Source organism: Pseudoflavonifractor phocaeensis, assembly GCF_016901955.1.
GTDB classification, from domain to species: Bacteria; Bacillota; Clostridia; order Oscillospirales; family Oscillospiraceae; genus Flavonifractor; species Flavonifractor phocaeensis_A.
The window spans coordinates 1-56,388 of sequence record NZ_JACJLC010000011.1; the positions used below are offsets into that span (position 1 = coordinate 1).

Annotated in this window: 57 protein-coding genes; 12 read left to right on the forward strand and 45 right to left on the reverse strand. The window is 60.1% G+C overall.

Features of this window, described 5'->3' with window-relative positions:
* Window positions 1-76: 76 nt before the first annotated feature.
* Window positions 77-856, reverse strand: a complete 780-nt coding sequence (locus H6B51_RS04015; RefSeq protein WP_243421125.1) for a recombinase family protein — start codon at window positions 854-856, stop codon at window positions 77-79.
* Window positions 853-1,209, reverse strand: coding sequence for an ImmA/IrrE family metallo-endopeptidase (locus tag H6B51_RS04020; protein WP_243421126.1), 357 nt, complete (start codon window positions 1,207-1,209; stop codon window positions 853-855). Before H6B51_RS04020 ends, H6B51_RS04015 begins: the two co-directional genes overlap by 4 nt.
* 15 nt (window positions 1,210-1,224) lie before the next feature.
* On the opposite strand from H6B51_RS04020, the gene H6B51_RS04025 reads away from it, so the two are divergent.
* The 5 genes from H6B51_RS04025 (at window position 1,225) to H6B51_RS04045 (ending at window position 6,058) form a co-directional block, all read left to right on the forward strand.
* Window positions 1,225-2,025 carry an MBL fold metallo-hydrolase gene (locus H6B51_RS04025; RefSeq protein ID WP_204882457.1) on the forward strand — a complete coding sequence of 267 codons (801 nt, stop codon included), beginning with the start codon at window positions 1,225-1,227 and terminating at the stop codon, window positions 2,023-2,025.
* 613 nt (window positions 2,026-2,638) lie between these two features.
* Entirely contained in the window at window positions 2,639-3,991 is a 1,353-nt protein-coding gene (locus H6B51_RS04030) for a hemolysin family protein (protein WP_243421127.1), read from the forward strand.
* Window positions 3,992-4,144: 153 nt separating this feature from the next.
* Entirely contained in the window at window positions 4,145-4,363 is a 219-nt protein-coding gene (locus tag H6B51_RS04035) for an RNA polymerase sigma factor (protein WP_204882458.1), read from the forward strand.
* Window positions 4,363-4,878, forward strand: coding sequence for an RNA polymerase sigma factor (locus H6B51_RS04040; protein ID WP_204882459.1), 516 nt, complete (start codon window positions 4,363-4,365; stop codon window positions 4,876-4,878). Before H6B51_RS04035 ends, H6B51_RS04040 begins: the two co-directional genes overlap by 1 nt.
* Before the next feature lie 40 nt (window positions 4,879-4,918).
* Window positions 4,919-6,058, forward strand: coding sequence for an S-layer homology domain-containing protein (locus tag H6B51_RS04045; protein ID WP_204882460.1), 1,140 nt, complete (start codon window positions 4,919-4,921; stop codon window positions 6,056-6,058).
* Between the two features lie 57 nt (window positions 6,059-6,115).
* On the opposite strand, the gene H6B51_RS04050 is transcribed toward H6B51_RS04045, so the two are convergent.
* On the reverse strand, window positions 6,116-6,340 hold the full coding sequence (locus tag H6B51_RS04050) for a DUF3847 domain-containing protein (RefSeq protein ID WP_204882461.1): 225 nt from the start codon (window positions 6,338-6,340) through the stop codon (window positions 6,116-6,118).
* Between the two features lie 84 nt (window positions 6,341-6,424).
* Complete coding sequence (locus H6B51_RS04055) at window positions 6,425-7,162, reverse strand: class I SAM-dependent methyltransferase (RefSeq protein ID WP_204882462.1); 738 nt, start codon at window positions 7,160-7,162, stop codon at window positions 6,425-6,427.
* 236 nt (window positions 7,163-7,398) lie between these two features.
* Between H6B51_RS04055 and H6B51_RS04060 the strand changes: the two genes are divergently transcribed.
* A complete protein-coding gene (locus tag H6B51_RS04060) occupies window positions 7,399-7,875 on the forward strand; it encodes a VOC family protein (RefSeq protein ID WP_243421128.1) in 477 nt (158 codons plus the stop codon).
* A 41-nt stretch (window positions 7,876-7,916) separates the two neighbouring features.
* On the opposite strand, the gene H6B51_RS04065 is transcribed toward H6B51_RS04060, so the two are convergent.
* The 5 genes from H6B51_RS04065 to H6B51_RS04085 all read right to left on the reverse strand — a co-directional run bounded on the left by H6B51_RS04065 (window position 7,917) and on the right by H6B51_RS04085 (window position 11,907).
* Entirely contained in the window at window positions 7,917-8,507 is a 591-nt protein-coding gene (locus H6B51_RS04065; protein WP_204882463.1) for a flavodoxin family protein, read from the reverse strand.
* 179 nt (window positions 8,508-8,686) lie between these two features.
* Window positions 8,687-8,977: a DUF6809 family protein gene (locus tag H6B51_RS04070; RefSeq protein ID WP_204882464.1), complete on the reverse strand. Its 291-nt coding sequence runs from the start codon at window positions 8,975-8,977 to the stop codon at window positions 8,687-8,689.
* 581 nt (window positions 8,978-9,558) lie between these two features.
* Window positions 9,559-10,143, reverse strand: coding sequence for a cytidylate kinase-like family protein (locus tag H6B51_RS04075; RefSeq protein WP_204882465.1), 585 nt, complete (start codon window positions 10,141-10,143; stop codon window positions 9,559-9,561).
* Window positions 10,144-10,204: 61 nt separating this feature from the next.
* On the reverse strand, window positions 10,205-11,422 hold the full coding sequence (locus H6B51_RS04080; protein WP_204882466.1) for an anti sigma factor C-terminal domain-containing protein: 1,218 nt from the start codon (window positions 11,420-11,422) through the stop codon (window positions 10,205-10,207).
* Window positions 11,419-11,907 (reverse strand): RNA polymerase sigma factor, encoded by a 489-nt coding sequence (locus H6B51_RS04085; protein WP_204882467.1) that lies wholly within the window; start codon window positions 11,905-11,907, stop codon window positions 11,419-11,421. Before H6B51_RS04085 ends, H6B51_RS04080 begins: the two co-directional genes overlap by 4 nt.
* A gap of 275 nt (window positions 11,908-12,182) precedes the next feature.
* On the opposite strand from H6B51_RS04085, the gene gdhA reads away from it, so the two are divergent.
* The gene (gdhA, locus tag H6B51_RS04090) at window positions 12,183-13,538 is read left to right on the forward strand and encodes an NADP-specific glutamate dehydrogenase (RefSeq protein ID WP_204882468.1); all 1,356 of its coding nucleotides are present in this window, start codon (window positions 12,183-12,185) and stop codon (window positions 13,536-13,538) included.
* Window positions 13,539-13,855: 317 nt separating this feature from the next.
* Here gdhA and H6B51_RS04095 read toward each other — a convergent pair whose 3' ends face one another.
* On the reverse strand, window positions 13,856-14,269 hold the full coding sequence (locus H6B51_RS04095; protein ID WP_204882469.1) for a hypothetical protein: 414 nt from the start codon (window positions 14,267-14,269) through the stop codon (window positions 13,856-13,858).
* Between the two features lie 123 nt (window positions 14,270-14,392).
* Between H6B51_RS04095 and H6B51_RS18040 the strand changes: the two genes are divergently transcribed.
* The 4 genes from H6B51_RS18040 to H6B51_RS04115 all read left to right on the forward strand — a co-directional run bounded on the left by H6B51_RS18040 (window position 14,393) and on the right by H6B51_RS04115 (window position 18,415).
* Window positions 14,393-14,602 (forward strand): helix-turn-helix domain-containing protein, encoded by a 210-nt coding sequence (locus H6B51_RS18040; protein WP_204882470.1) that lies wholly within the window; start codon window positions 14,393-14,395, stop codon window positions 14,600-14,602.
* A 72-nt stretch (window positions 14,603-14,674) separates the two neighbouring features.
* On the forward strand, window positions 14,675-16,258 hold the full coding sequence (locus tag H6B51_RS04105) for an NAD(P)/FAD-dependent oxidoreductase (RefSeq protein ID WP_204882471.1): 1,584 nt from the start codon (window positions 14,675-14,677) through the stop codon (window positions 16,256-16,258).
* Window positions 16,259-16,359: 101 nt separating this feature from the next.
* Window positions 16,360-16,845 (forward strand): RNA polymerase sigma factor, encoded by a 486-nt coding sequence (locus H6B51_RS04110; protein WP_204882472.1) that lies wholly within the window; start codon window positions 16,360-16,362, stop codon window positions 16,843-16,845.
* On the forward strand, window positions 16,838-18,415 hold the full coding sequence (locus H6B51_RS04115; protein ID WP_204882473.1) for a hypothetical protein: 1,578 nt from the start codon (window positions 16,838-16,840) through the stop codon (window positions 18,413-18,415). The genes H6B51_RS04110 and H6B51_RS04115 overlap by 8 nt, the downstream gene beginning before the upstream one ends.
* A gap of 45 nt (window positions 18,416-18,460) precedes the next feature.
* Here the strand turns inward: H6B51_RS04115 and H6B51_RS04120 are convergent, their stop codons facing one another.
* From H6B51_RS04120 to mutY, 32 genes are all read right to left on the reverse strand, one after another.
* Window positions 18,461-19,825, reverse strand: a complete 1,365-nt coding sequence (locus H6B51_RS04120) for a citrate/2-methylcitrate synthase (protein WP_204882474.1) — start codon at window positions 19,823-19,825, stop codon at window positions 18,461-18,463.
* 191 nt (window positions 19,826-20,016) lie between these two features.
* Complete coding sequence (locus tag H6B51_RS04125) at window positions 20,017-20,940, reverse strand: magnesium transporter CorA family protein (RefSeq protein ID WP_243421129.1); 924 nt, start codon at window positions 20,938-20,940, stop codon at window positions 20,017-20,019.
* A 352-nt stretch (window positions 20,941-21,292) separates the two neighbouring features.
* A complete protein-coding gene (gene ftsZ, locus H6B51_RS04130; protein ID WP_204882475.1) occupies window positions 21,293-22,414 on the reverse strand; it encodes a cell division protein FtsZ in 1,122 nt (373 codons plus the stop codon).
* 60 nt (window positions 22,415-22,474) lie between these two features.
* Complete coding sequence (locus H6B51_RS04135; RefSeq protein ID WP_204882476.1) at window positions 22,475-22,861, reverse strand: small basic family protein; 387 nt, start codon at window positions 22,859-22,861, stop codon at window positions 22,475-22,477.
* Window positions 22,861-23,607 carry a DUF881 domain-containing protein gene (locus tag H6B51_RS04140; RefSeq protein ID WP_204882477.1) on the reverse strand — a complete coding sequence of 249 codons (747 nt, stop codon included), beginning with the start codon at window positions 23,605-23,607 and terminating at the stop codon, window positions 22,861-22,863. Before H6B51_RS04140 ends, H6B51_RS04135 begins: the two co-directional genes overlap by 1 nt.
* A gap of 22 nt (window positions 23,608-23,629) precedes the next feature.
* Window positions 23,630-24,559 carry a cell division protein FtsQ/DivIB gene (locus tag H6B51_RS04145; RefSeq protein ID WP_204882478.1) on the reverse strand — a complete coding sequence of 310 codons (930 nt, stop codon included), beginning with the start codon at window positions 24,557-24,559 and terminating at the stop codon, window positions 23,630-23,632.
* Window positions 24,560-24,652: 93 nt separating this feature from the next.
* Window positions 24,653-25,900 (reverse strand): UDP-N-acetylglucosamine 1-carboxyvinyltransferase, encoded by a 1,248-nt coding sequence (gene murA / locus H6B51_RS04150; protein ID WP_204882479.1) that lies wholly within the window; start codon window positions 25,898-25,900, stop codon window positions 24,653-24,655.
* 70 nt (window positions 25,901-25,970) lie between these two features.
* Window positions 25,971-27,104, reverse strand: a complete 1,134-nt coding sequence (gene murG / locus H6B51_RS04155) for an undecaprenyldiphospho-muramoylpentapeptide beta-N-acetylglucosaminyltransferase (RefSeq protein WP_204882480.1) — start codon at window positions 27,102-27,104, stop codon at window positions 25,971-25,973.
* Window positions 27,105-27,192: 88 nt separating this feature from the next.
* Window positions 27,193-28,407 (reverse strand): putative lipid II flippase FtsW, encoded by a 1,215-nt coding sequence (gene ftsW / locus H6B51_RS04160; RefSeq protein ID WP_207753836.1) that lies wholly within the window; start codon window positions 28,405-28,407, stop codon window positions 27,193-27,195.
* A gap of 29 nt (window positions 28,408-28,436) precedes the next feature.
* Entirely contained in the window at window positions 28,437-29,417 is a 981-nt protein-coding gene (mraY, locus tag H6B51_RS04165) for a phospho-N-acetylmuramoyl-pentapeptide-transferase (protein ID WP_204882481.1), read from the reverse strand.
* A gap of 116 nt (window positions 29,418-29,533) precedes the next feature.
* A complete protein-coding gene (locus H6B51_RS04170; protein WP_204882482.1) occupies window positions 29,534-30,973 on the reverse strand; it encodes a UDP-N-acetylmuramoyl-L-alanyl-D-glutamate--2,6-diaminopimelate ligase in 1,440 nt (479 codons plus the stop codon).
* 31 nt (window positions 30,974-31,004) lie between these two features.
* Window positions 31,005-33,437: a penicillin-binding transpeptidase domain-containing protein gene (locus H6B51_RS04175; RefSeq protein ID WP_204882483.1), complete on the reverse strand. Its 2,433-nt coding sequence runs from the start codon at window positions 33,435-33,437 to the stop codon at window positions 31,005-31,007.
* A 134-nt stretch (window positions 33,438-33,571) separates the two neighbouring features.
* On the reverse strand, window positions 33,572-34,126 hold the full coding sequence (locus tag H6B51_RS04180; RefSeq protein WP_204882484.1) for a hypothetical protein: 555 nt from the start codon (window positions 34,124-34,126) through the stop codon (window positions 33,572-33,574).
* Between the two features lie 41 nt (window positions 34,127-34,167).
* Window positions 34,168-35,109, reverse strand: a complete 942-nt coding sequence (gene rsmH / locus H6B51_RS04185) for a 16S rRNA (cytosine(1402)-N(4))-methyltransferase RsmH (RefSeq protein WP_204882485.1) — start codon at window positions 35,107-35,109, stop codon at window positions 34,168-34,170.
* Window position 35,110: 1 nt separating this feature from the next.
* Window positions 35,111-35,527, reverse strand: a complete 417-nt coding sequence (gene mraZ / locus H6B51_RS04190; protein ID WP_204882486.1) for a division/cell wall cluster transcriptional repressor MraZ — start codon at window positions 35,525-35,527, stop codon at window positions 35,111-35,113.
* 323 nt (window positions 35,528-35,850) lie between these two features.
* Window positions 35,851-36,360 (reverse strand): ATP synthase subunit B family protein, encoded by a 510-nt coding sequence (locus H6B51_RS04195; RefSeq protein ID WP_204882487.1) that lies wholly within the window; start codon window positions 36,358-36,360, stop codon window positions 35,851-35,853.
* Window positions 36,360-36,857: a pantetheine-phosphate adenylyltransferase gene (gene coaD / locus H6B51_RS04200; protein ID WP_204882488.1), complete on the reverse strand. Its 498-nt coding sequence runs from the start codon at window positions 36,855-36,857 to the stop codon at window positions 36,360-36,362. The genes H6B51_RS04195 and coaD overlap by 1 nt, the downstream gene beginning before the upstream one ends.
* A gap of 7 nt (window positions 36,858-36,864) precedes the next feature.
* The gene (gene rsmD / locus H6B51_RS04205) at window positions 36,865-37,422 is read right to left on the reverse strand and encodes a 16S rRNA (guanine(966)-N(2))-methyltransferase RsmD (RefSeq protein ID WP_204882489.1); all 558 of its coding nucleotides are present in this window, start codon (window positions 37,420-37,422) and stop codon (window positions 36,865-36,867) included.
* The gene (uvrC, locus tag H6B51_RS04210) at window positions 37,419-39,257 is read right to left on the reverse strand and encodes an excinuclease ABC subunit UvrC (RefSeq protein WP_204882490.1); all 1,839 of its coding nucleotides are present in this window, start codon (window positions 39,255-39,257) and stop codon (window positions 37,419-37,421) included. Before uvrC ends, rsmD begins: the two co-directional genes overlap by 4 nt.
* Window positions 39,258-39,641: 384 nt before the next feature.
* Entirely contained in the window at window positions 39,642-39,905 is a 264-nt protein-coding gene (locus H6B51_RS04215; protein ID WP_007495691.1) for an HPr family phosphocarrier protein, read from the reverse strand.
* A 174-nt stretch (window positions 39,906-40,079) separates the two neighbouring features.
* Window positions 40,080-42,452, reverse strand: a complete 2,373-nt coding sequence (locus tag H6B51_RS04220; protein ID WP_204882491.1) for an endonuclease MutS2 — start codon at window positions 42,450-42,452, stop codon at window positions 40,080-40,082.
* 67 nt (window positions 42,453-42,519) lie between these two features.
* Window positions 42,520-43,383, reverse strand: a complete 864-nt coding sequence (locus H6B51_RS04225) for a PhzF family phenazine biosynthesis protein (RefSeq protein WP_204882492.1) — start codon at window positions 43,381-43,383, stop codon at window positions 42,520-42,522.
* Between the two features lies 1 nt (window position 43,384).
* A complete protein-coding gene (recO, locus tag H6B51_RS04230) occupies window positions 43,385-44,140 on the reverse strand; it encodes a DNA repair protein RecO (RefSeq protein WP_204882493.1) in 756 nt (251 codons plus the stop codon).
* Window position 44,141: 1 nt separating this feature from the next.
* Window positions 44,142-45,035: a GTPase Era gene (gene era, locus H6B51_RS04235; RefSeq protein ID WP_204882494.1), complete on the reverse strand. Its 894-nt coding sequence runs from the start codon at window positions 45,033-45,035 to the stop codon at window positions 44,142-44,144.
* A gap of 9 nt (window positions 45,036-45,044) precedes the next feature.
* Entirely contained in the window at window positions 45,045-45,473 is a 429-nt protein-coding gene (locus H6B51_RS04240; protein ID WP_204882495.1) for a transposase, read from the reverse strand.
* A 26-nt stretch (window positions 45,474-45,499) separates the two neighbouring features.
* The gene (ybeY, locus tag H6B51_RS04245; RefSeq protein WP_204882496.1) at window positions 45,500-45,985 is read right to left on the reverse strand and encodes an rRNA maturation RNase YbeY; all 486 of its coding nucleotides are present in this window, start codon (window positions 45,983-45,985) and stop codon (window positions 45,500-45,502) included.
* On the reverse strand, window positions 45,975-46,961 hold the full coding sequence (locus tag H6B51_RS04250) for a PhoH family protein (protein ID WP_204882497.1): 987 nt from the start codon (window positions 46,959-46,961) through the stop codon (window positions 45,975-45,977). The genes ybeY and H6B51_RS04250 overlap by 11 nt, the downstream gene beginning before the upstream one ends.
* Window positions 46,958-48,187, reverse strand: a complete 1,230-nt coding sequence (locus H6B51_RS04255; protein WP_204882498.1) for a sporulation protein YqfD — start codon at window positions 48,185-48,187, stop codon at window positions 46,958-46,960. Before H6B51_RS04255 ends, H6B51_RS04250 begins: the two co-directional genes overlap by 4 nt.
* A gap of 16 nt (window positions 48,188-48,203) precedes the next feature.
* Window positions 48,204-48,485, reverse strand: coding sequence for a YabP/YqfC family sporulation protein (locus tag H6B51_RS04260; protein WP_204882499.1), 282 nt, complete (start codon window positions 48,483-48,485; stop codon window positions 48,204-48,206).
* A 302-nt stretch (window positions 48,486-48,787) separates the two neighbouring features.
* Window positions 48,788-49,660, reverse strand: a complete 873-nt coding sequence (locus tag H6B51_RS04265; RefSeq protein ID WP_204882500.1) for a radical SAM protein — start codon at window positions 49,658-49,660, stop codon at window positions 48,788-48,790.
* Window positions 49,657-50,247, reverse strand: coding sequence for a thymidine kinase (locus tag H6B51_RS04270; protein ID WP_204882501.1), 591 nt, complete (start codon window positions 50,245-50,247; stop codon window positions 49,657-49,659). The genes H6B51_RS04265 and H6B51_RS04270 overlap by 4 nt, the downstream gene beginning before the upstream one ends.
* On the reverse strand, window positions 50,217-51,281 hold the full coding sequence (mutY, locus tag H6B51_RS04275) for an A/G-specific adenine glycosylase (RefSeq protein ID WP_204882502.1): 1,065 nt from the start codon (window positions 51,279-51,281) through the stop codon (window positions 50,217-50,219). Before mutY ends, H6B51_RS04270 begins: the two co-directional genes overlap by 31 nt.
* A gap of 187 nt (window positions 51,282-51,468) precedes the next feature.
* On the opposite strand from mutY, the gene H6B51_RS04280 reads away from it, so the two are divergent.
* Window positions 51,469-53,379 carry an FUSC family protein gene (locus H6B51_RS04280; RefSeq protein ID WP_243421130.1) on the forward strand — a complete coding sequence of 637 codons (1,911 nt, stop codon included), beginning with the start codon at window positions 51,469-51,471 and terminating at the stop codon, window positions 53,377-53,379.
* 180 nt (window positions 53,380-53,559) lie between these two features.
* Here H6B51_RS04280 and H6B51_RS04285 read toward each other — a convergent pair whose 3' ends face one another.
* Genes H6B51_RS04285 through recG form a run of 3 tightly spaced genes read right to left on the reverse strand, consistent with a single transcriptional unit; the run spans window position 53,560 to window position 56,218 of the window.
* Entirely contained in the window at window positions 53,560-53,946 is a 387-nt protein-coding gene (locus H6B51_RS04285) for a C-GCAxxG-C-C family protein (protein WP_204882503.1), read from the reverse strand.
* Window positions 53,943-54,137: a DUF4177 domain-containing protein gene (locus H6B51_RS04290; protein ID WP_204882504.1), complete on the reverse strand. Its 195-nt coding sequence runs from the start codon at window positions 54,135-54,137 to the stop codon at window positions 53,943-53,945. The genes H6B51_RS04285 and H6B51_RS04290 overlap by 4 nt, the downstream gene beginning before the upstream one ends.
* 14 nt (window positions 54,138-54,151) lie before the next feature.
* The gene (gene recG / locus H6B51_RS04295; RefSeq protein ID WP_204882505.1) at window positions 54,152-56,218 is read right to left on the reverse strand and encodes an ATP-dependent DNA helicase RecG; all 2,067 of its coding nucleotides are present in this window, start codon (window positions 56,216-56,218) and stop codon (window positions 54,152-54,154) included.
* Window positions 56,219-56,388 lie beyond the last annotated feature (170 nt).

The window sequence follows — 56,388 nt, forward strand, 5'->3', positions numbered from 1 at the left end:
TTGACAGTTGTATTTTCCTTGGCCTCACCAGAGCTAATCTGTTCTACCGTAGCCACTCGCACATAAACCGCAACAGTCATTCCTTTCCCTCCATATCTTCAAAGATGTCTTTGAATTTCCAGACTATTTCGATACTGTCCTGACCATGAACATAGATGGCAGAGATCAAAGCATGGGCAAGCTCGTATGTAAGACCTTCGCCTTTCTGGTATTCGCCTACTACCTTAGCTTCGTGCATCCCCTCAACGACAATCCAGTCCTCTCGATCCTGCGGGATGCTCTTCCGTGAGCCGACACCGCCGGACTTGCGCCTGTGGCCTACTGTCGCTCCGGTATAAACATAGTTGGTCAGGATTTTATAGACCATAGATGCCGTCCAGCTTATCTTATCGCTCATGTAGCTGAACTTCTTATTGTCAGGATGCTTGCCTTTGAAATACTGTCCCGGCGTGAGAATGTTGTCATCGTTCAGGCCAAGAGCAATCTGTGATGTGTTCATGCCCTGCAAAGCCTCATCGAAGACCCTGCGAACGACTTCTGCGGCCTCCGGGTCAAGTTTAAGCTTGTTGCGGATTTCCGGGTGAAGCACATAGCCGTAGGGAGCGTAGCCGCCCACATACTTGCCCTGCTTCATCATCTGGATTTTTGCAGTTGTCGTTTTGACCGAGAGATCCTTGCTGTACGCAGCATAGATGATACTGCGCATGACAACCTCAAGGCCACCGGTTGTTCCCTTATGCCCACAATATGGGCATTTCACCATGCGCATCTTCTGATTGACAATGGCGTGTCGCGCCCTTCGGATTTTCTCTTGCATCTCAGGGGAAGGCTCAGACACACGGATGCTTTTCTTCATGCCCACACCTCCAACGGATCGTTGTACTCGCTGTATGGGCAGCACTCCAAGTGACCAAGCTGTTTCAACCGGATGATTGCGGCTGATTTGGAAACGCCAAACTGCTTACAGACTAAATCCAGCGCAACCCTGTCCTGATAGACAAAAGTCCCTTCATAGCTGACGAGCTTCCGGCCTCTGGCGTAATACGCAACCGCAAGGTCGATTTCCCGCTGGGGCATCAGGATGGCCGCGCCTAAGACATTTGCTTGCCATTCATTCCAGTCTTCACGGGTTTTTAATTCCCGGAGCGAATAGGCTGTCCGGGCGGAATATTTACGCTGGCAGACTTTCCGAACTTCGTCTGTCTCCATCTGGAACAGGATTTGATGAGCGCACTCATGGGCAAGGGTACGTATGTTATTAGCGAATACCGTCATTGGGAAGAAACACACTGTTATCTGCTGAATGGTACCAAACGCAGTTTGTTAATTGACACAGGACTCGGAATTTGTAATATTTCTGAAGTGATTTCAGAGTTGACAGATAAGCCTGTTACAGCTATTGCAACCCATATCCATTGGGATCACATAGGCGGTCATAAATACTATCCTGATTTTTATGCACATGAAGCAGAATTGGATTGGCTGAACGGCGGCTTCCCTCAGCCGTTAGAAACGATTAAGGAATATGTGGTTGACCGCTGTGAATTACCAACTGATTTTCAAATCAACGAATATAAGTTTTTTCAGGGAAAACCGACCAAAATATTGCATGTTGGTGAACATATTGACTTAGGCGGAAGAACGGTTGAAATCATTCATACACCAGGACACGCACCGGGACATATGTGCTTTTGGGAAGCAAATACAGGCTATCTGTTTACTGGTGATTTAGTCTATAAGGATACGCTGACAGCATGGTTTCCCTCTATGGATTCTGCGGCGGGAAAAAATACGGCATCTCTATGCCGGACGGAAAGTTCTATACCGGTCTTCTGGTGCTGCCCCTCCGGGAAAATGCCCTGGAGGGAATCCATGGTTACGCTGAATTTTCCGAGGCGCTGGAGGCGGAGGAAGCGGATATCCTCGCCTTCGATGCTTCATTCCCGAAAAAGGAAAAGAAAGTGCTTCCCTGCCAGCAGGAGTATGAAATTGCCTGTGCACAGCTGGATGAATAAGAGGCGATGAAACCATTTTGGAGCTTGGCATGGGTCCGGTGCAGAGTTGCTGGCGTTTTCTAACATACAAGGCGGACGTGAGGTTTAAAAGAAATACATGAACTACGCCGGAAATCCCTGAGGATTTCCGGCTGTTCTCTTCTTTGCATTTTTTACACTCTTCTCATGAACAAACTGGAAGAGATGGATATTGGGAGAAAATGGGCGGTCATCGGGATACGGATTGTATTTATAGTGTTTACTAAGTAAAATCATAAACAGAAACCATAATTCGATCTATCTTCGGCCTTTCGTCCGGTTTTACATGACGGATCAAAAGAAAGAAATATGTACTGCCTCATGACTCGGGACAGGGACATGATCTGAACAGAATCTATATGTATAATAGTCACTTCACAAGTTGACGAACCGAAGATTGTCTGATAAGATATGGAACATTACAATGAAAGGAGAAGGTCTTCAACTTATGGATGACGGTGACAGTAACACCCCCGCCAAGCCTTCCTCGTACAATTATGAACAGAATCGAATGAGACATGGCCTGTACTTTCGCGAATAATGTGACAGGTCGTGTCTTTTTGCGCTTTTTTCTGTAATTGTTATGATTTGAGGAGGTACTTACATTGGAAAATTCTATCTTATTTATGATTTTACTGCAGGTGTTTCTGATCCTGCTCAACGCAGTCTTTGCCAGTGCGGAGATTGCAGTAATTTCTATCAACGATGCCAAGCTGGCCCGAATGGCGGCGGAGGGAGATAAACGAGCCGTACGACTGGCTCGTCTGACCAGCCAACCGGCTCGCTTTCTCGCCACCATCCAGGTAGCCATCACCCTGTCCGGCTTCCTGGGCAGTGCCTTTGCGGCGGAGAACTTTTCGGACGGCCTGGTCAGTTGGCTGGTAGGCCTGGGTGTGGGCATTCCCGCTGCTACCTTGGATGCCATCGCCGTGGTCATCATCACGCTGATTTTGTCCTACTTTACCCTGATCTTTGGTGAGCTGGTTCCCAAGCGGGTGGCTATGCGTAAGGCAGAGTCCCTGGCTCTGGGAATCTCCGGCCTGATCTCCGCCATTGCCAAGCTGTTTGCCCCCATCGTGTGGTTCCTGACCGTTTCCACCAATGCCGTCCTCCGCCTGCTTGGTATCGACCCCAACGCCGAGGAGGAGACCGTCAGTGAGGAGGAGATCCGCATGATGGTGGATGTGGGTACTCAGAAAGGCACGATTGACTATGAAGAAAAGCAATTTATCCAAAATGTTTTTGAGTTTGACGACTTGACCGCCGGGGAGATTGCCACCCATCGAACTGATCTGACCATTCTATGGTTGGAGGAGAGCATGGAGGAGTGGGCTGCTACCATCCACAACAGCCGCCACACCCGGTATCCTGTGTGCGGAGAATCCGCGGACGATGTGGTGGGTATCCTCAATGCAAAAGATTACTTCCGTTTGACCGAACGGAGCCGGGAGGCCGTGCTGGAACAGGCGGTGGAGACTCCCTATTTGGTACCGGACAGCGTCAAGGCAGATGTGCTGTTCCGCAACATGAAGGGTGGCTGTCATCCCTTGGCGGTGGTGCTGGACGAATACGGCGGCATGACGGGCATTGTCACCATCAATGATCTTGTGGAACAGCTGGTGGGAGATCTGGGCGAGGAGGATATATGCCGAAGCGCTCTTCCGCTGATCGAGGCTGTGGATTCCGGCACCTGGAAGATCCGTGGAGAGACCCCGCTGGAGGAGGTCGCCCAGGTACTTGGTGTCACACTGCCCTGCGACGACTTCGACACTTTTAACGGACTGGTCTTTGGGGCCGTAGCCACCATTCCCGAGGATGGGGCCACTATTGAAGTGGAAACCACCGGCCTGGTGATCCGGGTCACTGAGATCCGAAACCATCAAGTGGTGATGGCGTTGGTTTGCCTGGCAGAGCCACAGAATACAGAAAAGCAGAAACATAGAGGTGAGCATGAGTAATTGGATTTGAATTTACAGGCGAACTGGATACCAAAGGGGAAGAAATCATGATATATCGAAGTACCATGTGAGAAAAGAGTTGAATTCAATATAAGCAGTATGTTTCGAGTAACACACGATACAAAACACGCCGACCTCAAGGAGATTCTGGCTTTGATCCGAACAAAGAACCCGATAGGATTTGAGCTGCTCTATGCCCGGTATTACCGGCTTCTGTTTAGCACTGCCTATGCGGTGCTCCGGCAGGAGAGCGACGCTATGGATGCGGTACAAAACGCGGCATTGCGGCTCTATACCATGGACGAGAGCCTGTTTCCCTCCGATCACGAACTGGCCTGGCTCCCCATACGGTGGTCAAAAATGAAGCCCTAATGGTCCTGCGGAAAAAGAAGCCGGAGCATTCTGTGAATGAGCTTCCGGAGATCCCTGTCCCTGAGCGGCAGTTGGAGATGCTGGAGGACATGGAGACGGTTCAGTCCATGCTGTCCTCTCTTGATCAAAAGCGACAGAATGTGGTCACCCTGAAAGTCCTGGGTGGCCTGAGTCACAAGGAGATCGCCCAGCTGTTGTCCATGCCTGTGGGAACGGTCCAGTGGCTCTACAACACCTCCATCAAAAGCCTGCGGCGAACCCTCACCGCTCTGGTCAGCGTGGCAATCGTTTCTGCGGTTGGTCTTCTGTACCAGGCAGCCCAGTATTTCCGTACACCTGTCCAGGAGCCTGGCGGCGATTTTGGCATCAGCAGCATCCCGCCCGCAGAGCCGTCCCTGTCTCCCTGGTTTACGGTGTGGTTGACCCTGCTGATCGTTTCCATTGTGGCCGGAATTCTTTTTTCAAATTTTCCGACAAAATTCCAACAAAGCGAAATCCTCGCCGCATCTAAATAGATGAACGGGCAAACGCCAAAACATCGAAGGAGGATTTCAAATGCGGTTCAAACGATTCTGTTCACTAAGCATAGCTGCGGCCATTGGCATGAGTATTCTGGCGGGGACTGCCGCCGCAAAGGAGACGACCACCGGAGTAGGGTTTGACTTTAACCAGAATGACGGTGGGTTTACTCCCATTTTTTCCGACTACCCCAACGAGCAGGGGGTGGAGGAATTTTATGAGCTTCGCTCCGGCCATGAGGAGGTTCCCATTGCAGACGCTGGAAAGGGACTTTTCCTCTCCGGCAATAATCACAGCGACGATCTCTTTATGGGATATTTCAAAGAACTGAGTGGCCTGGCTCCCGAGACAGAGTATCAGTTCACTGTCCGTTTCAAGCTGGCAACCAATGTGGAAAATGATATGATCGGCATCGGCGGCGCTCCCGGAGAATCGGTCTTCGTCAAGTGCGGTGTTGCCTCTGAGGAGCCGGAAAACAGCCTGGACACCCTGAACCACTTCCGCCTGAACATCGACAAGGGCAGTCAGAGCACCAGCGGATCGGACATGATCGTGGTCGGCAACCTTGCCAAAGAGGAAGTCAACCGTCCCGGCGAATATGAGTTCAACGAGATCGAGACTAAGGTAATTGCCCGGACAGATGAAGCGGGAACGGCGTATCTGGTGATCGGCACAGACTCCGGCTTTGAAGGGGTGACCTCCTACTATCTGGATGACATCTCCGTCAGCTGGGCCGATACAGCCACGGTCTCCGTCACCCGGGGCGACGCAGCCAAGATGCTGTTTGACCATGCCCATCGCTGGGACGAGGCCGTTGGAACCCCCACCTTTACGGATGTGGCCTGGGATGCTCCTTACGCTGAGGCAGTTGCCTGGACAGAGCAAAACGGTTATCTGGGCGGCTACGGCAACGGCTTCTTTGGGCCGGAGGATGCCATGACCGTGGAACAGGCCATGGTGATGATCTATCGTCTGTTCGGCAGCCCCAAGGTGACCGATGCAGACATTCTGGACCGGTACGAGGATGGCGAACAAGTCTCCGCCTGGGCCCGGGACGCCGTTGCATTTGCCATTGTCAACAAGCTGCTGGAGCCGGATGGGAGTATCCTGCCCCAGTCGCCCATCAGCGTGAAAGCCCTGCGCTATGCCATCGGTCAGATCGGAATGGCTGACTAAACAACCATATGACATGCCATTGTAGAAGTAAATCCTGCAACAATCGTTTTTGCTATATCATAGATAGAAGGACACCGATAGCGAGACTGTCGGTGTCCTTCTATGCCATCCGGCCTTGCTACCGATGTTGCAAAGCTCATGGGTGCGCTTCGCTCGTTCGCCTTTCTCGTAATACTGCTTGCGGTTTTCCAGACGGGTAAGCCTGTGCTGCTCTTGGGCAAGCCTAAGTTCTGCCCGTTCTTTCTCCAAACGGAGTTGGTCGAGTGTTTTCTTCTCTGGCATAAAAATGACCTCCTTCTTTGAAAATTGGGATAAAAAAAGACCGTTTCTTCTGCATAATGCAAAAGGTTAACGGCCTTTTGGTAATTATCTTTTCTTCTTTGCTATCGCCTTGACAAGCAACATCATCGGGCGACGAAGTTCATCCGTCATTCCCGGAATATCCATCATTTCTTTTGGTGGCTGGGCTTCCTCTACAACGGCAATATCAAATTGATTATTTAATAATCCCATCAGAATCTGGGTAAGGGTATGGTGATATTTCACTACATCACAACCCAAAAAATGAGTGTTTCTTTGACCTGAAAGAAAATAATTGTCAACCGGCCAATACTTCGGTGTTCCATCAGTTTTGTATATCCAATCTTGCCCAACTCCCGCAGTGAACACAGGATGTTCAATATTAAAAAGGAATATGCCATCTGCCTTTAGTGTTTGATAAATTTTTTTGAAGATTTCATCGAGATTCTCTACATAGTGTAAAGCCAAATTAGAGACAACACAATCCCATGTATTTGGGGGATAATTATAATCTTCAATACCGGCTACTTGATATTGTATGCACTCATCTGCATTTCTCTTTTGTGCTTCTGTAATCATTTTTTTGCTCAGGTCAATACCTAATACCTGTTTAGCACCCTGTTCTACTGCAAATTTACAGTGCCACCCATAGCCACATCCTAAATCCAAAACTTTTTTTCCATCAAGTTTTGGAAATAGAGGTCTTAGTTGGTGCCATTCTCCGGCAGCCTCCAGTCCATTTTGGCTACGGGCCATTTTTGCGTACTCGTTAAAAAATTTTTCGTTATCATATTCATTATTCATAATGATCGTCCTTCCATTATTTTCTATTGGCTAAATACTTTTTATCAAATTTTACCACAAGAGTATAAATAAAACTACCACAGCCCCCAAAACCGCCTGAAAATTTTTCCTCGGGATAAAATTCCCCGTTAATAAAAGTGTTTTGCACGCTCACACACCTGATGCTATAATAGCAGAAATAACGGTAATGGTAACCATGTTGGTGACATAAATAGACCGGAAAGAAGGTAACGCTTATGCTGAAAGGAATCATTCATGTGGGTCTGACGGTAACGGATCTGGACCGTTCGGTGGCATTTTATCGGGATGTTCTGGGGCTTGCCTATTTGGGCGAGATGGAGATGGAAGGGCTGGAGACAGAGCAGCTGTTTCAGCGGAAGGGCTGCAAGGCCAGAGTGGCCTATCTCAACGGCAGCCGGGAACTGGCTGCGCCGCCGGTGGAGCTGATTCAATTTGTTGGGCAGGAACCGGAACGTCAGTCCGGAGATCTGTTTCGTACCTCCATTTCGGAGCTGTGCTTTGCCGTAGAGGACATCGACCGGGAGTACCGGCGTCTTAAGGAGATGGGCGTGGAGTTCCTGTCCGAACCGCAGACCTTTGACTCCAGAATATGGATTTGGCAAGAGCCGGGCAGTCTATCTACGGGATCCGGACGGGATCGTGCTGGAGCTGTTGCAGACTCTTTAAATGGAAACGCCTTGGAAAGACGATGATTACAAGCGTCTTTCCAAGGCGTTTTTATATGCAGGAGATTTTATGCTCTGGCGCTGCGGACCCAGGCTGCCAACCGTTGCAAGGTGTCCTGACTGTAATTCGATCCTTTCACATTTGGATCGCACCAGGGGAATACATAGGTACCCAAATTGCAAGCCAAAGAAGATTCGCAAAATTTTTCAAACTGCATTGCAACAAGCTCTGTGTTGTGCTCTTCAGGCCCTTGGCAGGACACCACCAGCGCCACAGGCTTATTGCGGATGAAGGAGAGAATCTCCATCTCCTCCACTGCCTTGTCTCCGCCGTCCACAAATTTGAACAGCGCAACATGGCGATCCATGAACAGTTTCAGCTGCCCGGAATAGGAGTGGCCATACAGCGGGGTTCCATAAACCACTGCATCGGCTTCCATCACCTGCTGAAGGAGGGCCGTTATGTCGTCCTGCTGGACACAGCCGGGCTTCTCCAGATCACTCTGACACACCGAACAACCAAGGCATCCATTGAGATGGAGCTCGGCCAGAGAGACCATGGTCACCGTTTCCCCTTCCAGGGCAATAGATAGCTGTCGCAGAATCTGTGCGGTATTACCCTGTTTTCTGGGGCTTCCGCAGATTAAAAGAATGTTCATTGTTGCTCACCTTCATGCATATTTTGACAATTATTATAGCAGAGAAGATTTTTAACTGTAAAGTAGCGTAAAAAGTTTTAGTAGGAAGAGAACTCAGAAGTGATCAATCAGAAGGACTTGTTCCTAAAGGCAAAATATTATGATACGCCTTAATTCAGCACACTACTTCCTATGTAAAATCAGGCATCCATCTCCGCTTCTTCCGCTGGAGATGGATGCCTGTCCATTTCAAAGTGGTTCAGTTCATATGCCAATTCCCATGCTAATTGGAATCCGCAAAGGAAACTGTCCATGGAGCGTTCCTCTGTGATTAGGTTCTGTGCGTCCATTATCCGCAACACCAGCTTTCTCTCTGGCTTTTCCAGTCTCTCAATGAGTTGTTGGTGGCAAGTTTCAATTTCCTGCTCAGACTCTGCCATAGGCAGTGGCGTGTAAAATCTGTAATAGAATTTTTTCAGGGCGTTGTTCATGTGCTCTACCTCCTTGTAGCAAGACACCATACCACAAGTTAGCGTGAAAAGCCACTGGAATATTTGTATTTCAATAAATGCCTTATCATTGGTTTTGCAGACCATACACCACTGTCCGTGGGTAGAAAACTTACCACTTTTGCGAGAGCCGGTAGTTGTCCTGTTAAATAAGAAATTAGAGCCTGTGGTGCTCCACAAGCCCTAATTTTCCCCATACACGGCGTTAAGCCCCATAGGTTCACATTGTGTACCTATGGGGCTTAACCCTTCGCAGGTGCTTTTATTTTGGTGACCACAGGCTCATTTCAATGCTCAGGGCAGCAAGGCCGCCCCTCCGCCAAGGTTTTTGTCCATGGCGAAAATACTTGTACAGCGCAAAAGCGCCACCCCACCGTGTGGGGCCCCATGTTCTTCTGCATCTATACTGTTGGGATGACACATCGTCGGAGCAAGCGGCACATCGCTTGCTCCGACTTGTTTTATCAGTCAAAGCAAAGGAGCGTTGCAGAATATCCATCCGCAACGCTCCCTTGCTTTTTTAGTCCATTTTATAAGCGTTCCGCAGCCAAGAACTTAACGGCTCAAATGGCCTCCGCCGCCGCCCGGATCACCGCCACCGCGGCGTCGATGCCGATGCGGCTGTTGATACACAGGTCGTACTCCCGGCTCTGGCCCCAGCGGCCGGTGGCGAAGTAGTTGTAGTAGGACGCCCTGGCCTTGTCCTGGCGGACCACGTAGCTCTCCAGGTTGGGCTCCTGGACACCGTACTCCTCCCGGGCCCGGCGCACCCGCTGGTCCAGGGGGGCGTTGATGAACACCTTCAGGCAGTGGGGGTGATCCCGCAGGATGTAGTCGGCACACCGGCCCACGATCACGCAGGGGCCCTTCTGGACCGCCTCCTTGATGACCTTGGCCTGGGCAATGAACACCTGGTCAGGCACCGACGGGGTCTGCACGCTGGTGTACAGGTCGTACAGAAAGCTGTTGGTGGGGCGCTGATGCTCCGAATTGCGGATAAACTGCTCGGAGAAGCCAGTCTTTTTGGCCACGTCGGAGATCAGCTGCTTGTCATAAAAAGTAATGTCCATCTGGTCGGCCAGCTTTTTGGCGATGAGCCGCCCGCCGGAGCCGTACTCGCGGCCAATGGTGATCACGATGTGCTTCATAAGGACACCTCCTATCCTGTCTTTAGTATAGTACAGTTGGCGGCGTTCGTCAAAGCACTTTTTACTGGCGGAGATCGGTACTGCCGGAATAGCGGGAGGGCAGCACCCTCTGGATGGACAGCCCGTCAATGACGCCGTCCTCCCACATCCGGAGCAGCGCAGAGGGCTGGGCATACACCAGGGCCCCGTAAATCTGCACCCCGTGTTCCGTCACATAGTCCAGCGCCCCCTGGAGATCCAGGCTGTCCGCAGACCCGCCCAGGGCCTCCACCGCCTCCGGCCGGTCCGCCAGATAGCTGAGCAGGGTCATAAAGTGCCGCTTGGCGGCGCTGCCCTCAAACTGGACCGCGCTCTCCTCCGTAAAGCCGCGCTCCGCCATCTCCTCCCACATCTGGGTATAGGAGAACATGGGGTAGCGCTCCTGGTCCGGCCTGGCCTCCAGGCAGGGGCAGTCCTGGGTCTGATATCCCATGAGCCGCTGGTTGTCCTCCGCCGCCTGTACGGCGGCCCAGCGGAAGGAGAGGATACCCCGGGCGCAATAGCTGTTGTATGCCGCCTCCAGCTGCGCAAAGCCGATGGGGTTGAGCCGCTCCGGAAAATGGACCCACACTGCCAGATAGGAGGTCTCGGGCAGCTGAGACAGGTAATCCACCAGCTCCTGGCTGTAGTCGCTTCCCGACAGTCCCCTCCCCTCCTCCGCGATGGCCTCCATGGTCAGCAGATCAAAGCCCCCTTGCGTGGTAGGAGTGATCCAACCAACCGTTCCATATTCGCCGGGCAGCATGGTCCGGCTCACCTGCCCCGTCTCCCCTGTCAGCCAGTCCTCCGTCTGGTAGGTGAGGGCGTACCTCCCAAACCCCTGGTCCCGGGTCTGGACCTCAGTCACCGTCTGCCCCGGCACCAAAAGGCTGTACAGGGCGGTCAGATCGTAGAGCGCGTCGCCGTACTCCTCCTGGCCCACGGTCTGGGCATTGGGCTGATAATAAAAGGAAGATACCAGAGGATCGACCACAAACCGTGCCGCCAGTACCACCGCCAGCACGATGGCCGCCGCCCAGAGGGCGGCGCCGCGCAGCCGGCGGTTCACGGCGCGCTTCACCTTTTTTACCTCCGCACCGGAGGTATCCAGCGCCTCCCCGCTCCACTCCAGCGCGTCCAGGCCCTCCGCCAGATAGTCGGCGATGGCCTCGCTCTTCTCCAGCTCCGCCTCCACCAGCGCACGCTCTTCCTGGGTGGCGGTACCGTTCTTGTATTTCTCCAGCAATTCCCGGAACATCATACCATTCCCTCCAATCTGCCTTTCAGCTTCTTCCTGGCCCGGCACAGCATGGTCCGGGCCGCGCCGGGAGTGATGCCCATGGCCGTCCCCACCTCTTTCAGGGGGAGCCCGCCGTAGTAGTAGAGCGTGATGATTTCCCGATCCAGGGGAGCCAGCTCCTGCACCGCCCGGTAAACCGTCCTCCGGCGCTCTTCCCGGAGCAGGTCCTCCAGCAAGTCGCTCTCCCCCACCAGCCGCTCCGGATCGGGCGGCTCCCCGGTGAGGCGCTTCCGGCGGCGGCACTGGTCCAGCCACAGGTTGCGGCACACCTTGAACAGCCACCCCTTCCAGCTCTCCTCCGTCCCGTCCAGGGAGAGCAGGGCCCGGCAGAAGGCCTCGCTCACCAGATCCTCCGCCCCGGCCCGTTCCTGGCAGAGGGAGAAGGCGTAGAGGTACAGTTCCCCGGCATACCTGCGGTAGATCGCTTCCAGCCTGTTGGACTCCACTTCTCTCCCCTCCTCTCACCCAAATAACGCGCCGGCGGCAAAAATGTTACATTCGTCATTCTATTGCACGCTAAAGCGATTATTGGTGCAATACCCACAAGTTTTCACGAAGTTACTCAGCCTTTTTGCAATTTTATATTTTACTCTTGCATTTCCTGGAATAACGCATTATAATATCACCATCATGTTGGAGCAGGTGTTTCGGCGCCGCTCTCAGTGTATCAAAATCCGGTGGCGCCGTCCACAGGGGCCGCCATACAAAGGAGTCTGGCAATATGGCATTCACGATCACCAATCCTTACCTCCAGGGCGTGTATGATGGCGTCTGCAAGAAGAACTCCCACGAACCCGAGTTCCTCCAGGCCGTGGGCGAGGTGCTGGAGACCCTCCAGCCCGTGTTCAACCAGAAGCCCGAGCTGGCCAAGATGGGCATCATCGACCGCATGGTGGAGCCCGAGCGCAGCCTGCTGTTCCGGGTGTCCTGGGTGGATGACAAGGGCCAGGTCCAGGTGAACCGGGGCTACCGGGTGCAGTTCTCCACCGCCATCGGCCCCTCCAAGGGCGGCCTGCGGTTCCACCCCTCCGTCAACCTGTCTATCATCAAGTTCCTGGGCTTTGAGCAGGTGTTCAAGAACTCCCTCACCGGCCTGCCCATGGGCGGCGGCAAGGGCGGCTCCGACTTCGACCCCAAGGGCAAGAGCAGCAACGAGGTCATGCGCTTCTGCCAGTCCTTCATGACCGAGCTGCAGCGCCACATCGGCCCCGACACCGACGTGCCCGCCGGCGACATCGGCGTGGGCGCCCGGGAGATTGGCTACCTGTTCGGCCAGTACAAGCGCATCCGCAATGAGTTCAACGGCGTGCTCACCGGCAAGGGCCTGACCTACGGCGGCTCCCTGGTGCGCACCGAGGCCACCGGCTACGGCCTGTGCTACTTCGCCGACGAGATGATGAAGGCCGCCGGCAAGTCCTTCCAGGGCCAGAGCGTGGTAATCTCCGGCTCGGGCAACGTGGCCATCTACGCCAACCAGAAGGCCACCCAGCTGGGCGGCAAGGTCATCGCCATGAGCGACTCCAACGGCTACATCGTGGACGAGAACGGCATCGACTACAAGGTCATCCAGGAGATCAAGGAGGTCAAGCGGGCGCGGATCAAGACCTATCTGGACTACGTGCCCACCGCCAAGTATGTGGAGGGCTGCCAGGGCATCTGGACCGTCCCCTGCGGCATCGCCCTCCCCTGCGCCACCCAGAACGAGCTGCCCCTGGAGGGCGCCAAGGCTCTGGTGGAGCACGGCTGCTTCGCCGTGGCCGAGGGCGCCAACATGCCCTCCACCCCCGAGGCCGTGGCCTGGTTCCAGGAGCACGGCGTCCTCTTCGCCCCCGCCAAGGCCTCCAATGCCGGCGGCGTGGCCACCTCCGGCCTGGAGATGAGCCAGAACTCCATGCGCCTGAGCTGGAGCTTTGACGAGGTGGACCAGAAGCTCCACGGCATCATGACCAACATCTACCACAACGCCGCCAAGGCCGCCGAGGAGTACGGCATGCCCGGCAACCTGGTGGCCGGTGCCAACATCGCCGGCTTCATGAAGGTGGCCGACGCCATGATCTGGCAGGGCGTGTCTTACTAAGCAGAACGTCTATAGCAATATAACCATTTCTCTGGGAGCTGCGGCAATGCCGCAGCTCCCTTTGCGTCGGCCACCGGGGCCCCATCGCAGATGGGGCGGCGCGGTAAGCGCCGTCCAAGGGTTTTGCCGCAAGGCAAAACCTTGATGCCGGGCGAATTCATTTCGCCCGAGCAGATAAAACGATTGGGGCCCCCAACCCGTCCTGCGGGTTGGGGCTGGCCGACGCCATGATCTGGCAGGGCGTTTCCTACTGAGATACTTTCTATTTATCAAAGCTATCCAAAAGGAGCAGGCACTCTGGAGAGCGCCTGCTCCTTTCATCTTTCTTCGCTATCTAAACCAAGTACAGTCATATAGGCGCTTTCATACACCCAGCATTTTCTGGATACCATCTGGTAACGGCGCCATAATCGCCGCAGTTGCCCGCCCTGCTCTTTTGCAAGTTGATCTAACTGCATTGAATGGGCTTTACGTTCTGGCACTTTTGGATAGCAATCATGTGTGCCTATCCCTTTTTCCTTAGATGCCATCACACGTCCCCACTCATAACAATAGATATAATAGTCCAGTCGTTCGGCTTCTTCCTGCCTTAGGTAAGACTGAAACAAAAAGCCTATCGTTTCCCAGCCAGCCAATATTTCTGCCAGTGTCACCCGCACTACACAGTCCAGACAGTATTCCGGGTTGTCCATTCTCATCTCTTTTTGCTTTTCTTTCAGTAATATCCGCATCCTGTCTCGATTCATTTTCATCACCACTATAGACTATAGCATTATCTAATGTATTAGTCTATAGTTTTTCATAAGATACACCATACTATCTATTTATTACATTAGATAGCGGGTGCATAGGATATGATTAAATTAGACGTCTTGTCTCTGTTGGAAGCCCAGGGGAAAAGCAAGTATTGGCTCTATAAACAGTTGGGTATGAGCTATCAAAATTTCAATCGGATGGTAAACAATCAAACAAAATCTATTCGATATGATAACATTGAAGCAATGTGCCTTCTTTTAAACTGCACACCAAACGAATTATTCCTAATTGACTTTGAAAACGACTGACTTTTTGATATATTGTAGGGGCGACCTTTATGGTCGCCCGCGCTTCTCATCCTTTCTCACGAGGTACTGTATATGCTCCGTATCCAAAATATCCCCCTCCCCCTGGACGGGGGGGAGGCGCAATTAAAAAAGAAGGCCGCCCGCGCCCTGGGGGTCAGGCCGGAGGCCATCCGGAGCCTGACCCTGGCCCGGCAGTCCATCGACGCCCGGAAGAAGAGCGACGTCCACTATGTGTGCACCGTAGACGTGACGGTGGCCGACGAAGTCCGGCTGATGACCCGCTGCCGGGACAAAAACGTCAGCCTCCACGTCCCCCAGCCCTACGTCTTTCCCCCGGTGCGGCGCACCTCCCCCCTGCCCCCGGTGGTGGTGGGCATGGGCCCGGCGGGGCTGTTCGCCGCCCTGTTCCTGGCCCGGAACGGCCTGGCTCCCATCGTGCTGGAGCGGGGCCGCCCGGTGGAGGAGCGGACCGCGGACGTGGAGCGGTTCTGGGCCACCGGTGTGCTGGACCCCTCCTCCAACGTACAGTTCGGCGAGGGAGGCGCGGGCACCTTTTCCGACGGCAAGCTGAACACCGGCACCCACGACCCCCGGATCGCCACCGTGTTCCGGGAGCTGGTGGCGGCGGGGGCCCCGGCGGACATCCTGTACCAGCACAAGCCCCACATCGGCACCGACGTGCTGCGGGAGGTGGTGAAATCCATCCGGCTGGAGCTGCTGGCCCTGAGGTGCGACCTGCGGTTTTGCCATCAGCTCACCGGCCTCACCCTCCGGGACGGGGCGGTGGCCGGCCTGACGGTCACAGGGCCCCAGGGCCCCTACGACCTGCCCTGCGACGCCCTGGTGCTCTCCCCCGGCCACTCCGCCCGGGACACCTTTCAGATGCTCCACGCCGCCGGGGTACCCATGGAGCAGAAGGCCTTTGCCATCGGGGTGCGCATCGAGCACCCACAGAGCGCCGTTTCCCTGGCCCAGTTTGGCCCCGCCTGGGAGCGCCTCCCCGCCGCCGACTACAAGCTGGCCTGCCACCTGCCCAATGGCCGGAGCGCCTTCACCTTCTGCGTCTGTCCCGGCGGCCAGGTGGTGGCCGCCGCCTCGGAGAAGGGGCGGCTGGTGACCAACGGCATGAGCTGCCGGGCCCGGGACGGGAAGAACATCAATGGCGGTTTCCTGGTGGGAGTCAACCCCGCCGACTTCGGCTCGGACCATCCCCTGGCCGGGGTGGCGTATCAGCGGCACTGGGAGGAGGCCGCCTTCGCCCTGGGGGGCGGCGGCTATATGGCCCCCGCCCAAACCGTAAAGGATTTTCTGGACCGCCATGCCTCCACCCGGCTGGGCGCTGTGGAACCCACCTACCGGCCCGGGGTGGTCCCCGCGGACCTGGACCGCTGCCTGCCCGATTACGTTACCGACACCCTGCGGGGGGCCCTGCCCATCTTTGACCGGAAGCTCCGGGGCTTCGCCGCCCCGGACAGCCTGCTCACCGGGGTGGAGACCCGCTCCTCCTCTCCTGTGCGTATTCTCCGGGGGGAAAATTATCAGTCCGTAATCGCCGGACTCTACCCCTGCGGCGAGGGGGCAGGCTATGCGGGGGGCATCACAAGCGCCGCCGTGGACGGCATCCGGGTGGCCGAGGCAGTAGCCGGGCAGCCCTGACTACAATTCGCCGCCGCATTCCTGCGGCGGCGAATTGTTTGGATTCCGATGCAATCATCCGCCCGGCTCAGGTGTGTTATGGGCAGAAAGGAGAGAGCGACATGGCCATGCAGCTTCGGGGCGACGCCCCTTTCTCCTATGCAATGGAACACTACCTGGACACGGTGTACCGGGCGGCCTGCCACAACGCCCCCACGGTACAGGACGCGGAGGATGTGACCCAGGAGGTCTTTGAGGCCCTGCTGCGCAGCGGCAAGGCCTTCGCCGACGGGGAGCATCTGAAGGCCTGGCTGCTGCGGGTGGCCATCAACAAGTGCAAGAACCTCCACCGGGCCAGGCGCTCCACGGAGGTGCCCCTGCCGCCTCAGTTCCCCGCCCCGGCGGGGGCCGACGGCTCGGTGCTGGACGAGGTACGAGCCCTGCCGGAGCCCTACCGCAACGCCATCTACCTGCACTACTTCGAGGGCTACACCGCCAAAGAGATCGGAGAGATCCTGGGGGCCAAGCGGAACACCGTGCTGTCCTGGCTGGCCCGGGGGCGGCAGGCCCTGCGGGAGCGGATGATCGGAGGCTTTGACGATGAATAGACTGGATTACATGGCCCAGGTGGAGGGGCTCCACGCCTCTCCGGAGCTGCGGGCGCGGCTGGATGCCCTGGCCCGTGAACCCAGGCCCCGGAGGCGGTTCAAGCCCTGGATGGGGGTGTGCGCCGCCCTGGCGGTGGTGGTGATCGGCGCGGGGGTATTCAGCGGCGCCATCCCCCTGCCCCGGTTCGGGGGCAGCGCCGGCGGAGGCGGCCACGACGAGGGCTCCACCTTCATGTCCTACGCCGGGCCGGTATTCCCCCTGACCCTGGGGGAGGAAAACGACAATATCACGGCGGAGCGGGACGTCACCCTGGACTTCGCCTCCTGGGAGCCGGTGTGGGTGGAGACGCCGGAAATGGACGCCGGGGGCTACTGGAGCCGGTCCACCGACATTCTGGTCACCGACTCCTACACCCTGACCAACCACAGCGACACCGACCAAAGTATCACCATATACTATCCCTTTGTCAGTTCCGTCCAGCAGCTGTGGGAAGAGTCCCCCACCCTCACCGTTGACGGCCAGGCGTTGGAGACCTCCCTGCGGGCAGGGGACTACTCCGGCGGCTTCCAGGGTGCCTGGGGGGAGGAATTCCAGGCCACCGGGGAGAACCCAGGCACTGCCAACCTGCTCTATCCCGAGAGCTGGGAGGACTACAAGGCCCTGCTGGCCGACGGCAGCTATCTGGAGGGGGCCCTGACCCAGCTGCCCGACCTGAGCCACGTACCCGCCATCGTCTACCGCTTCACCGACGCCTGGGGCGGTCCCGAGGACGAGGAGCACCCCAACCCCACCCTCCGGGTGCTCTTCTCCCTGGATTACGCAAAGACCGCCGTGCTCTCCACCGGCTTCCACGCCGGGATGTACGACCGGGAGAACGGGATCATGGGCAAGGGCTTCTCCATCCCCCAGCCCGGCGACCTGCACCCCACAGAGGAGTGGTGCCTCATTGTGGTGGGGGAGGACATCTCTGACATCACCACCCAGGGCTATGTCACCGGCGGGTGGGACACCGAGGAGACCATGGAGGCCGGGGCCACCATGGAGCGGTATGAGACCGATCTGGCCACCGCCCTGCGCACCCACTATCTGGACCAGGCCTGGGAGAGGCTGGAGAAGGCCCCCGGCATGACCTACGAGCTGTACTGCGGCCTGGCCTTTGACTTCTATCTCACCTACGGCTCCCTGTCCGACCACCCCATGGAGCGCTATGACGACAGTATGCTGAACACCGAGTTTGCCCTGGTGGACCGGGTGTTCTATCTCACAGGGGAGCTCACCATCCCCGCCGGGGGCAGCGTCACCCTCACCGCCAACATGACCAAGGAGGCCAGTTATGACCACTACTGCGCCCACACCGAAAACCAGGGGGTGTACGGCTACGACCTGGTGACCCAGCTGGGCTCCAACCTGACCTGCACAAGCCAGACCGCCACCCTGGAGGACCGGGGGTTCATCGAAATCGTCCGGCAGAACTTCGGCTTCGACCTGGACAACGGGGTGAACACCGTCACCCTGGACCCGGCGCAGGAGCATTATTACATGGAGGTACGCCGCACCGCAGACGAATAGGCAGTAAAAGAGCCGCCCGTCCGGGCGGCTCTTTTTTCATGGGGTTCAGCGTTCCTCCATGGGCACATAGTCTGTGTGGGTACCCACGTACTTGTAGGCGGGGCGGATGATCTTGCTCATGTTGATGAGCTCCTCGATGCGGTGGGCGGACCAGCCAGCCACACGGGCCATGGCAAAGATGGGGGTGTACAGCTCCAGGGGCAGCTCCAGCATGTGATACACGAAGCCGGAGTAGAAGTCCACGTTGGCGGAGACCCCCTTGTACATCTTGCGCTCGCCGGAGATGACCTCGGGACCCAGCTTGGCTACCAGGGAGTACAGCTCGTACTCCTCGTCCCGGCCCTTCTCTCGGGAGAGCTTTTCCACAAAGGACTTGAACACGTTGGCACGGGGATCGGACAGGGAGTAGACGGCGTGGCCCATGCCGTAGATGAGCCCGGCCTTGTCGAAGGCCTCCTTGTTCAGTAGGGCCCGCAGGTAGTGCTTGATCTCGTCCTCGTCCTTCCAGTCGGTCACCGTCTTTTTCATGTCCTCAAACATCTGCACCACCTTGATGTTGGCGCCGCCGTGCTTGGGACCCTTCAGGGAGGCCAGAGCGGCCGCCATGCAGGAATAGGTATCGGTGCCGGAGGAAGTGACTACGTGGGTGGTAAAGGTGGAGTTATTGCCGCCGCCGTGCTCAGCGTGGAGAGTGAGACAGATGTCCAGCACATGGGCCTCCCAGAAGGAATAGGAGGAATCAGCTCGCAGCAGGGTAAGGATGTTCTCCGCCGCCGACAGCTCCGGCCGGGGGGCGTGGATGTACAGGCTGCTGCCGCTCTTATAGTTCCAGGCCTGGTAGCCGTAGACGCTGAGCATGGGGAACAGGGCGATGAGCTGGACACACTGGCGCATCACGTTGGGCAGGGAGATGTCGTCCGCCCGGTCGTCATAGGAGGCGAGATTGAGCACGCTGCGGGCCAGAGAGTTCATAATGTCATGGCTGGGGGCCTTCAGGATGACGTCTCGCACAAAATTATTGGGCAGGGAACGGTAGTAGGAGAGCTGCTTGGTGAAGCTGTCCAGTTCCTCCTTGGTGGGCAGCTTGCCCAGCAGCAGCAGATAGGCGGTCTCCTCGAAGCCAAAGCGGTTCTCCCGCAGGGCGCCCGCCACCAGCTCTTCCACGTCCACTCCACGGTAATATAGCTTGCCCTCGCAGGGGAGTTCTTCGCCGTCCACGACCTTTTTGGCCACGATGTCGGACACCTCGGTGAGCCCGGCCAGGACACCCTTGCCGTTCAGGTCACGCAAGCCCCGCTTCACATCGTATTTCACATAATCGTCCGGATCGATACGGCTGTTGTCCCGGGCGCACCCTGCCAGGGCCTGGATCTCAGAGGTGATATCACAATAGTTTGGATTGGTAGCCATGTAAAACCTCCATTCATTCTTCCCGTTTGGGGTCTGTCGATCCCCTGTCTGATAGCTTGATTGCTAACTATTATCCCATAGAAATGTTACCATAATGTGAAGGAGACCCGAAATTTTTTGCATGAAATTCCGGATATATCCGAATATTTTCCATAAAAGGCCCGCCGTATCCATACGGCAGGCCTTTATACTCAAAACAGGTCTTTCTTTTTCAGGATGATCCCCACCACCAGAATGACCACCACCGACAGGGCCAGAGGGAACCACCAGAAGTGATCCAGAGGCAGGTTGGCCACGTTCATGCCGTAGAAGCTGAAAAAGATGTTGGGGATGGTGAGCAGGATGGTGATGGAGGTGAGCACCTTCATGATCACGTTCAGGTTGTTGGAGATGACGCTGGCGAAGGCGTCCATCATACCGGAGATGATGGAGGAATAGATGTTGGCCATCTCGATGGCCTGGCGCACCTCGATGAGCACGTCCTCCAGCAGGTCGTGGTCCTCCTCATAAAGGGTAATGATGCGACCCCGGAGGATCTTCTCCAGGGTGACCTCATTGGCCTTCAGGGAGGTATTGAAGTAGACCAGGGACTTTTCCAGGTCCAGCAGTTGGATGAGCTCCTTGTTCCGCTGGGATTTGTAGAGCTGGCGCTCCATATAGTTGTAGATCTTATCGATCTGCTTCAGGTATTGCAGGAAGCGTTTGGCTACCTGGAGCAGCATATAGAGGATGAACTGGGTGCGCTTCTGAGTGTCAGCGTTGCGCACCAGCCCATCTTGAAAGTCCTTCAGGATGGAGGTTTCCTTCAGGCAAACGGTAATGATGTGCTTTTCCGTCACGATAATGCCCAGAGGAAGGGTGGAATACACCACCGCGTCGTCCTTTTCCACCGAGGGGGCGTCGATGATAATAAGGGTCTGTCCGTCCTCAGTGTCGATACGGGAGGTCTCCTCCTCGTCCAGGGCGGCCCGCAGGAAGGTGGGCTCCACCCCCAGAGTCACCGCTACCGTGTTCAGTTCGTCCTCGCTGGGGTAGGTCAAATTGACCCAGCAGCCGTCCTGGACAGACTCCAGACGGGTCATTTTACCGTTGATGGTCTTGTGGATCGAAAGCAAATTACTCACGCCTTTCCGGGCGCAGGGGCAAAATGAGCATAAAAATCCCCGCACACCTATTGTCTCTTGGAACCGCTCACCCTATTCAGGGGACGGCAACGGAGCACAGGCGTACGGGCGTCACGCAGACCAAGGGTCACAGGGACAACAGATACGCCGTGCCAGATTTGGAATACGCTCGACTCAGAGGGTCACCGCTCACGGCGCATATCACTCCCTTATTTCTTGAGTTTGGGCCATAGATCCCTTTCCAGGCCTGGCCGGGTTATATTATATGCCTTTTTCCGCCGGATTGCAACCCTGCAAAACGCAAAACCGGGAGCCGCCCATTGGGCGGCTCCCGGTAAATACGTCAGCGGTTGCGGTTGAAGATCTTGAAAATATCTTCAAAGGGATCGTCCTCGGCGGGAGCGATAGCATCCTGCTGAGGAGCAGCGGCGCTGGCCTGGGACTGCTGCTGGGCAGCCCCCTTCTTCTCGGCGGCAGCGGTAAAGGGCTTATTGGGCATAGATCCCTCAGCCTCCTCAAAGCCAGTGGAAATGACGGTGACCCGGATCTCGTCCTCCAGAGTATCGTCGAAGGCGGCGCCAAAGATGATAAGGGCATCGGGATGGGCGGCCTGCTGCACCAGGTTGGCGGCAGTTTCCACTTCCTCCAGGCCAATATCCACCGAGCCGGTGACGTTGACCAGCACACCCTTGGCCCCGTTGATGGAGGTCTCCAGCAGGGGACTGGAAATAGCCATCTTGGCAGCTTCCTCGGCCTTGTTCTTGCCACCGGCCCGGCCCACGCCCATGTGGGCCATGCCCGCGTTCTGCATGACGGCGGTAACATCGGCAAAGTCCAGGTTGATGAAGCCGGTATTCTTGATCAGGTCGGAGATAGACTGTACCGCCTGGCGGAGCACATCATCGGCGATCTCAAAGGCGTTCTGGAAGGTGATCTTCTGATCGGTGGCGTATTTCAGCCGCTCATTGGGAATGATGACCAAGCTATCCACTCGGGTGCGCAACTCCTCAATGCCCTTTTCGGCCTGCTGCATCCGGCGGCGGCCCTCAAAGTTAAAGGGCTTGGTGACCACGCCCACGGTGAGGATACCCATTTCCTTGGCAATGTCGGCCACGATGGGGGCCGCGCCGGTACCAGTACCGCCGCCCATGCCGGCGGTAATGAACACCATATCGGCGTCCTCCAGGGCCTTGGACACCGCGTTGCGGCTCTCCTCGGCAGACTTACGGCCCACCTCAGGATCGCTGCCTGCCCCCTGACCGCCGGTAAGCTTCTCACCGATCTGGATTTTAAAGGTAGCACTGGAAACGGAAAGGGCCTGCTTGTCCGTATTCACAGCAATAAAGTCCACGCCCTTGGTACCGGATTTCACCATCCGGTTGACCACGTTGTTACCACCGCCGCCAACACCGATCACCTTGATGGTGACTACGTTATCGGGGCCGGTGTCCAGTCCAAACGCCATAACTGCTCCTCCTATGTAAAACGATTTCGTGCAAAACACACAGATAAAGGGTAACTTTCATCACTTGTTGTCGGGCTCCCGACCAGATACTATATCTTGGTTTATTTTATCTCTCTTTTGCTTTAAGGTCAATAGCTCCCGGCGGATTTTAGCAAAGTTTTGAAAGATGCGGGTACCGAACACCACCACCGCCGCCAGATACAGGGGGATGCCCAGTTTCTCCCCCAGCCAGGTCAGCAGCACGGCCAGCAGGGCGTTGCCGATGGTGCCCGAGAGGAAGACGGACAGGCGGAACTCCTTCTGCACCCGGGCGCAGTAGCCGCCCAGGGCGGAGTCCAGGGCAGCCAGCAGGCCGGCCGCCGCGTAGAGGGAGTATTGGGCGGGGATGGTCCAGGGGACCAGCACGCCGATGAGCAGGCCGCACAGCAGGCCGATCAGCTCCAGCATCAGCCGTTCCCCTCCTCTCCGGTGACGGTGTGGGCGTACCGGTACTCCACGGTACCACTGTATTTGGGGATGAGCAGCAGGTCGTTCATGGTCACCTTCACGGTGATCCCCCACTGGCCCAGCACGTCCACCACCCCGTTGCGCATGGTGAGGGCGTTGTACAGGGTCTCCTTGTCGCCGATGGCGAAGATGACGTAGGGGGCGGCGTACCGCCGTCCGTTCACCGTCACCACCGCCCCGGTGCAGCGGATCTCGCTGTTGGCCAGCAGCCGCTCTCCGTTGAGGGAGATGGCCTCCGCTCCCGCTGAGCGCAGCTCGTTGACCACGGACAAAAGATCGCTGTCGTGGATGAGATAGTCGGCCTCATTGCCGGTGACGTTGCTCTGGGTGGAGTCCTCCAGGATGATGCACACCCCGGGTCCCTCCACATCGGTGCGGCCGGCGGTGATCTCCAGCTGCTCCAGCTCCTGGCGCAGGGCCTCGCTCCCCGCCTCGCCGGAGGCGGCCTGCTCCCGGTAGATGGACAGCTCGCTCTGGAGCTGCTTCACCTGGTCCTCCAGGGCCTCATTCTGCTCAGACTGCTCGTTGTATAACTCCTGCAAGGTCTCCAGGCGGCTGGCGCTGGCAGCATCCGCCGCTCCGGTGAGCTGTACCGTCCGCAGCTGGGCAGCCAGCAAATAGCCCACGATGATGCACACCACCACCACGGCCAGTTCCCCTTTGTTTCGTTTCCATTTGATCTTCATGCTCTGAATACGTCTCCTTGCCTCAGGCGGCGGGATCGCCGTTTCCGGCGTCTGTGTCCCCGGCGTTACCGGCCTCGCCGGCATCCTCTCCGGGATCAGTGCTTGCCTCCGGAGTCTGAACCGGAGTTTCCGCAGTCTGGTTCTCTTCTGCGCCCTCCCAGCCTGACGGCAGCCACCGCTCCGGCAGCAGATGGATCTCGGCGCTCTCATAATTCTGGTCCAGGGTGCCGGTACGGGGCAGGCCCCGCTGGTCCATGGTTTCCAGGGCCAGCTTCAACTCGTAGGTCTCCTGGGTAAAGTCCCCGTTCAGTGGGAACACCACCGTCAATTCCTCCCCATAGCCGAACCGGATCTCGTTGCCCGAGGTCAAATCGATAAAGGAGGTGAGACTTCCGGTCATCTCCCGGGCCTGGATGGCCGCCAGAAAGGACTGGAGCCGCTCCAGCTTGTCCTGCTGCTCGGGAGAAACCGTCAGAGAGTTGCCCACAGTGGGGTCCACCGGAGTCAGACCCAGCAGTTTGGGCTTGCCATCCACCAGGGACTGGTCCCCCATCTCCAGCAGCTTGCACTTGCTGTCCATCAGCCAACAGGTACCGCCGCTCTCCACCCAGAGGACGCCAGTGCTCTCCTTCACCTCAAAGATCAAGGTATCGGGCAGCTTTCGGCTGATGGATACCTCATCCACATAGGGCAGGCGTGTGAGGATCCGCCGGGCTATCTGGTATTTGTTTAGGGTGAAGAGATTGTCCCCCTCCTCCACCTGAGCCGCGGCGATGATCTCTTCCTGCGTATACCGGCTGTTGCCCGTCACCACCATGGTGTGGACCCGGAAAAAAATCACGCAGCCAGCCAGAATGGCGGCAAGAATCAGCACGATGGACAGCAGCATATAGAGGCCGCCAAAGCGCCCCCGGTTCCTCCGCCGTCCTCGTCTGTTCCGTCTTGCCGCCATTCTTCCGGTCTCCTGTCTGTGATTTACTCCATCCTCTCACAGAATGGTTCAAATTCCACTAAGAATTTCTTACATTTTCCTCAAGCTTTTGAGTCATACCCGGCGGATGCCGGCTCCCAGCGTCTGGAGGTCACGATCCAGGGCCTGGTAGCCCCGGTCCATGTGGTGCAGGCCGGTGATGGTGGTGCGTCCCCTGGCGCCCAGAGCGGCCACCACCAGGGCGGCCCCGCCCCGCAGATCGGAAGCGGCCACTGCTGCCCCATGGAGCCGGTTCACACCGTATACCACGGCCACCCGGCCCTCCACCCGGATATCCGCCCCCATGCGGATGAGCTCATCCACATGGCGGTACCGGCTGTCAAACATATTTTCCACAAAAACCGTGCAGCCGGTCCCCCCCGCCAGGGCCGCCATCACCGGAGCCTGGGCGTCGGTGGGAAAGCCGGGGTAGGGAGCGGTGCGGATGGGACGCACTCCCTTCAGAGGTCCCTGCGCCTTGAGGAAGATCCGGTCTCTGCCGCTGGTCACCTGACAGCCGGCCTCCGTCAACACCGCCGTCACGGTGGACAGGGTGCGCCAGTCCACGCCAGTGACCTCCACACTTCCGCCCGCCGCCGCCGCGGCACTGAGGTAAGTGGCAGCCACAATCCGGTCCCCCATAACGGTGTAAGCGCCGCCGTGGAGGGGCCTGCCCCCTTCTACCGTCACTACTGAGCTGCCCGCCCCCCGGACGCTGGCCCCCAGGGTCTGCAAAAAGCCCTGGAGATCCACGATCTCCGGTTCCCGGGCAGCGTTTGTGATGGTGGTGGTGCCCTGGGCACACACCGCCGCCAGCATGGCGTTTTCAGTCGCCCCCACGCTGGGCAGGGAAAGAACAATATCCGCCCCACGGAGGGACCCGGAGCAAAACAGGCCACCGTCCGCCTCCTCCACCGTGCCTCCCAGGGTCCGAATGGCTGCCAGGTGAAGGTCGATGGGTCTGGGGCCCAGCTCGCACCCTCCGGGAGCGCACAGTCTGGCCTGACCCATCCGGCCCAGAATAGCCCCCAGAAAGATAACGGAAGAGCGCATCTCCCGCATCAGGCTATCGGGTACTTCCCAGCCGGTTGGGGCGGTAGCGTCCACCACCACCGCCTCCCCTTGGCGCTCCGCCTTACAGCCCAGCCGCCGCAGGATGGCCAGGGAGGCCTCCACATCGGTAAGGCGGGGGCAGTTTTGGATGACGCAGGTACCAGGGGCCAGCAGGCAAGCTGCCAGAATGGGCAAAACGCTGTTTTTGGCTCCGTGGACCGCCACCGAGCCATCCAGAGGCCGTCCGCCGTCAATCAGATATGTACTCATGGTTCCATCCTCCGCAGTCAGGATCGTGGTACTCAGGTGCCCTATCCTATGCAGAGGATGAAAATGGGGTTCATTTTTGCTTTTTTTCCAACAGGGCGACCAGGGTCTGATAGATCCGCTCCGCCGCGTCAGGGGAGCCCATCTGCCGGAGGGCCCGGCTCATGTTCTCCCGCCGGGCAGGGTCGGCCAGCAGTTCCTTTACCAGAGCGTACAGCGTTTCTCCGGAGGATTGGCTCTCGGGCAACAGCACCGCTCCGCCGGCGTTTGCCAGCACCGAGGCATTCTTGGTCTGGTGGTCTGCCACCACGTTGGGGGAGGGCACCAGCACCGCCGGCCGGGCGATGGCGGTCACCTCCGCGATGGTGGAGGCCCCCGCCCGGCAGAGCACCAGGTCGGCCGCCGCCATCACCAGGGGCATGTCATAGATGTACTGCCGCACGTCCACCTGGGGGTGGGCCTTCAGATCCACTCCCACCTTCTCCAGGATATCCAGGACCTCCCGGTAGTTGCGCCCCGCTCCATGGATGTGGCGGAAGGGATTGCCCTCCCCGCACTCCAGGGTAATGCACCGGGTGATCTGCTGGTTCATGACGCTGGCCCCCAGGCTGCCCCACACCGACACCACCAAGGGCTTGTCGTCAGTAAGTCCCAGCTTGGCCCGGGCCTCCTTCCGGGTATAGCGAAAGAAGTCCTCCCGCACCGGGGTGCCCGTGACCACCACCTTGGAAGGGTCGTCATAGTGGTTCCGGCTCTCCTCAAAGCCTACCATCACCACGTCCACCACCTTGGACAGGGTCTTGGTGGTGAGGCCGGGAACGGCGTTGGACTCGTGGACAGCGGTGGGGATCCCCCGAGCCGCCGCCGCGTGGACCACCGGGTAGGAGGCGTAGCCGCCGGTACCCACCACCAAATCGGGCCGGAACCGGTCCAGAATGGCATCGGCCTGCCTCCTGGACTTGTTCATGTTCAGCAGAGTCTTGATGTTGTGGCCCACCGCCGCCGGGGTGAGGGACCGGCGGAAGCTGGTGATGGTCACCGTTTCAATGGGGTAGCCCTCCTTGGGCACCAGCTTGGTCTCCATCCCCCGGTCGGCCCCCACAAAGAGCACCTCACAGCCCGGATTACGGGTCTGGAACATCTGGGCCAAAGCCACGGCTGGGTTGACATGGCCCGCCGTGCCGCCGCAGGTAAAGAGGATCTTCATTGTGTTACTCCTCCTCGCATTGTAGGGGCGGTCTGTGACCGCCCGCGGGCGACCGCAGGTCGCCCCTACCCTCTGATCGGGTTCCGGGTCACTCTTGTTTGGGTGCCGGAATCTGTCTTGAGACAGAAAGCACCATCCCCATCTCCGCCAACTGGATCATCAATGCCGTACCGCCGTAGCTGAAGAAGGGCAGGGAGATACCGGTGGAGGGGATCAGGTTGGTGACCACGGCGATGTTCAGGAACACCTGCACCGCCGTCAGAGTGGTGATTCCCACCACCAACAGAGCGCCAAACCGGTCCCGGGCGTGGACGGCAATCCAGTAGCCCCGAAGCACCAGCAGAATAAACAGCACAATGACAATGGCCGCCCCCAGAAAACCCAGCTCCTCGCAGACAATGGCAAAGATATAGTCGTTTTCCGACTCGGGCAGGTACAGGAATTTTTGGCGGCTCTTGCCCAGGCCCACCCCCAGCAGGCCACCGGAGCCGATGGCGTACAGGGACTGAATGAGCTGGAAGCCCTTGCCCAGGCCGTTCTCCCCGTCGTTCCAGGGGTCCTTCCAGATGGTCAGGCGGGTGGCCATGTAGCTGGTCTGGGTCATGATGAAGAACAGACCGGCAGCCGCTGCCGCGCCGCCGCCGAAGAACCAGTAAAGGCGGATGCCGGCGGCAAAAAGTACCGAGGCCCCGCCCACCAGTACCAGGATGGTGCCCGACATGTGGGGCTCCATCAGCATGAGTACCGCTACCAGACCAAGGATTATGAAGTAGGGGATGGGCTCCAGCACGCCTTTTTCATCCAACCAGGCGTGGAGCCCGCTGAGGGGATGGCGGGAGGGGAGCCGTCGGTGCTTTTCGGTGTTCCGCTTGGACAGCCGGGCGGCAAAGTACATGATGACACCCACCTTGGCGATCTCCGATGGCTGGAAGCCGCCGATGAACGGCAGGCTGATCCACCGCTGGGCACCCACGGTGCTCCGGCCATAGCCGAAGGGGAGCACCAGCACCAGCAAAATAATGGAGATCCCCAGCACAAAGACCGACAGCCCCCGGAAGGTCTGGTAGTTGATCCTGGCGATCACAAACATGGCCGCCAGGCCGATGGCGCCGAAGGTAGCCTGCTTGACGAAGTAGTTGGTGGGGCTCAGCCCCTCGTTCATGGCGGTGGGATAGGAGGAGGAAAACACCATGATGACGCCGATGACAGTGAGGATAATCACCAGCATCAGATAGGGGATGTCGATAGGGCCCCGGGCCAGCTGCTGCATCACTGTCAGGTCCCGTCTGCGCTGCTTTACCATGGTCTTGCCACCTCCTCAACAGGGCGGGATCAGCGGTACATGACCCCCCAGAATGACAGCACGCACATCACCAGGGTGATCCCGGTGAATACCGTGAACAGCTTGACCTCACTCCAGCCCCCCATCTCCAGGTGGTGGTGGAGAGGAGCCATGCGGAAGATCCGCTTGCCGTGGGTCAGCTTGAAGTATCCAACCTGTATAATATCCGACAGAGTCTCCGCAATGTAGATGATCCCCACAGGGATGAGCACCAGGGGAACATCCAGGGCGAAGGCCAGGCCGCACACCGCGCCCCCCAGGAAGAGGGAACCGGTGTCCCCCATGAATACCTTGGCGGGGTGGAAGTTATAGATCAAGAAGCCCGCCAGGCCCCCCAACAGGGCGCCGGAGAAAATTCCCAGCTCGGTGTGGCCCCACCACCAGGCCACCGCGGTGAAGAAGAGAGCCACCGGCATGGTGACCCCGGCAGCCAGACCGTCGATGCCGTCGGTAATATTCACCGCGTTGACGCAGCCCACCATAACGAAGGCGGCGAACACCATGTACACCGGCCAGGACACCGACAGCGTCACATTGGCGAAGGGGATATACAGGTCGGGAGTGAGATAGCCGAAATTGCGCATGAGCACGGTGAACAGCACCGCCGCCGCTAGCTGGAGCAAAAACTTCTGGGGCGCGGTCAGGCCTGTATTCTCGTGCTTTTTTACCTTAAAATAGTCGTCAATATAGCCAATGATGCCAAATACCAGGGCGAACAGGAACACAAAGCTGCCGCCAAATTTCCCTTCGGCAAAGTCCTGCCAGCCCAGGGCCGCCACCGCTACGGCGATGCCGATGATAAACATGAGCCCGCCCATAGTGGGGGTGCCCTGCTTGGACATGTGCCAGGTGGGGCCGATCTCCTTGATGGACTGGCCGGCCTTCATCCGCCGCAGCATGGGGATGAGCACCCGTCCCGCCAGGGCGGACACCGCGAATCCCACCAAAACGCTGATGACGATCCTCAACATCTCTTTTGAACCTCCAAAGCCTCTCTCAGCTCGATTTCAGCCCATGATGGGCCAGTGTGGTATTTTACCACAGAATCACTGGGGATTCCACTCCAAAAAGCAACAAAATTGTGTGGTCATCTCAGAAAAAAAGCGGCGATCTCTTCCCGCTCATCCAGGTGGAGTGTCTCTCCCGCCACCTCCTGGTAGGTCTCGTGGCCTTTTCCCGCCAACACCACCGTGTCTCCCGACCGGGCCAGAGACAGAGCCAGCGGGATGGCCTTTCGCCGGTCTGGTTCTACATGGCGCTCCGCCCCCGTGCTCGCCATCCCCGCCAGGATATCCCCAATGATGGTCTCCGGATCCTCGGTGCGGGGATTGTCGGAGGTGACTACCGCCACGTCGGCCAATTGACCGGCAATGGCCCCCATTTTGGGCCGCTTGGACCGGTCCCGGTCTCCCCCGCAGCCAAACAAGCAGATCACCCGGCCGGAGGTGAAGTCCCGGACGGTGGTGAGGATATTCTCCAGGGCGTCTGGGGTATGGGCGTAGTCGATGAGTACGGTATAATCTGCCGGGACGGGCACCACCTCAATGCGGCCCTTGACACCCTTTGCTTTGGCCAGAGCAGCTGCCATCTCCCCCAGGGGGAGACCCAGGGCCAGGCCGCAGGCCAGCACCCCCAGAGCGTTGTAGATGGAAAAGCCCCCGGGGATGGGCAGGCGCACCCGGGAAATGGCATCCATGGTCACCGCCTCGAACTCCACCCGGTCGGGAAAGAGCCGCAGATTTTTGGCGGTGAGATCGGCCTGGTCCCGCCGTTCGGAATAGGTCACCGCCGGACAGGTCACGGTACCGGCGTAGTACCGCCCCGCCTCGTCGTCCAGATTGAGGACAGCGCGGCCGCACTGGCGGAAGAGCAGCCCCTTGGCCGCCCGGTAATCCTCCATGGTCTTGTGGAAGTCCAGGTGATCCTGGGTCAGGTTGGTGAAGATGCCGGCGGCGAACCGGATGCCATCCAGCCGGTGGAGCACCAGGGCATGGGAGGAGGCCTCCATCACCACATGGGTGCAGCCGGCATCCGACATGTCCCGCAGCAGCTTCTGCACCTCCCAGGACTCCGGGGTGGTGCGGTGGGCGGGCAGGATCTTCTCCCCGATCATGTTCTGATTGGTGCCGATAAGGCCCACCTTGGCCCCCAGCACCCCCTCCAGCATGGCTTTCAGCAGGTAGGTAGTGGTGGTCTTGCCGTTGGTGCCGGTGACCGCCAGCACCGTCAGCGCCCGGGCCGGGTGGCCAAACCAGTTGGCGGACACCGCCGCCAGAGCAGCTCTCGGGTCCGGGGTCACCAGCCAGGGGCCCTCTTCCGCCGGGGGGCGGCGACAGAGCACTGCCGCCGCCCCCCGGTCCAGAGCCTCCTGGATGAAGCGATGTCCGTCGGTCTTATACCCCGGCAGGGCCACGAAGAGGCAGCCGGGGGTCATGTCTCGGGTGTCATAGCAGATCCCGGTCAGTTCTACATCCTGTATCTGCCGGTCGGTCAGTTCCACGCCGGCCAATACCTCATCCAGTTTCATGCTCACACCCCACTTTCCAATGCTTCAGAGCTTACAGGCCTTCCCCGCTGGCAGTGGCGTCGTTGAAGCGCACCTCGATGGTACTGCCCCGGTCCACCAGGGTACCCGCCGTCACGGACTGCTCATAGGACACCACATTGTCCCCGTACTGGGAGGCTCCACTGACCCGCAGATACAGGTCCACCTCCGCCAGCTTGGCCTGGGCCTGCTCGGCGGTGAGGCCGATCACATTGGGCACCTGCACCTGATCGGTGGGCACATCCACCCCCAGGTAGACCACCACCTGGCTGCCGCCCGGGATGGAGGCCCCGTTGGCGGGGATCTGACCGGTGATGGTGTCCCCCTCGCCCACGGTGCGCAGGGTCAGGTTGTTCTGCTTGAGGGCCTCGGTGGCCTGCTCCACCGTCATGCCGGTGACGTCTGGCACCAGCACGTCGTCGGTGGCGGAATAGGACTTCTCCACCCCCAGATAGTCCAGAATATCTTCCAGCAGCTCGCCCGCCTTCAGGCCGGCCATGCTGCCGCCGCCGATGTACCAGCCGCCGGAGGTGACGTTGGCCCCGGGAGAGACGGGTTTTGGATTGTCGTAGGCCAGCAGAACCACCACCTGGGGATCGTCCGCGGGGGCGAAGCCCAGGAAGGACACGATGGTGCGGCCGGTCTCGGTGGTCTCGGAGGAGCCGGTCTTGCCGCCGATGCGGTAGCCCTCTACGGCGGCGTTCTTGCCGGTGCCCCCGTCCACTACCTTTTCCAGAATGGCCCGGCACCGGGCGCTGGTCTCCTCGCTGACCACCTGGCGCACCTCGGTGGGCTCAGTGTGCTGGAGCACGTTGCCGTCGGAGTCGGAGATCTGGCTCACCACATAGGGCTGCATCAGGTGGCCGCCGTTGATGACAGCGGAGGCGGCGGTGATGAGCTGGAGGGGGGTCACATTGAACCGCTGGCCGAAGGAGGCCACCGCCAGGTCCACGTTGGTAAAGGACTCACGACTCCAGATGATCTGGCCGCCGGAGGCCGACTCACCCTGGACGTCAATGTTGGTGGGACCCAGGAAGCCAAAGTCCTCCAGATAGTCGTAGAACTTCTCCGCCCCCAGCCGCTGGCCGATCTCGATGAAGGCCGGGTTACAGGAGTTGGCCACCGCCGTGGCCAGGTCCTGATCCTTGTGGCCGGACCGGTTGGAGCATTTGATGGGGCTGCCGTAGCCCTCCACCATCACGCTGCCCGAGCAGTAAAAGTGGTCGCTCTCGGTTACCACGCCCTCCTCCAGGGCGGCGGCCAGCACCATGGACTTGAAGGTGGAGCCCGGCTCGTAGGTGTCGTTGATGGCCTTGTTGCGCCACTGGCTCAGCTGGGCGTTCCCCACCGCCGCGTCCACCGCCTTGTCGTAGGCCTCCTCCTGGGTGCAGCCCTCGGCCAGGGCCTTCTGGTAGGCCTCCTCCTCGGTGTAGGCCCCACTCTTCACGTCCTCGATGTACTGGAGAAGCACTGGGTCGCTGATCTCCCAGGGGTCATTCAGGTCATAGGTGGGGGAGTTGGCCCAGGCCAGGATGGCCCCGGTGTTGGGGTCCATCACCAGGCAGAAGGCCCCGTTCTGGACCTCGAACTGCTCCACCCCCTCCTGAACCACGCTCTCGCAGAAAGACTGGATGGTGGCGTCCAGGGTGAGGGTCAGGTCGTTGCCGTCCATGGCGTCGTAGTAGTCCTCAAAGCGGTAAAGCAGCTCAGTGCCGTTGCCGTCCTTGGCGGTGACGATCCGCCCGGTCTGGCCGGACAGCTCATCCTCGAACTGGGCCTCCAGGCCGTAGGCCCCCACGTTATCCATGTTGGGGTTGACCCAGCCGATGACCTGGGCAGCCAGGCTGTTCTTGGGATAGTACCGCTTGCTGGTGGGCATGAGATAGATACCGTGAGACAGGTGGTTCTCAGTGATGAACTCCTGCACCGCGTCCGACTCCTCGGTATCCACCCGCCATTTGATCATCTCATACTGGGAGTCCTTCTCCAGCCGGCGAAGGATATCCGCCTCGTCCAGGTCCAGGATGGCCGCCAGATTGGAGGCAATGAACTCATTGGTAGGTTCTGGGTAATCGGGGAGCGAGCCGCCGCTCTCCTGAGCCTTCTCCACCTTTTCCCGATAGGTCTCCTGGGTCTCCCGGAGGTCGTTTGGAGAGAGCTGGATGTTGTACACCGTGGCGCTCATGGCCAGCACGGTGCCGTTGCTGTCATAGATTGTGCCCCGGTTGGCAGTGACGGTGCTGTCCCTGGTCTGCTGCTTTACCGCCAGCTCCTGATAATAGTCATGGTCGGTGATCTGGAGCTGCCACAGCTTTACAAACAAGGGCAGGAAGGCCAGGCAACCGAACACCCCCATCAAAATCAGGCTGCGGATAAAAATCACTCGGTTTGCCTTGCGGTCGGGCTTTTGCCGGATGATCCGGCGTCCTCTATTTCTCTGTGCCATAAACGGCTCACCTCGCTCGGGTAAATATCGCAGAAGGGCGTAAGAAAATTTCTTTTCTTACGCCCTCTCTTGTATCTCTTGTCTCTCAGATATCTTTGCGCGCTTTCCGGTGTCAATGGATTATATGGCGGTGGTCAGCTAAAATATTCCACCACCTGAGTAAAAATGGACTGGAGTCCCGTCAGGGCGCCCGCCAAGCCAGTGGCTGGGGTCTCCCCGTCAAAATAAGTCACGCTGTCGGGCTCGGACAGATCCACATAGATGATTTGTCCATTCTGAGGCTTAACCATGGCGCCGTTAGCGGTCAGGCTCTCCTCAATGGCGTCCAGGTCGTAAGCCAACTCATATTGGGCCCGCAATTTAGCCTCCTCGGTCTGTAAAGTGGTCAGGTCGGAGCGCAGGGACACCACCTGGTTTGAGATCACAGACAGTTCCACATAGCTAAACAGCAACAGCACCGCAAACACCGCCACCGCGGCAAAACCCACGATGGCAAAGGGGGATACCATGCCGGCCTCCCGCACCCGGATCTTTGGCCGGGCAACGGTGCGCTCCCTGGGTCGGACCAGCGGGCGGGGCTGGAGGATTTCCTGCTCCTGTTCCAGCTGACGGACTGCCGAGCCGTCGTACAGGTCATAGGGGATGGTGTCATACTTGGAATATCTTCTGCGCTTAGCGGCAGTCGCCATGCCTGCTCCACTCCATTCTCATTCGTAAACTCAGCCTTGTTTCACAGCTTCTCTGCTACCCGCAGCTTGGCGCTGCGGGCCCTGGGGTTTTCCTCCAGCTCTTTTGCCCCCGAAACAATAGGCTTTCTGGTAATCAGCTTGATCTGAGGCGACTTCCCGCACACACACACAGGGAAGTCAGGCGGGCAGGTGCAGCCCTTGGCAAATTCAGCCATACCGTTTTTCACAATGCGGTCCTCCAGGGAGTGGAAGGAGATGACCGCCAGCCGGCCTCCCCGGTTCAGCCGGGGCACCGCCGCCCGTATCATCCTGTCCACCGCCCCAAGCTCATCGTTCACCGCGATGCGGATGGCCTGAAAGGATCGCTTAGCCGGATGCTGCTTTTCCCGCAGGGCAGCCGCCGGCATGGCGCTTTTGATGATCTCCACCAGCTCCAGGGTGGTCTCAATGGGTTTTCGCTCTCTTGCCCGGGCAATGGCCCCGGCAATGGCGGAGGAATACCGCTCCTCCCCGTACTGCCACAGGATGCGCCGCAGTTCCTCCTGAGGCCACTGGTTCACCACTGTGCGGGCGGTGAGGCTGTCCGACTTGTCCATCCGCATGTCCAGGGGGGCGTCCGCCATGTAGGAAAACCCTCGGGCGGCGTCGTCCAGCTGGGGAGAGGATACCCCCAAATCAAAGAGCATACCGTCCACTCCGTCCAGCTCCAGGCCGTCCAGAATGGCGTCCAGCTCACAGAAATTGCTGTGGACCAGAGACACCTTGTCCAGCCAGGGGGCCAACCGCTCCCGGGCGGCGTCCAGGGCGGCCTGATCCCGATCCACACAGATGAGCCGCCCGGTGGTCAGGGACTTGGCAATCTCCCGACTGTGGCCTGCCCGGCCCAGGGTACCGTCCAGATAGATTCCCTCCGGGCGGAGGTTCAGGGCCTGGATACATTCCGCCAGCAGTACCGGCTTATGGGAAAACACCTGTTCACTCATATCAGAACCCCAGGGCCGCCATACAGGCGGACATTTTCTCCGGCGTCATTTCCTCTTCCTCCTGGGCCTGCCAGGCATCGGCGCTCCAGATCTCGGCCCGGTCGTTCACACCGATGATAACTACGTCCTTGTCCAGACCCGCGTATTTCCGCAGCTTCTGGGGGACCACGATGCGACCCTGGCTGTCCAGTTCGCACTTGGCGGCGTTGGCAAAGAGGGGGCGCATGGCCTTGGACTGGCTCATGGGGAGGGAGGAGAACTTTTCTGTAAACCTATCCCAGGTGGACTGGGGATAGATGGCCAGGCAGGCATCCACGCCCATGGCCAGATAAAAGGTAACCCCCAGCTCCTCCCGGAGCTTGGCGGGAATGAACAGACGTCCCTTGGCATCGATGCTGTGCTCATAGGTGCCGGTCACGCCCTTCACTCCCCTCCACTTTGGTGGATTTTAGCGGGTAAACGCTCCATTTCGCTCCACCGTCTTCTTCAGTATAAATGCTCCGTTACAGAATTGCAATAGTTTTTTACTCTTTTTTAACTACAAAAGCCCCCTTTTTCCCCGGGAAACCTGTGAATTTCGGCAGCAAAACATACGTTCGAGTCTTTTCGGTTACAAATCTGGAACAAAAAGCACCATACCTTGTGGTACGGCATAAAAAAAGTCACAATTTTATGGTATTATGTAAATGAGGCTACCCATAAAAAAACCGCCCCGCCGTAACGGCGGGACGGTTGCTGAAGTCATGCGTCAGCTTCCGCATCATAGGGCTGGCGGCCGGTTTGGGCGGGCGCGCCGCCGGACACCGCCCGGAACCGGGCCCGGGACTTTTTGATCTCGTCGTAGGCCTCGGCCACAGCCTCCTCGGTGCGGCGGAGGGCATCCTCGCAGTAGTCGTTGGCCGCCTTGCGCAGATCCCGGCTACGCTCCTCGGCGGTGCGGATCATCTCATTGGCCTTCTGCTTGGTCTGGGCCAGCAGTTCATTTTCCGACACCATCTGACGGGCCTGATCTTCTGCCTGCTTGCGGATCAGTTCAGCCTCCCGCTTGGCAGAGTTGATGTACTCCGTCCGGGCGGCCAGCAGCTTCTTCGCCTCGCTGAGCTCCATGGGGAACTGGCCCCGCACTTCGTCCAGAAGATCCAGCGCCTTATCCCGTTCCAGGATACACTTGTCGCTGCTCAGAGGCATGTTCTTGGCATCCTCGATCATCTCATAGAGCATGTCCAGTAATTCTTCCACGCCGGTAGCCATTACGCTTCCCTCCCGCTCTCGATTTTTTTCTGCACGTCCTCAATGATCTCCCGGGGTACAAAGTCCGAGAGGTCGGCTCCATAGCGGCCCATTTCTTTCACCACACTGGAGCTGACGTAGGTGTACTTGGCGCTGGAGGGCAAAAACATAGTCTCCAGCCGAGGGTTGAGCTTACGGTTGATCAGAGCCATCTGTAGCTCATTCTCATAATCGGATACCGCCCGCAGCCCCTTCACCAGGGTACAGGCTTTCTTTTGCCGGGCGTACTCCGCCAACAGAGTGGAAGAGCAGTCCACCTCCACGTTGGGCAGCTTGGCCACCACCTTGCGGATGAGCTCCACCCGCTCCTCCGGGGTAAACATTCCCCGGTTGATCTTCTCAGAGTTGACCAGCACGCACACGATGAGCCGGTCAAAGCACACCGCCGCCCGCTTGATGATGTTCAGATGCCCCAAGGTAATGGGGTCAAAACTGCCGGGGTAGATCGCCGTTTTCATAAGGGTCTCACATCCTGTCGCCGCCGGCGCGATGGTATAGGGTCAGCTTGATCTTGCCATAGCGATACTGCCGCCCCATCACATAGGGCGGGGGAAGCTCCGGCAGCACAGCCTCTGCCGGGCTTTCGCAGACTATTATACCATGTTCCGTCATGATGTCAATCTTGGCGATGGTGGCCAGAGCCTGTTCCAGCATGCCGGTATTGTATGGCGGATCCAGGAAAGCCAGGTCAAATTTTTCCCGGCACCCGGTGAGAAAGGCCAGATAATCTCCCTGGATCACCTTGCCGTTCTCCGACAGTTTGGTATGAGCCAGGTTCTCCCGCACCACCGCGGCGGCCTCCTTCCGCAGATCCACAAAGGTGCAGTGGGCCGCCCCCCGGGACAGGGCCTCGATGCCCATCTGGCCGGTGCCGGCAAACAGGTCCAGCACCCGTCGGCCCTCAATGTCAAACTGGACAATATTGAACACCGATTCCTTGACCTTATCGGTGGTTGGCCGGGTCTCCATACCGGGCAGCTCCTTCAGCTTCCGGCCCCGGGCGATGCCAGTGATCACTCTCATGTGGTCTCTTCCCCTTTCGGATGAAAATAGTCATACACCGCCTGGGCGGTATTTTTGGGCACCACCTCCGCCAGCTGGGCCTGGGTAGCCTCCCGAATTTTTTTTACACTCCTGAAGTGCTTGAGCAGATCAGCCCGCCGTTTCTCCCCCACACCGGGGATCCCGTCCAGCACCGAGCCCTTCATCCGCTGGTTCTGCTGCTGGCGGTGGAACTCGATGGCAAAGCGGTGGGTCTCCTCCTGGATCTGGCCGATGAGGGAGAAGATGGCCTGGTTTCCCTGGATGCCGATCTCCCGACCGTCAGGGGTCACCAGAGCCCGGGTGCGGTGGCGGTCGTCCTTCACCATGCCGAATACCGGAATGGTGAGACCCAGATCTTGCAGCACCCCCACCGCCACTTTGGCGTGGGTTTCGCCGCCATCGATAAGGAGCAGGTCGGGTTTGTCCGAGAACTTCTCGTCTCCGTCCAGATATCGCTGGAACCGGCGGCGGAGCACCTGGTCCATGGAGGCATAGTCGTCGGGGCCGTCCATGTTCCGTAGCTTGAAGCGGCGGTAGTCCCGCTTCAGGGGCTTACCATTTACATACACCACCATGGACGCCACAATGTCGTCAGCCCCTTGGTTGGAGATGTCGTAGGACTCCATCCGCCGGGGCGGGCCTTCCAGACCCAGCATAGCCCCCAGCAGCTCCAGCAGCTTGTTCTGCCGCTCCTCCCGGGTGGTCCACCGCTCCACCTCTTCCACCGCGTTGGTGTTGGCCAGGCGGATCAGATCCATTTTGGCGCCCCGCTGGGGAGTCACCAGTTCTACCTTCCGTCCCGCCGCCTCGGAGAACATACGGGTCAAAGGCACCTCGTCCTCCAGCTCACAGGGCAGCAGGATCTGTCGGGGCAAATTCCCTCTTCCCCCATAGTACTGCCGCACCAGAGCGGACAGGATGTCCGCCGTGTCCTCCTCCATGGGGGTGTCGATGAGGTCCCAGTCCTTGGCGGCCAGCTCTCCCTCCACGAAGTGGAGCACCACAAAGCAGCTGCGGGTAGCCTCCCCCTTGTAAAAGCCCACCACGTCAGTGTCCGCCAGGGAGCCTGCCACTACCTTCTGCCGCTTGCCCAGCAGCTCAATGGCCTTATACCGGTCCCGCAGCTCAGCAGCCTTCTCGAACCGCAGTTCCTCCGCCGCCTGCTCCATCTCCGCCTTCAGCTCATCCCCCACCTCCTGGAATTTCCCTTCCAGCAGGCGGACGGCCTGGTCGATGGTCTCCCGGTAGCGGTTCTGGTCCATGTCCGGCCGGCAGTAGCCGTCGCACTGGCCCATGTGGTAATTGAGGCAGGGCCGCTCCTTGCCAATGTCCCGGGGGAACTTCCGGTTGCAGGAAGGAAGTTTTAGGGCGATGCGCAAAGCGTCGATGATGTTCTGGGTATTCCCCCGGCTGCCATAGGGGCCGAAGTACCGGGCCCCGTCCTCAGCCACCTTGTTTGCCAAGGAGAATTTGGGGTACTCCTCCTTCACTGTCAGGCGGATGTAGGGGTAGCCCTTGTCATCCTTCAGCAGGATGTTGTACCGGGGCTGATGGCGCTTGATGAGAGAGTTCTCCAGGACCAGGGCCTCAAACTCCGAGTCAGCGACGATCACGTCAAAGTGGTCGATCTGGCTCACCATGGCCCTTGTCTTTTCCGTGTGAGCGGCCAGATTGGCAAAGTACTGGCTCACCCGGTTTTTCAGGGCCTTGGCCTTGCCCACGTAGATGACAGTATTCTTCTTGTCCTGCATGATATACACGCCCGGCTTCAGCGGCAGGGCATGTGCTTTCTCTTTTAATTCATCGAAGGTCATAATAGAAGCGTCACGCCCTCCTTTCTACCCGGGCTTGCCATGCCCTGCCGCTGGGAGCGCCAGCGACCCGGCGCTTTGCACCGTCCGAGCGTTTGGCCGTCGGCCAAACCTCCCCGCAGGCGGAATTCATTTCCGCCGAGGATGTCAAATCATCCCCTGGGGGTCCCCAAAAGCGCCCCGCGCTTTTGGGGGGATGGGGCATGTGCTTTTTCTTTTAATTCGTCAAAGGTCATGATAGAAGCAGTATGCCCTCCTTTCTGCCGAACTGTGGCTGCCATATATGGCAGCCCTACGGGGTAATTGCGCACCGCCCGTACAAACAGTCTGTCCACAGGTCAAAAAAAGCGCCGCTGACGCGGCGCTTTTTTCTTTCGCTTTGGTCGCTTACTCGGAGAAGTTGGAAGAGATCAGCTCGATGAGAGCCTCAACGGCCTCCTTCTCGTCGGGGCCGTCGGCAATGAGGTTAATGGAAGTCCCCTTGACAATCCCAAGAGAAAGCACACCCAGCAGGCTCTTGGCGTTGACTCTGCGCTCGTCCTTCTCCACCCAGATGGAGCTCTTGAACTCATTGGCCTTCTGGATGAAGAACGTAGCCGGTCTGGCGTGCAGGCCGACCTGGTTGTTCACAACTGCCTCTTTCATATACATAGCGTTTTTCCCCCCAAGATGCATTCGCATACTTCGTATTATAGGATAGCAAATTTATCCCAAACCGTCAATGACAAAATGCACAAAATCCAAGGAACAATCTTCTCCAGCCCCAAAATTTGAATGTTCACCAGCATTCGAGCGGTTACTTTTCCATTTGTATCCACAGTGCTTTTACCGCAGCTCGGCGATGGTCACACCGTCTTCACCTTCGCCGTAGCGGCCGGGGCGGAAGGACTTGATATACCGGCTGCGCTTGAGGTGCTCCCGCACCGCCTTGCGCACCGCGCCGGTGCCCTTACCGTGGATGATACGCACCTCGTTGAGCCGCCCCAGCACGGCGTTGTCCAGGAAAAGGTCCAGGGCCCCGATGGCCTCGTCGGTCATCATGCCCCGCAGATCCACCTCCGGGGAGGCGCCCATGGAGCGCAGCTTGTGCTCCGCCCGGGCCACCACCTTCTTGGCGGCCTTGACGCTCTCCCCCTCCACCACACGAACCTCGTCCTGCTTGGCGGTGATCTTCAAAATACCGGCCTGGAGCTGGAGGGAACCGTCCTTGTTGACGGAGAGCACCGTGGCCTGGGTGCCCATCTTTACCAGCTCCACCGTGTCGCCCTTCTGGGCCGGGCGGGTGGGGGGCGGGGCGGGCTCCTCCGGCCGCTGGCCCAGCTTGCCCTCGGCCTCGTTGAGCCGGTGGCGCAGCCCGGCCCGCTCGTCGTTGATCCGCTGCCAGTCCTCTTCCTTCCGCTGGCGGCGGCGCATATCGTTGAGCTCCTTGAACACCTGGTCGGCGGTGTCCCTGGCCTCGTCCAGGATAGCCCTGGCCTCCGCCTGGGCCTTCTCCACTGCTTTCTGCCGCTGGGCCTCCATCTGGGCCTTGTACTCCCGGGAGGCCTTGGCGGTCTCCTCCATCTCCCGGCGGAGTTTGGCGGCGGCCTCCTTCTCCTTCTCCATCTGATGGCGCTGCTCGTCCAGCTGGGTGAGCACGTCCTCAAACCGCACGTTCTCCGCATCGATGCGGGCAGCGGCCTTTTGGATCACCGTTTTGGGCAGACCCAACCGCTCGGAGATGGCGAAGGCGTTGGACTTGCCGGGGATCCCGATGAGCAGCCGATAGGTGGGGGCCAGGGAGTCCACGTCAAACTCACAGGAGGCGTTCTCCACCCCGGGGGTAGTCATGGCGTACACCTTCAGCTCGGCGTAGTGGGTGGTGGCGGCCACCAGGGCCCCCATCTCCCGGGCGGACTCGATGATGGCGGCGGCCAGGGCGGCGCCCTCGATGGGGTCGGTGCCCGCCCCCAGCTCATCGAAGAGGATGAGGGTGTTCTCGTCGGCCTCCTGCAAAATGCCCACAATATTCACCATGTGGGAGGAAAATGTGGACAAGCTCTGGGCGATGGACTGCTCATCACCGATATCGGACAGCACCCGGCTAAACACTTTTACACAGCTGTTGTCCCCCACAGGGATGTGGAGGCCGCACTGAGCCATCATGGTCAAAAGGCCGATGGTCTTGAGGGTCACCGTCTTGCCGCCGGTGTTGGGGCCGGTGATGACCAGGGTGTCAAAGCTCTCCCCCAGCATCAGGTCGTTGGCCACCGCCTTGTTGGGGTCCAGCAGGGGGTGGCGGGCTTTCCGCAGATAGAGACCCTTGGGGTCCAGCCGGGGAGCCCCCGCCCGCATCCGGTAGGCCAGCCTGGCCTTGGCGAAGATCACGTCCAGGAAGATGAGAAGGTCGTAGTCCTGGGCGATATCCTCCTTGAACTGGGCGCACTGGGCGGACAGCTCGGCCAGGATGCGCTCGATCTCCTTCTCCTCCTTGGCCTGGAGCTCCCGCAGCTCGTTGTTGGCCTTCACCACCCCCATGGGCTCGATGAAGAAGGTGGAGCCCGAGGAGGACACGTCGTGGACCAGGCCGGGCACGTCGTTTTTGTGCTCCGACTTCACCGGCACCACAAACCGGTCGTTGCGTTGGGTGATGATGGCCTCCTGGAGATACTTGGCCTGGTTGGAGGAGATGAGCTTGTTGAGAATGTCCCGCACCTTGGAGGCAGTGGCCCGGATATGGCGGCGGATGGCGGCCAGCTCGGGGCTGGCGGCGTCGGCAATCTCGTCCTCCCCCACGATGGCCCCGGTGATCCGCTCCTCCAGGAAGCGGTTGGCCGTCAGGGAGCGGAACAGGTGGTCGATGCAGGTGGTGCTCCTGTTTCCCTCCCCCTCGCCGTACTCCTTGGCGGAGCGGGCGGAGCGGAGGACGGCGGCAATGTCCAGCAGCTCCCGGGTATTGAGAGCGCCCCCCATGTCGGCCCGCTGGAGAGAAGCCCGGACGGGTTTCACCCCGGAAAAGGAGGGGGAACCCCGGAGGGCGGTCATGTTCACCGCAGCGGTAGTCTCGTCCAGAGCCCGGCGCACGTCGTCCTCGTCGGTGAAGGGCCGCAGGGCCAGGCAGCGGTCCTTGCCTTCCTGGGTCACCGCCTGCTCAGCCAGTTTTTCCAGCACCCGGGGCAGCTCCAGGGTTTGAATGGATTTTTCAAATAAATCGGTCATACGGTTCTCCAAATCATCGGTTTCGTATCCACGGGATGTAGGGGCCGATGTCCTCATCGGCCCGCCGTTATCCCAGCAGTTGGCATTTCAAGGTCAGCAGGGCCCGCCCGCCTACCCGGATTTTGACACCGTTTTCATCCTCGATGATGCGGCTCAAGATCTCAGAGGGCTTGCCCATCTTCTCCCCCTGGACAAAGCGGTTGTCCGCCCCGGCCCGGATGAGCCCCCGGCGGTACAGATAGTAGGTCAGCGCCCCGTTGGAGGTGCCGGTGGCCGCCTCCTCCGGGATGGCATATAGAGGGGCGAAGTTGCGGCAGTGGGCGGCGGCGCCCAGGGTGTGGGGGCAGAACATATGCACACCCACCACGTCATAGTGTTGGGACAGGCGGGTGACCTCAGCCTCATTCTGCGCCGCCCGGTCCAGGGCTTCCAGGTCCTTGACAGGCAACAGGATATCCATCAGGCCGGTGCTCACCGCCTGGGCCTCCAGGCCCTCCGGACGGTCAGCCAGGGTCAGGCCGTAGGCGGCGTACAGTTCTGCCTGCTCCTCCTCCGAGAAGCCCCGGCCGTCCTTGGGTGCGGCCATATCCATCCACACGGCGTCGGCCCCCACCCCGATCTCCAGATCCCCGGAGCGGGTGTGGAGGGCGTAGTCCCCGGGGGCAATAGCCCCGGTATCCCGCAGGACGGTGAAGGCGGCAATGGTGGCGTGGCCGCACAGGTCCACCTCCTCGGCGGGAGTAAAGTAGCGGATGTGGAAGCTCTTTTCCCCGGTCTGCCGCACAAAGGCGGTCTCCGAGTGCTTCAGTTCCCCGGCCAGGGCCCGCATCAGTCTTTCCTCCGGGAAGTCCCCCTCCCCCAGCAGGGCCACCCCCGCCTGGTTGCCGGAAAAGCGTGTGGTGGTGAAGGCGTCGGCTACGTACAGTTCCATCTTACATCCCCGCTTTCAGTTCGTGATAAAAGTCCAGGGTGCGAAAGCCCCGGTCCAGCTGGGTGCGCAGGAACCCCTCGCACACCTGGGCAAGGCAGGCCAGGCCGTCCGCGTCCAGTGCAAAGGAAAACAGCCGCTTGGGGTCGCCGTAAACGATGTGGCGCAGGGCGGCCAGGGCTCCCTGGGTAAGGGGAAGGGACTGGCCCTCCCCCACTTCCCGCTTGCAGGCGGCGCAGTGGAGCACCCCCTCTGTCAGGTGAAGCATGGGCCCCTCCGGGTCCGGTCTGCCGCAGACGGCGCAGGCGTCGGCCAGGGGCTCATAGCCCTCCAGGCACATGAGCTTCAGTTCAAAGGCCCCCTTCACCAGGGCCTGGGGGCGATCCAGCTTGTCCAGGGCGTGGAGGGAGTTCAAAATCAGGGACAGGGCGGCGGGGTCGGGCCGGCCCTCCACCGACACCGCCTCCATCACCTCAGCGAAGTAGGAACCCAGGGCCAGCAGCTCCAGATCACCCCGCATATGCCAAAACTGCCGAAGAGATTCGGCCTCGTTGAGGGTATAGCGGTCCTTGTAGGCAAAGAGGGTCATGTCGGAGTAGACCAGCAGCTGGGCGGAGGCCGCCAGGGGACTGCTCTTCCGCCGGCAGCCCCGGGCCTTTACGGTGCGCTTGCCTCCCTCGGCGGTGAGGACGGTGAGGATCTTGTCGGCCTCCTTGTAGTTGACCTCCCGCAACACCAGGCCCTGTGTGGTGATGTGCATCTCACTCGTCTCGGTAGCCGAAGTTATGGATAAGATTCAGGTTGTCCCGCCAGCCCTCCTTCACCTTCACCCAGGTCTGGAGGAACACCTTGGTGCCCATAAAGGCCTCGATGTCGGTGCGGGCCAGGGTGGAAATCTTCTTGAGCATGGCGCCGCCCTTGCCAATGATGATGCCCTTGTGGCTGGCCTTCTCGCAGTAGATGGTGGCATCCAGGTCGATGATCTCGTTGTCCCGCTCGGAGAAGCGGGTGATCTCCACGGCGGTACCGTGGGGGATCTCCTTATCCAGGCAGAGCAGCAGCTTTTCCCGGATGATCTCAGCGCACACCTGCCGCTCTGGCTGGTCGGTAACCATGTCGTCGGGGAAGAGCTGGGGCCCCTCGGGTAGGAACTCGGCCAGCAGGTCCAGCAGCTCATTCACGCCCTCGTTCTGCTTGGCGGAGATGGGCAGGATGGCGTTGAAGTCGTGGGCCTGGCCGTAGGTCTGCATGACGGCCAGCAGGGCCTCCTTCTCCACCGTGTCCATCTTGTTGATGACCAGGATGGAAGGCACCCCCAGCCCCTTGATGCGGGCGATGAGCTCGGCCTCCGGCCCGCCGATGTGGGGAATGGGCTCCACCAGCAGCAGGATGGCGTCCACGTCGGCCACGCTCTCCTTGACCACCTTCACCATGTAGTCCCCCAGCCGGGTACGGGCCTTGTGGAGACCAGGGGTGTCCAGAAAGACATACTGACAGTCGCCCCGGTTGACCACCGCGCTGATGCGGTTGCGGGTGGTCTGGGGCTTGTTGGAGACGATGGCGATCTTCTCCCCCACCAGGGCGTTGGTCAGGGTGGACTTGCCCACGTTGGGCCGCCCCACAATGCTTATCATGCCGGATTTTTTGATTTCCATAGGTGATCCTCAACTTTCTTGAGCATTTTTGATGTAGTATTCATCCTCCCGCCATTGGACGGGATTGGTGTCGATATAGTTCCAGATACGGAGATAATCCGCCTCATTGCGGATGATGTGGTCGTAATAGCTGCGCTGCCAGAGTGTCTCTCCCAAGCGCAGTGTCACCTGCCGTTTGAAATAACGCACCAGTGCCGGGATCCCGCCTGTAGGGGCCGATGTCCCCATCGGCCCACCCTCCAGGCAGGCGATCATGTGGATGTGATTGGGCATCACAACAAATTTGTCCACCTGTGGCATCTGTACCAATACGTCCCGCACGGCCTGCCCCTTGTGCGTAAGCTGTACCTGCGGGCCGATGAGGACATCGGCCCCTACAACCCGTCCCAGGACACACCGCCGATTTTTGACACAGATCGTCAGAAAAGCTGTAATCATATCCCTTCAGCCGCAGGGGTTTGCGATTAGTCCCGGCCAATGCCCAGCTGGCCCAGGATGGCCTCCTCCCGCGCTCTCATCCGGGCTTTCATTGGGCCCTCGTCCATGTGGTCGTACCCCAGCAGGTGGAGCGCCGAGTGGACGGCCAGATAGGCCACCTCCCGACGGGTACCGTGGCCGAATTCCTTCCCCTGGGCCTTTGCCCGCTCCAGGGAGAGCACCATGTCCCCCAGAGGCACCAGTCCGGTGCCCGGGTCGGCGTCCTCCGCTGTGGGGAGCTCCCCGGGCCGCAGGTCAAACATGGGAAAACTGAGCACGTCGGTGGGCCTGTCCACCCCCCGCTGCTCCAGGTTGATCTGGTGGATCCCCTCGTCGTCGGTGAAGAGCACGTCCACCTCCCAGGGCACGTCCACCCCCTGGGCCTCCAGGGCGGCGGGGATCACCTGCCGCAGCAGGTCGGCATACTCCTCCGCGCCCTCCACCTCAGTCTCAATGATGAGCTCATGCTTCATTTTTTCGTCCCTCTTTTTTGGCCCGGCGCTTTTCGTCGGCCTCGTAGGCCTTGATGATTCGCTGGACGATGACATGGCGCACCACGTCGGACTCGTTGAGCTTGCAGATGGCGATGTCCTCCACCCCGTCCAGCACCCGCATGGCCTCCTTCAGGCCGGAGACCGTATCCCGGGGCAGGTCGATCTGGGTGATGTCCCCGGTGATGACGATTTTGGAGCCAAAGCCCAAGCGGGTCAGGAACATCTTCATCTGTTCCCGGCTGGTATTCTGGGCCTCGTCCAGGATGATGAAGGAGTCGTCCAGGGTGCGGCCCCGCATGTAGGCCAGGGGGGCCACCTCAATGTTGCCCCGTTCCACATATTTCTGATAGGTCTCAGGCCCCAGCATTTCAAACAGGGCGTCGTACAGGGGCCGCAGGTAGGGGTCCACCTTGGATTGCAGGTCGCCGGGGAGGAACCCCAGCCGCTCCCCCGCCTCCACGGCGGGCCGGGTCAGAATGATACGGTTGACCTGCTTGTCCCGGAAGGCGGCCACGGCGGCGGCCACCGCCAGATAGGTCTTGCCGGTGCCCGCCGGGCCGATGCCCAGGGTAATGGTGTTTTTCTTGATGGCGTCCACGTACCGCTTCTGGCCCAGGGTCTTGGCCTTGATGGGCTTGCCCTTGGCGGTGACGCACAAAACATCCCGGGCGATATCGTTGATGTGGGACTCGTTGCCCGCCCGCACCAGATTGATGATGTAGCGCACGTTCTGCTCGGTGATGGTCTCCTTCCGTCCCGCCAGGCCCAGCAGGCCCTCCACCGCCTTCACGGCGTGCATCACGGCCTCCGCCTCGCCGGAGATCTTCAGCTGGTCGCCCCGGCTCACCACCGTCACACCCAGTTCGCTCTCAATGAGCTTGATATTCTCGTCAAAGGATCCAAAGACGTCGATGACGTCCTCCATCCGCTCAATATTGATGGTCTGTTCTGTCATGGATCGGCCTCGTTTTCTTGTGTAATGGGGTCGGGCGCAAACCGTCCGATCTCTTCCCGGCACTCTGCCCGGAGGGTGACCTCCAGCATCCCCTCCCGCTCCACTGCGGAATAGGATGTGGAGACAATCTCCCCCTCCCCCGTCAGCTCCTCCAGCTGGGTGAGCAGCCGCTCTTGCAGCAGCTCCTCCGCCGCCGTCCGGTCCACGGGGGCGGTCTCCAGCTGGTAGGCCCGACAGGTCTCCCGGATCACGGCCAGGGGCATCTCCCGGCCGCCGGGGAGGGTCAGGTTCCAAGTGTTCCTTATTTTATCATACCTGTCAAAAGAAATTCCACCCTTTCCGGAAAAAACCGTATCCCTGCCGAAGCAGGTAAAAATCCACCGGGTGTACTCCTCTCCGGTGTACGCCTTAACCTGGGCCTCCAGCGGGATGCGGGCGGTGAGGGTCCGCCAGGTCCTGGCCCACACCTGTCCGGAGGCCCGCACCTGGTAGGAGCCCATATAGGGGTCCGCGCTATAGGGGGCGGACTCCAGCCGGACGGTACCCGAGATCAGGGTCTCCCCCGCCACCACCGTGTCTCCCGGCTTCACCAGGGCGTCTCCCGAGAGGGCGTCGATTTTGATGATAATCCCCGAGGCGGTGGCAACAATGCTGCCGGTCTGGCTCTCGTCCGCCACCTCCGGGGCGGGCACCGCCTCCCGCACCAGCACCTCCGCCCGGATACCGTACAGATTGATGGAAAGCCAGGACAGCTCTGGCAGCTGGAGCATCACCTTGTTGCCGATGGTCCGCTCGTCCAGGGCGGGACCAAAGGCCCCCACGCCCAAGCCCTGTCGCCGCAGTTCGGTGAGGATCTCCGCCGTGGTCACGTTCACATTGCCCTTCACCTCGATGGTGAGGATAAAGGCGGACAGGATACACACCGCCAGGGCGGACAGGGTGAGCCCCACCAGAAAGGCATACCGCCGGCGGAACCGGGCCAGAAAATAGGGCAGTCCCTTTCGTCCCACCGGGGTGACACTGCACAACACCCGGTCCCCCAGCAGCAGAGCCTGGCGGCTCCCCCCACGGGTCACCGTCACCCGCAGTCGAGTAGTCTCAAGCCATTCCACCCGCCAGAACAGGATGCCCCGTTGGGCGCACAGGTTGAGGAACCGCTCGGGGAAAGCCCCCTCCACCTCCAGGCACACACTCCCCCGCAGGAGATTCACCAGCCGCTGCAGCATCCCCGTCCCCCCCTTGTCACTCCAGGTCGATCCCGGCGATGTCTCCGGTGATGAGCAGCTCGTTGCCCGTCATGGCCTTCAGCTCCAGCTCCCGGCCCCGGACCTTCACCATCCACTTGCCCCCGGAGATGTGGATCTCTTCATTGCCGTAAGCCAGGATGCCCTTGTGGTTCTCCATCCGCAGCTCCCGGCTGCCGGTAAGTTCCAGCTTGGGCAGCCCCGCCACCACGTCTCCCGGCAAATCCAGAAATTCCGCCGTCTTTTCCAGCAGCCCGGGCCGCTTTCGGTTGCGCTCCATGGCCTCGACCCCCTTGTGTGTATCCATATGCGGCAGGGTCGTCCATCTTGACAGCAAAAGGGCCTGCCGCAAACCGGCAGGCTCCCGCTTGTCAAAAAAGTCCCCCCGAAGGGGGCCTCGCAGAGTTCCGCCGTCCGCAGACGGCGGAATCAAATCAAAATCCGCCATTTCCGGGGACATGAGCCTCGGAAATGGCACTTCTCATGACGGATGGGACGACAATTTCGCCAGAAATCGAGTCCCATCCGTCATGCAGCTTTTTGCCGGAAAAGACCTTGCGGTCTTTTCCGGCAGGCTTCAGCTCACACCCCCGTCAGGTCAAAAGGCGGGATATATTCGGTTTGGGCCGACTCCGCCTCCTGGGCGAAGCCCTCCAGCCCCAGTGCGGCCATATAGGCCTGCGCCGCCCGGGCCTCCGACGGACGCACCCGCCGGTCGATCTCCGGAAACTCCGCCGCCCGGCCCAGGGGAAGGTACTGGCTCATGAGGGAAAATAGCACCTGGCCCGGCTCAAACCGCTGGGCCACCCAGTCCATGACCTCCTTGGCCTCGGCCAGCCGCCCGGGCAGCAGCAGGTGGCGGATAACCACCCCCCGCTTCAGCAGGCCGTCCTCCATCCGGCAGGGACCGGTCTGGCGGACCATTTCCAGAATAGCTCTCTTGGCCGTCTCCGGGTAGTCCGCCGCCCCGGAGTACCGGGCGGCGGTATCTGCCCGGGTGTATTTCAGGTCGGGCAGGTAGATCTGCACCTTACCCTCCAGGGCCCGCAGGGTCTCCACCCGGTCATACCCCCCGGAGTTCCACACCACCGGCACCGGCAGGGGGTCCGCCAGTGTCTGGAGCGCCACATGGGCGTAATGGGTGGGATTCACCAGGTTGATATTGTGGGCTCCCTGGCCGATGAGCTCAAAAAAGATCTCCCGCAGCCGCTCCACCGTAATGGGCTTTCCGAAATCCTGGCGGCTGATCTTTTCATTCTGACAGAACACGCAGCCCAGGGAGCAGCCGGAGAAAAACACCGTGCCCGAGCCCCTTGTGCCCGAGATGGGGGGCTCCTCCCACTGGTGGAGGGCCGCCCGGGCCACCACCGGGGCCTCCGGCATCCGGCACAGGCCATGCCCCTCGGTCTGGGTGCGCAGGGCCCCGCACTGTCTGGGGCAAAGGTTACAAATCAATCCCGCTCCCCCCTTATGCGCTGGGGGCCTAAATTCCCCTCTTTCCAGTGCTTGCGGCACAGGCCGATATACCTGTCGTTGGCCCCCAGCACCACCTGCTCACCCTCCTTGAGCACATGCCCATTCTCGTCGAACCGGGCGTTGCACAGGGCCTTCTTGCCGCACCAACAGATGGTCTTGACCTCCTCGATCACGTCGGCGCAGGCCAACAGCTCCGCCGAACCAGGGAACAGGTCCCCCTTGAAGTCGGCCCGCAGGCCGTAGCAGATCACCGGGATGTTCCAGTCATCCACCAGGTCGGTGAGGTAGCGCACCTCCTCCCGGCTGAGGAACTGGGCCTCGTCCACAATGATACAGGCGTAGGGCTTCAGCGCCCGGGGAGTCATTTCCATCAGCTCGGAAAAGTAGATGCAGGGGTGACTCAGCCCCGCCCGGGAAGCCACGAACCGGGCCCCGTCCCGCTGGTCCACGGCGGGCTTTACCAGCAGGGCGTCCTGTCCCCGCTCCTCATAGTTGTAGCGCACCATCAGAGCGTTGGCCGTCTTGCTGGAGCCCATTACACCATATCGAAAATAGAGCTTTGCCATGGGTCCTCTCCTCCTAATCGCCGCTCCACCGTCTCCCGGAAGGCCCGGAATGCGTTGGGCAGGGCATAGTCCCGGGCCAGTTCCTCCCGCCCAACCCACACCCAACCCTCCGGCAGCCGCTCTCCGGCGGCCTCCACCAGGATGGAGCCCATATGCCACTCGATGTGGGTAAAGATGTGCCTGCCCGCCGGGCCGTCAGCCAGGGTGGCGGCCTCCACCGGGCAAGAGGCGGGGGACTGCTCATTGGGATACTCCCACAGCCCCGCCAGCAGGCCCCGTTTGGGCCGCCGCCGGAGGGCCACCTTTTCCCCATAAAAAATCAGGAACACCGTGCGCTCCTCTACCCGCCGGGGCTTTTTGGGGGTCTTGACCGGCAGTTCCCCGATGCGCTCTGTCCGTCGGGCCACACAGAAGTCCCGGGCGGGGCAGCGGTCGCACAGAGGGGCCCCGTTGGGCAGGCAAACCATCGCCCCCAGCTCCATCAGGGCCTGGTTGAAGTCCCCGGGGGCCTCCACCGGCATCACCGCCCGCAGGGCCTCCCCCATCCGTGCCTTGGTGTCTCCCTTCAAAATGTCGCCTTCGTCCCCGGTGACCCGGGCCACTACCCGCAGCACGTTGCCGTCCACCGCCGGCACCGGGATACCAAAGGCGATGGAGGCGATGGCCCCGGCGGTGTAATCCCCAACCCCGGTCAGGCACCGGATCTGCTCATAGGTGTCCGGGAAGGCCCCGTCGTGGTCCTCCATGATCTGCCGGGCCGCCTTTTGCAGGTTGCGGGCCCGGTTGTAGTAGCCCAGCCCCTGCCATAGCTTCAGCAGCCTGTCCTCCTCCACCGCCGCCAGGTGGGCCACCGTGGGCAGCTCGTCCAAAAACCGGCGGTAGTAGTCCAGCACCGCCGCCACCCGGGTCTGCTGGAGCATGATCTCGCTGATCCACACGTGGTAAGGGGTGGGATCGCTCCGCCAGGGCAGTACCCGGGCGTTCTCCCGGTACCATTCCAGCAGGGGGATGGGCAGCAATTCCAGATTGTTCAAGGGCATACCTCCGTCACAGATCAAACTTCGTTTGGTCTCCATTATAGTATGCTCCGGCCCTTTTTTCAACGGGACCAACCCTATGAAAATTTACCCCTTCCCCTTGCGCTCACCCACCGTCAGCCGATATAATAGTTCCATACCAACAGTTAGATAAGCAATCAATTGGAAAAAGAGGGGATCAGCCATGGCGGCGCTGGCAAAGGTAAAAGGCTTTGGGACCCTGTTCTGGACCCGGTGGAAGGGAGCCTCCTCCACCATTGCGTTTTATCTCGTCCAGTTTTTGCTTGTAATGTGGTTTTTTGGTACCAATTACGCTATGGTGGTCTCGGGCTCCACCACTCTGTTCCAGCTCCGGCGGCGGGAGCCCAACCGGCTGGAGGACTACCTGTCCATGTTCTTCATGTCCCTGGTGCTCTGCCTGCTGGCCTTCGCGGCAGGGCTCAACGTGTGGCTATGTGCCCTGCTGAATTTTGGGGTGCTCTTCATCCTGGTGATCTGGAAATGCAGTCAGTTCGCTCCCAAGGGCCACCTGGGCTACGCCATGACCTTCGTATTCCTGGAGCTGCGGCCCATCTCCCCAGAGCAGCTGCCCACCCAACTGGCGGCGGTGGCCTTCTGCTCCCTGCTGCTGGTGGTCGCCCTCATCATCAACGCCCGGGCGGCCAACATCTCCGCCGATCCGGCGGGGCAGATCGCACGCAGCCTGAACCGGCTGGCAACCCTGCTGGACAAGCTGGGCAAGGGGGAGGCCGATCCCTCCGCCGCCCAGGAGCTGTACGAGCTGGCCCGCTCCTTCCACCGGCAGGGCTACGGCCAGCAGGGGCTGCTCTACCTGCCCGACAACCAGAAGCGGTTCTACCACCTCTTTGCCCTGCTCTTCCAGCGGGCTTCCTATCTGGTAGCCGACGACGCCGCCTGGCAGGAAGCCCGGGCCACCCCCGGCTTTGCCCAGCACATGAACACCCTGGCGGAGGTGGTGCGCCAACTCCAGAATGCCTGGGAGCCCGCCGGCCGGCAGCGGCTGGCGGTGCGGCTCCAGGCCCTGCTGGACCACACCGACCTGCCCCAGGGGCGGCTGCGCATCTTTTACCGCAGCGTACTCCACACCCTGCTGCTCCTCTGCCGGGAGTCCTTCCACGCCCAGCACAGTCCCTTGTTCCGTAAGGTGCCCTGGCGGGCGGTGGGCCAGGGCCTGCGACAGCGGCTCTCCCCCACCCGGTTTGAGTTTCGCTTCGCCCTGCGGCTGGGGGTGGTGATGGTCATCAGTGCCACCGTAAGCTACCTGTGGGAGTTTGAGCACACCTACTGGTTCCCCCTCCACGCCTTTCTCCTGCTCCAGCCCAGCTATGAGGAGAGCGCCCACCGGATGGTCACCCGGCCCATCGGCACCGCCATCGGGTGCCTGCTGGTCCACCTGGCCTATCCCTGGCTGCCCGGCCTGCCGGGGGTCTTCCTGTTCTCCCTGGTCATGATCTCCCTGATGTACTGTTGCACCCCCGGCACCTGGGTGCAGCCCATCTTCTCCACCTCCTTCGCCCTTACCATGGCCACCCTCACCATCCAGACCTATGAAGCCATCTGGCTGCGGCTGTTCTATCTGGCCATGGCGGTGGCCCTGGTGCTGGTGGTCAACACCTTCCTCCTGCCCAGCCGGAAGGAGCCCCAGTTCCGCCGGAACCTCCAGGAGCTCTTCCGGCTCCAGGCCGAATACTGGACGGTGATCCGCCGCAGCCTGGCCCAACCGGTGGATCCCGGCCTGTTCAGTGAGCTGCTGGCCCAGTTCCACATGGTGTACCATGAGGCCGCCCAGTTCGCCGTCCAGCTACCGGAGGACCAGCGGGAATTCCACCACCGCCGGCTGGTGACCCTGTGGAACATGTTCTCCGAGCTGGAGCAGACCGAGGGTCTGGTCCAGACCGGGGCCCTGTCCGCGGAGGAACGGGAGGCCCTGGAGAGTCTGGCCACCCGGCTGGAGGCCCGGATCCGCCCCCTGGGGGACATGGACGGCCTGACGGCGGAGTGCTTGCCCGACGGGGAGCTGCGCTACCTGGTCGGGCGGTACCTCAAAAATGCCCAGACCCTTCTGGCGGCGTAAAACTCCTAAAACCGCGAAAAGGGCCTGTTGCAAAATAACGCAACAGGCCCCAAATTTGTCATCCTGAGCGTCAGGGGCGGATCTTTTCTGCCGGTTTGTCCGTCACGGAAAGATTCTTCGCCCCTTTGCGGCTCAGAATGACAGCTGGACTCTATTTTACAACAAGCCCTTCACTGCTCCCTATTCCTGCTCCAGCAGTTCCTCCAGCAGGGCCTCCGCCTCGTACACCATCCGGTCGCAGTGGGGCTTGCGCTCCTCCCCCCGCTCGGTGGCCAGGCGCAGCAGGGTGGCACAGTCCAGGGCCTGGTTCTGGTCCTTGAACCGGGCCATGAGCTCAGAGGCGGCGGCGTTGCCCTGGCCGGAGAGGCCCAGCACCATCAGGGCGCCGGTCACCGCTCCGCAGGTGGCCCCGTGCTTCATGCCCGCCCCAAAGTGGGCTCCCAGCTGGTAGGCCTGCTCCTGGGTCAGGCCGCACTCCCGGCAGAAGGGCACCAGGATGGACTGGCAGCAGTTGAAGTGGATGTCTTTTCTGGCCCGCAGGGCCTTGGTCTCTTCCAATCTGTTCATGTAGCGTCGTCTACTTCCTTTTCAAAAATCAGGTCGATCTGCACGATCTCCCCGCCCTTGCTGTGGGCGGGCACCCAGCCGGCGTACCGCCAGCCCTGGGCGGCATAGCGGTCGATCAGCTCCCGATGCTCCTTGAATTTGGTGGCAACCACCCCTTCTCCGGTCACATTGACATAGTGATACTGGTACATAGGCATCCTCCCGTTCAGTTGAACATGTCTCCCTGCTGGGAGAAGAGCTGCCGCACCCGCTCCAGAAGGGGCCGGTGCTCGGGCCGACACAGCTCCGGGTCAGCGGCCAGCAGCTCCTCCGCCGCCCCCTGGGCCTCCTTCAGCACCCGCATGTCCCCCGCCAGGTCGGCGATACCCAGCTGGGGCAGGCCGTGCTGCCGGGAACCAAAGAAATCGCCGGGCCCTCTCAGGCGCAGATCCTCCTCCGCTATTTTAAACCCGTCGGTGGTCTTTGACAAGACCCGCAGCCGTTCCCGGCTGTCCTGACCCCGGGTGGAGGTCACCAGCACACAGTAGGACTGGTGCTTTCCCCGGCCCACCCGGCCCCGGAGCTGGTGGAGCTGGGACAGGCCAAACCGGTCGGCGTTCTCCACGACCATCAGGGCGGCGTTAGGCACGTCCACCCCCACCTCGATGACTGTGGTGGATACCAGCACGTCCAGCTCTCCGGCGGCAAAGGCGGTCATGACCGCGTCCTTCTCCTTGCTCTTCATCTTGCCGTGGGCCAGACCCACCCGCAGGTCGGGAAACACCTGGGTGCGGAGGGTCTCGGCATAGGTGACGGCGGCTTTCAAATCCATGGCCTGACCGTCCTCTTCCCCCTCCTCCACGGCGGGGCAGACGATATAGGCCTGCCGGCCCTCTCCCACCAGCCTGCGGACAAAATTGTACATCCGCTGCCGCTTGTCCTCCCCCACCACATAGGTGGCCACCGGGCTGCGACCGGGGGGCAGCTCGTCCACCACCGACACCTCCAGATCCCCGTAGATCACCAGGGACAGGGTGCGGGGGATGGGGGTGGCCGACATGACCAGCACATGAGGGCGGCCCTTGGCCTTGGCGGACAGGGCGGCCCGCTGACCCACCCCGAACCGGTGCTGCTCGTCGGTGATCACCAGGGCCAGCTTGGCAAAGGCCACCCCCTCGCTGAGCAGGGCGTGGGTGCCGATGACCAGGTCCATCTCCCCGGCCTCCAGGGCGGCGTACAGTGCCTTCCGGGCCTTTCCTTTCACCGCTCCGGTGAGCAGGCCCACCCGCAGTCCTGCTCCCTCCAACAGAGAGGCCAATGTGCGGTAGTGCTGCTCGGCCAGCAGCTCGGTGGGGGCCATCAAAGCGCACTGGTATCCGTTTTGGGCCGCCAGCCAGGCCCCATAGGCCGCCAGCATGGTCTTGCCCGATCCCACATCCCCCTGGATCAGCCGATTCATGGGCGTCCCGGAGGCCAGATCGGCCTCCATCTCCCCCATCACCCGCAGCTGGGCCCCGGTAAGCTGGAAGGGCAGCAGGGATAAAAATCCCGCCCGGGGCGCAAGCTGAAAGGGAATACCCGCCTCCCGGTCCCGGCGGTGGCGGAGCAGAGCCATGCCGCAGGCCAAACAGAGCAGCTCCTCAAAGATGAGCCGCCGCCTGGCCCCCTCCAGGGCCATTTCGTCGGCGGGAAAGTGGATGTTCCGGCAGGCGAACTCCGCCTCCGCCAGGCTGTGGGCCAGGCGTACCGGCTGGGGGATGATCTCCGGCGCCAGCCCGGCGCATTCCTCCACACACCGGAGAGTGAGCCCTGCCAGCAGGTTGTTGGACACCCCATGGGTCAGGGAGTATATGGGCAGGATTCGGCCGGTGAAGCGGGCTTTGCCCACTGGCTCCAGTACCGGGTTGGTCATCACCCGCCGGTGCCCGGCCAGTTCCACCCGGCCGAAGCAGATATAGCTCTCCCCGGTGTGCAGCACCTCCCGCAGGTAGCCCTGGTTAAAAAAGGTGGCGGTAAGAACGCCGGTGTCGTCGGCCAGCTCCACCTTCACTAGCTCCAGCCCCTTGCGCACGCGGGAGAACCTGGCGGGGGCAGTAACCGTCACCCGCAGGCACACCGGCAGTCCCTCTGGGGCGGAGGCTATCTCCGACATTCGCCGCCGGTCCTCGTAGCTCCGGGGGTAGTAGCGCAGCAGATCCCCCACCGTCTCCAGTCCCAGCTTTGCCAGGCTCCTGGCCCGGGCGGGCCCGATCCCTGGCAACCGCTCCACCCCTGTCTCCAGCGTCAGCCCCATTCCATTCACCTCGTTTCCGCGCCCAGTGTAGCATATTTCCTATTTCCCGGCAAGTGCCCTCACCGTTTCCTGTAGTTCCCGCCAAGATTTGCAATTCTCTTTAAAAAATATTGCAAAAACTTTAGCGTCTAAGATATAATGATTACAATGCTGTATATTGATATGGAGTA

Coding starts and splice junctions, on each gene's coding strand:
- H6B51_RS04015 (WP_243421125.1), bottom strand. CDS start 856: ATGAAGAAAAGCATCCGTGTGTCTGAGCCTTCCCCTGAGATGCAAGAG.
- H6B51_RS04020 (WP_243421126.1), bottom strand. CDS start 1,209: ATGGAGACAGACGAAGTTCGGAAAGTCTGCCAGCGTAAATATTCCGCC.
- H6B51_RS04025 (WP_204882457.1), top strand. CDS start 1,225: ATGAGCGCACTCATGGGCAAGGGTACGTATGTTATTAGCGAATACCGT.
- H6B51_RS04040 (WP_204882459.1), top strand. CDS start 4,363: ATGGTCCTGCGGAAAAAGAAGCCGGAGCATTCTGTGAATGAGCTTCCG.
- H6B51_RS04045 (WP_204882460.1), top strand. CDS start 4,919: ATGCGGTTCAAACGATTCTGTTCACTAAGCATAGCTGCGGCCATTGGC.
- H6B51_RS04050 (WP_204882461.1), bottom strand. CDS start 6,340: ATGCCAGAGAAGAAAACACTCGACCAACTCCGTTTGGAGAAAGAACGG.
- H6B51_RS04055 (WP_204882462.1), bottom strand. CDS start 7,162: ATGAATAATGAATATGATAACGAAAAATTTTTTAACGAGTACGCAAAA.
- H6B51_RS04060 (WP_243421128.1), top strand. CDS start 7,399: ATGCTGAAAGGAATCATTCATGTGGGTCTGACGGTAACGGATCTGGAC.
- H6B51_RS04065 (WP_204882463.1), bottom strand. CDS start 8,507: ATGAACATTCTTTTAATCTGCGGAAGCCCCAGAAAACAGGGTAATACC.
- H6B51_RS04070 (WP_204882464.1), bottom strand. CDS start 8,977: ATGAACAACGCCCTGAAAAAATTCTATTACAGATTTTACACGCCACTG.
- H6B51_RS04075 (WP_204882465.1), bottom strand. CDS start 10,143: ATGAAGCACATCGTGATCACCATTGGCCGCGAGTACGGCTCCGGCGGG.
- H6B51_RS04080 (WP_204882466.1), bottom strand. CDS start 11,422: ATGATGTTCCGGGAATTGCTGGAGAAATACAAGAACGGTACCGCCACC.
- gdhA (WP_204882468.1), top strand. CDS start 12,183: ATGGCATTCACGATCACCAATCCTTACCTCCAGGGCGTGTATGATGGC.
- H6B51_RS04095 (WP_204882469.1), bottom strand. CDS start 14,269: ATGCGGATATTACTGAAAGAAAAGCAAAAAGAGATGAGAATGGACAAC.
- H6B51_RS18040 (WP_204882470.1), top strand. CDS start 14,393: ATGATTAAATTAGACGTCTTGTCTCTGTTGGAAGCCCAGGGGAAAAGC.
- H6B51_RS04105 (WP_204882471.1), top strand. CDS start 14,675: ATGCTCCGTATCCAAAATATCCCCCTCCCCCTGGACGGGGGGGAGGCG.
- H6B51_RS04110 (WP_204882472.1), top strand. CDS start 16,360: ATGGCCATGCAGCTTCGGGGCGACGCCCCTTTCTCCTATGCAATGGAA.
- H6B51_RS04115 (WP_204882473.1), top strand. CDS start 16,838: ATGAATAGACTGGATTACATGGCCCAGGTGGAGGGGCTCCACGCCTCT.
- H6B51_RS04120 (WP_204882474.1), bottom strand. CDS start 19,825: ATGGCTACCAATCCAAACTATTGTGATATCACCTCTGAGATCCAGGCC.
- ftsZ (WP_204882475.1), bottom strand. CDS start 22,414: ATGGCGTTTGGACTGGACACCGGCCCCGATAACGTAGTCACCATCAAG.
- H6B51_RS04135 (WP_204882476.1), bottom strand. CDS start 22,861: ATGCTGGAGCTGATCGGCCTGCTGTGCGGCCTGCTCATCGGCGTGCTG.
- H6B51_RS04140 (WP_204882477.1), bottom strand. CDS start 23,607: ATGAAGATCAAATGGAAACGAAACAAAGGGGAACTGGCCGTGGTGGTG.
- H6B51_RS04145 (WP_204882478.1), bottom strand. CDS start 24,559: ATGGCGGCAAGACGGAACAGACGAGGACGGCGGAGGAACCGGGGGCGC.
- murA (WP_204882479.1), bottom strand. CDS start 25,900: ATGAGTACATATCTGATTGACGGCGGACGGCCTCTGGATGGCTCGGTG.
- murG (WP_204882480.1), bottom strand. CDS start 27,104: ATGAAGATCCTCTTTACCTGCGGCGGCACGGCGGGCCATGTCAACCCA.
- ftsW (WP_207753836.1), bottom strand. CDS start 28,407: ATGGTAAAGCAGCGCAGACGGGACCTGACAGTGATGCAGCAGCTGGCC.
- mraY (WP_204882481.1), bottom strand. CDS start 29,417: ATGTTGAGGATCGTCATCAGCGTTTTGGTGGGATTCGCGGTGTCCGCC.
- H6B51_RS04170 (WP_204882482.1), bottom strand. CDS start 30,973: ATGAAACTGGATGAGGTATTGGCCGGCGTGGAACTGACCGACCGGCAG.
- H6B51_RS04175 (WP_204882483.1), bottom strand. CDS start 33,437: ATGGCACAGAGAAATAGAGGACGCCGGATCATCCGGCAAAAGCCCGAC.
- H6B51_RS04180 (WP_204882484.1), bottom strand. CDS start 34,126: ATGGCGACTGCCGCTAAGCGCAGAAGATATTCCAAGTATGACACCATC.
- rsmH (WP_204882485.1), bottom strand. CDS start 35,109: ATGAGTGAACAGGTGTTTTCCCATAAGCCGGTACTGCTGGCGGAATGT.
- H6B51_RS04195 (WP_204882487.1), bottom strand. CDS start 36,360: ATGGCTACCGGCGTGGAAGAATTACTGGACATGCTCTATGAGATGATC.
- coaD (WP_204882488.1), bottom strand. CDS start 36,857: ATGAAAACGGCGATCTACCCCGGCAGTTTTGACCCCATTACCTTGGGG.
- rsmD (WP_204882489.1), bottom strand. CDS start 37,422: ATGAGAGTGATCACTGGCATCGCCCGGGGCCGGAAGCTGAAGGAGCTG.
- uvrC (WP_204882490.1), bottom strand. CDS start 39,257: ATGACCTTCGATGAATTAAAAGAGAAAGCACATGCCCTGCCGCTGAAG.
- H6B51_RS04215 (WP_007495691.1), bottom strand. CDS start 39,905: ATGTATATGAAAGAGGCAGTTGTGAACAACCAGGTCGGCCTGCACGCC.
- H6B51_RS04220 (WP_204882491.1), bottom strand. CDS start 42,452: ATGACCGATTTATTTGAAAAATCCATTCAAACCCTGGAGCTGCCCCGG.
- H6B51_RS04225 (WP_204882492.1), bottom strand. CDS start 43,383: ATGGAACTGTACGTAGCCGACGCCTTCACCACCACACGCTTTTCCGGC.
- recO (WP_204882493.1), bottom strand. CDS start 44,140: ATGCACATCACCACACAGGGCCTGGTGTTGCGGGAGGTCAACTACAAG.
- era (WP_204882494.1), bottom strand. CDS start 45,035: ATGGAAATCAAAAAATCCGGCATGATAAGCATTGTGGGGCGGCCCAAC.
- H6B51_RS04240 (WP_204882495.1), bottom strand. CDS start 45,473: ATGATTACAGCTTTTCTGACGATCTGTGTCAAAAATCGGCGGTGTGTC.
- ybeY (WP_204882496.1), bottom strand. CDS start 45,985: ATGAAGCATGAGCTCATCATTGAGACTGAGGTGGAGGGCGCGGAGGAG.
- H6B51_RS04250 (WP_204882497.1), bottom strand. CDS start 46,961: ATGACAGAACAGACCATCAATATTGAGCGGATGGAGGACGTCATCGAC.
- H6B51_RS04255 (WP_204882498.1), bottom strand. CDS start 48,187: ATGCTGCAGCGGCTGGTGAATCTCCTGCGGGGGAGTGTGTGCCTGGAG.
- H6B51_RS04260 (WP_204882499.1), bottom strand. CDS start 48,485: ATGGAGCGCAACCGAAAGCGGCCCGGGCTGCTGGAAAAGACGGCGGAA.
- H6B51_RS04270 (WP_204882501.1), bottom strand. CDS start 50,247: ATGGCAAAGCTCTATTTTCGATATGGTGTAATGGGCTCCAGCAAGACG.
- H6B51_RS04280 (WP_243421130.1), top strand. CDS start 51,469: ATGGCGGCGCTGGCAAAGGTAAAAGGCTTTGGGACCCTGTTCTGGACC.
- H6B51_RS04285 (WP_204882503.1), bottom strand. CDS start 53,946: ATGAACAGATTGGAAGAGACCAAGGCCCTGCGGGCCAGAAAAGACATC.
- H6B51_RS04290 (WP_204882504.1), bottom strand. CDS start 54,137: ATGTACCAGTATCACTATGTCAATGTGACCGGAGAAGGGGTGGTTGCC.
- recG (WP_204882505.1), bottom strand. CDS start 56,218: ATGGGGCTGACGCTGGAGACAGGGGTGGAGCGGTTGCCAGGGATCGGG.